The sequence below is a fragment of the Delftia sp. Lp-1 genome (genome assembly GCF_020523835.1).
In the GTDB taxonomy this organism is placed as follows: domain Bacteria; phylum Pseudomonadota; class Gammaproteobacteria; order Burkholderiales; family Burkholderiaceae_C; genus Comamonas; species Comamonas acidovorans.
In genome coordinates this window covers 755077-795875 of the sequence record NZ_JAJALJ010000001.1, presented here as the reverse complement: position 1 = coordinate 795875, position 40799 = coordinate 755077, and the positions used below count along the sequence as shown (strand labels likewise).

Genomic DNA, 40799 nt, shown 5'->3' with positions numbered 1-40799 from the left:
AGAATTTTTTTGCCTGATCTCATCAGGCATCCACGCAGAAATACGTGGGCTCTTAGCTCAGCTGGTAGAGCAGCGGACTCTTAATCCGTTGGTCGAGTGTTCGAATCACTCAGGGCCCACCACCAACACCCAGAACAAGGCACTCGGCGCGACAGCGCTCAGTGCCTTTTCTTGTTGTATTCCATCAGCACAGACATATTGCTGCTGCCAGCCTTGGCCACCCACTCCCGGCCAAAGCGCTCCCCCATCAAATCCAGCATGTGGCGCAGATCCGCCGAAGGCGCGGCCACGGATACCTTGTTGTCGGCAAGGATCTTCTTGCCCAGCTCATCGGCCTGCTGGGCCAGCGCCCAGCCCTCTTTTTCAGCCGACTCGGCAGCGCGGCCGATGGCCTGGCGCTCAGGCTCGGTGAAGCCCCTCCAGGCAAGTTCGCTGACGCAAAGCATGTTCTTGGGAATCCAGGCCTTGATATCCAGAAACACCTTCATGGCCTTCCAGGCCTGGATGTCGGCGCCCGTGGCGCTGGAGGTAATCATGGCATCGATGCCGCCTTGCTCCACAACGGCACCCAGATCGCCCACGGCAATCACCACCGGCTGCGCCCCCCAGAGCTCGGCCAACCGCTTGGTCGCATCGCTTTGCACACGCAGCCTGAGGCCCTTGAGATCCGCGATGCTGTGGACCGGGCGCCGGCTCAGGAGACCCTGCGCCGGCCAGGGCACGGCAAACAGCAGGCGCGCCCCCTGCTGGGCCAGCAAGAACTCCTGCAGCACGGGGCGGGTCAACTGCCACAGGCGCGCGGCCTCGTCAAAGCCACGCACCATGAAAGGCAGCGAGTCCATGGCCAGCAGCGGGTGGATATCCGCACAGGACGACATGAGCACTTCGCCGAACTGGAGGTCATTGCGCTTGAGCGCAGGAAGCACCTGCGCCATGGGCTTGAGCGCCGAGTTGGAAACCACATCGATCTCCAGCGCCTGCTGGGTATCGGCACCCACGCGCGCCGCGAAGTTGCGCAGGTTCTGCGTGTGGAAGATGCCATCGCCATAGGCCGCCGAGAGCTGCAGTCGGCGACCCTTGGACCAGGCAGCGCCGGCAGTCAGTTGCAACGCAGCCGGAGCCAGACCCGATATCAACGTGCGGCGAGAAACAATCATGAAAGATCCTTGGCGAAAGCACCCAGAACCATGCCATCCACCCCACGGCGGACCTGTGCATGCTGGCGAAAAAGATAAATTCTATCGATATTTACATCATTTAGATAAAAACTATCGACCCATTCCATCGCCCAGGTCATTCGCCAAGCCATCCGTCACACCGGATTCCAGCCAAGCCGCTACAGTGTCACCCTGCCGCAGGCGCAAGGGCGCGCGGCCTTTTTCTGCGCCTGCGGTCTCCCGCAGCGCACAACCGCCTCGCCTGCATGCCACAAAATGTTTCCCCGCTCTGGCAGGGCCCGCGCTGGGCCCTGGCCGTCCTGCTTGCCATCCTGGGCATGCTGGGGCCGTTCTCGATCGATACCTACATCCCCGCCTTCTCCGGCATCGCCCAGGCCCTGAACGCCACGCCGCTGCAGATGCAGCAGACGCTGTCGGCCTATCTGTTCGGCTTTGCCTTCATGAACCTTTTCCACGGCGCCATGGCCGACAGCTTTGGCCGCCGCCCCGTGGTGCTGTGGGGGCTGGCCGTATTCACGCTGGCATCGGCGGGCTGTGCGCTGTCGCAGAACATCACGCAGCTGGTGCTGTTTCGCGCGTTGCAGGGCCTGTCCACGGGTGCCGGCATCGTGGTGTCGCGCGCCGTGGTGCGCGACCTGTTTCCACCCGCCCAGGCCCAGCGCGTGATGGCGCAGATCACCATCTTCTTTGGCATCGCGCCAGCCCTGGCCCCTGTGATGGGCGGCTGGCTGTTCATACACCTGGGCTGGGCGGCAGTGTTCTGGTTCCTGACCCTGGTGGGCGTGCTGCTGTGGGGTATCAACTGGCGATTCCTGCCGGAATCCCTGCCACAGGCGCAGCGCCAGCCCTTCCGCTTCAAGCCTCTGATGCACGGCTACAAGGAGCTGTGCAGCGATCCGCGCTTTGTGCTGCTGGCCTTTGCCAGCGGCGTGCCGTTCAACGGCATGTTTCTGTATGTGCTGTCGGCGCCCGCCTTCCTGGGCGACCTGCTGCACCTGCAGCCGCAGCAGTTCTTCTGGTTCTTCGTGATCTCGATCTCAGGAATCATGGGCGGCGCATGGGTGAGCGGCCGTCTGGCCGGGCGCATTCCGCCCAAGCACCAGATCCGCCATGGCTTTCTGATCATGTTCGTCGTGTCCATCATCAACCTGGTCGCCAACCTGATCTGGCCCGCTCACGTGAGCTGGGCGCTGATTCCCGTGGGGGTGTTCGCCTTCGGCTGGGCCATGATGGTGCCCGTGGTCACGCTGCTGGTGCTGGACATCCACCCCGAGCGGCGCGGCCTGGCCTCATCGCTGCAGGCCGTGGTCGGCTCCACGGCCAATGGCATCGTGGCCGGCATGATTGCACCGCTGGTGATGCATTCGACCGTACTGCTGGCCCTGGGCTCGATCAGCATGATGCTGATCGGGCTGGCGTCCTGGATCTACCTGCACCACCGCTGGCCCGAAATCGGGCGGCACGCCTCGGAGGCCTGACAGGCACTGCGGTGCAAGACCGCTAAGCGCGGCCTGCGCGGCGGTCCAGCATTCTTTCCTTGTAGTAGCGCGCCTTTTCGGCATACATGGCCTGGTCGGCGCGCGAGACGGTGGCCTCGACCTGGCTGCCCGAATCGCAGCAGGCCACGCCCATGGACAGGCTGACCGCCTGGCCCGGATAGAACTGGTTGTTGAGCTCCAGCAGCGAGAGGATGCGCTCCTTGACCGCCTCGGCGCCGCGCTCGTCCGAAGCCGGCAAAAGCACCATGAATTCGTCGCCGCCTATGCGCGCCGCGCAGGCAGGCGCATCCACGGCCTTGGTCAGCACTTCGCCCACGCGGCGCAGCATGTCGTCGCCTGCGGCATGGCCATGCTCGTCATTGGCCTCCTTGAGGCCATTCATGTCGATGGCAATCACCGCCAGCGGCCAGGGCCCCTTGCGTGCCAGGCGATTGAGTTCCTCGATATAGAAGGCGCGATTGCGCAACTGGGTCAGCACATCGTGCTTGCCCAGGTATTCGAGGTAGGCCTCGGCCTTCTTGCGCGCCGTGATGTCCACCAGCGACAGCAGCACCAGCCCCCAGTCATCGGCATGGCCATCGAGCACGGCCAGCTGCATGTGGATGTGCAGAGCGTCGCCTGACAGGGCGTAGTTCACCACTTCGCGGTGCTGCACGAGCTTGCCGCTCCAAAGGTCCTGCAACTGATCGGCAAAGGAGTCGATCATCTCGTCACGGAAGATGCGGCCCAGCCGGCTCAGCAGTTGCAGCTTGTCGGTGGCGCCGAACATGCGCAGCGTCTGGCGGTTCACGTCCACGACGCGAATCTCCTGCATGCAGCGCGAGACGAATTCCGGGTGCACCTTGAGGAAGGTGGCGAAGTCGCTGATGCCCTGGGCGCGCACATCGTCGAGCAGGCGCTTGATGGCACTGAAATCCTCGACCCACAGCGACACGGGCGAGTACTCGAACAGGTCGCGCGAGTACTGTTCGCTGCGGTGCAGCTGGCGCGCGCTGCGCATCTCGGCCGTCACGTCTTCCAGCGACACCAGCACGCAGTCCCAAAGCGCTTCATGACCGGGCAGGATGCGGCCACGGATCTGCACATCGAGCCGCCGCCCGTCCAGCGTGTAGTTGGCGGTGCGGTTGGCAAAGCTCAGAGAGCCCTGCCACAGATCCTCCAGCTCGCAGGCCAGGCCCGCGTGCATGTCATCGCGGAACACCTGGCCCAGGCTGGCAAGAAAGGTCTGCTGGTCACTGGCGCCGAACAGGTCCAGCGTGCGCTGGTTGACGCGCACCACCTTGAGCGCCGCGCTGCACTGCTGCAGCGCCTGGGGGTGGGCCAGGAAATGCGCCTGCAGATCGGTCACGCCCTGTGCACGCCACTGGTCGAGCAGCTGCTTGAGCGCGCTGTAGTCCTCCAGCCATAGCGAGACGGGGGCCAGTTCGAACATGTGTTCAAAATCCACACTGGACGCGATCAAAGACTCCACAGGGCACCTCCGCGCCGCGATTATGGCAGTCACAGAGCCCGCCAGACAGCAGGTTCTGCACCATCAAGGACAGGCCGCGCCACGCGAGGACGCAGATGGCCGAAAAAAAACCGGCCCCGAAGGGCCGGTCTGCATGCAATGCCGAGATCGATCAGCGCACGACGCGCTTGCGATCACCGCCCTGGGGCGAGTAAGGCTTGGGAGCGCTCTTGCCGAAGGCAGGACGGCGCTCGCCGCCGCCGAAGCCGCCACGGGATTCGCCACCGCCAAAGCCGCGCGACTCGCCGGATGCACCACGGAAGCCGCCTTCGCGAGGAGCGCCGTCACGGCGATCGCCGCCACGCGGAGCACCACGGTCGCCGCTGAAGCCACGGCCTTCACCGCCACGGCCAAAGCCGCCTTCGCGCGGGGCCTGGCTGTAGCCGCCTTCACGCGGAGCCTGGCTGTAGCCGCCTTCGCGCTGGCCCTGACCTTGGCCCTGGCCGAAGCCGCCTTCGCGCTGGCCACCGCCGAAGCCACCGAAGCCAGCCTTGCGGCCATAGCCTTCGGAATCACGGCGTGCGCCGAAGCCACGATCGCCACCGCGATCACCGAAGCTGCGCTCGCGATCGCCGCCAAAGCCACGATCACCACCGAAACCACCACGGCCACCGCCGCCGGCACCGCGGCGATCGCCGCCACGGCTTTCAAAACCACCGCCGCCACGACGGCCGCCGCGGCCTTCGTTGCTGCTGGGTGCGCGCTGTGCAGGTTCCAGGCCAGGAATCACTTCGGCCTTGAATTGCTGGCGGCTGTAGGCCTCGATATCGAAAATGCGACGACGGTCACGGAATTCCGCGAACGTGACGGCCACACCTTCGCGACCGGCACGGCCCGTGCGGCCGATACGGTGGGTGTAGTCCTCTGCCTTCATGGGCAGGCCGTAGTTGAAGACGTGGGTGATGGAGGGCACGTCAATGCCGCGTGCCGCCACATCGGTAGCCACCAGCACCTGCACCTGACCGCTGCGCAGCGCCATCAGGCGGCGGTTGCGCAGGCCCTGGCTCAGAGCGCCGTGCAGTGCCACGGCGGAGAAGCCGTCTTGCTGCAGGTCATTGGCCAGGCCGTCGCACTCGACCTGGGTCGATGCGAAAACGATGGCCTGGTTGATCGTGGTGTCGCGCAGCCAGTGGTCCAGCAGCTTGCGCTTGTGCTGGGAGTTGTCGGCCCAGAACAGCACTTGCTTGATGCTGGCGTGCTTTTCCTGAGGCGTGTCGATGGTGACCTTCTTCACGCCGGAGCCGCCGTCATGCATCACGCGCATGGCCAGTTGCTGGATGCGGGGCGCGAAGGTGGCGCTGAACATCATGGTCTGCTTGCGCTGTGCCGTCAGGTCGTTGACTTCGGCCAGATCGTCCGAGAAGCCCAGGTCCAGCATGCGGTCGGCTTCGTCCACCACCAGGAACTGAACCTGGTCGAGCTTGATCTGCATCGAGCGCTGCAGGTCCAGCAGACGGCCGGGAGTGGCCACCACGAGGTTGGCGTTCTGCAGCTTGGCGATCTGCAGCTGGTAGGGCATGCCGCCCACCACGTTGGCGATGCGGATGCCGCGGCAGTGCTTGACCAGCTCGATGGCGTCATGCGCCACCTGCTGTGCCAGCTCGCGCGTGGGGCACAGGATCAGGGCGCCGGGAACGGCTGCCTTGAAATTGCGGGGATTCGTGGGGTCCTTGCGCTTGTTGCGCTTGGGCGTGGGCTGGCCGCTGGCCGTTGCTTCGGCGCACTGGCGGTCATATTCGGCGCGGATGGCGGCTTCTTCGTCAGCCTTTTGCTGGATCAGCGTGTGCAGCACGGGCAGCAGGAAGGCAGCGGTCTTGCCCGAGCCGGTCTGGCTGGACACCATCAGGTCGATGAAGGCCTGGTCATCACTGCCCATGGCCAGGGGAATGGCTTGCGCCTGCACGGCCGTGGGCTGGGTGTAGCCCAGATCGGCAACGGCACGGACCAGTTCTTCAGCCAGGCCCAGCTCGATGAAGGCATTGGGCAGTTCGGGGGCTGCTTCAACAGCCTCGGCGCCTTCGGCGATTTCCACGACTTCGGTGGCGGCCAGGGATTCGGCGGCCTGCTCGGCGCTGGCAACGGCGGCGTTCAGCACGGAAGATGCTTCAGCGGCGGAAGCAAAAGAGGAATCGGCAGCGGCAATGATGCCCTGCTCTTGAGAGATATCGTTCATGAATGGCTCTAACGAAAAGCACGCGCAGTCAGCGATCTGGCACGCTTTTCTCGACGGTTGGGTCAACATCCACCGTCAGACTTAACCGGCCCTTCGCAAAAGGGCGGATGGGCATTTTCGGCTGGTCCGAAACCGGTGGTCCCGCCATCCATGAAAGCCTTCATGGTGGTCTATGGACACCGACCGCAGACACACAGCGCAGGGGCCCTTGTGTGATGGAGATGTGCAAATTGCCCCTTGTTGATGGGGGCAAGCTGTAGATTGTCGCACTCCCCGGGTTTTCCCGCAAGCCCCTGGCACAAAAAATGGCCGGGGCCGCCAGATTCAGACGCTCAGCAGGCGCGCACGGTAGTGCGCCAGTTCATCGATGGACTCGTGCACATCGGCCAGTGCCGTGTGGCGCTGGGCCTTCTTGAAGGACGCATAGGCGTCGGGCTTCCAGCGTCTGGCCAGTTCCTTGAGGGTGCTGACATCGACATTGCGGTAGTGGAAGAAGTTGTTGAGCTTGGGCATGTAGCGCTCCATGAAGCGCCTGTCCTGCCCGATGCTGTTGCCGCACAGAGGGGCCTTGGCCTTGGGAACGTACTGCGAGAGGAACTTGATCAGCGCAGCCTCCGCATCGGCCTCGCTGATGGTCGATGCCTTGACGCGATCGATCAGGCCGCTCCTGCCATGCGTGCCCTTGTTCCAGGCATCCATGCCATCGAGCAGCGCATCTGCCTGATGGATGGCAAATACCGGCCCTTCGATGCGAATGGCCAGGTCCGGACTGGTTACGACCACGGCGATCTCGATGATGCGATCGGTATCGGGCTGCAGCCCGGTCATCTCGCAGTCGAGCCAGACGAGGTTGAGATCGGATTTGGCCAGGGTGATGGGCGTGCCGGGTTCGGCGGGGACGGGAATGCAAGCGCTGGCGGCTTCGGAGGCTTCGGACATGGCCCAAATTGTCGCCTACACTGCGGCCACATGGCCTTCAACCCCGATTTTTCCTCGACGCTGTCCCTGCTGTTTGCCGCAGCCGTGCTCGCCCAGTGGCTGCTGCGCGCCTGGCTGGCCTCGCGCCAGGTCCGCCATGTGGCCCGCCATCGGGCCGAGGTGCCTGAGACCTTTGCGCAACGCATCAGCCTCGCGGCCCATCAAAAGGCCGCCGACTACACGCTGGCCAAGGCCCGGATCGCCCTGATCGAGATGACGCTGGGCGCCGTGGTGCTGCTCGCATGGACGCTGCTGGGCGGGCTCGACGCGCTCAACCAGTGGCTGCTGGAACTGATGGGCGCCGGCCTGTGGCAGCAACTGGCACTGCTGGCCGGCTTTGCCCTGATCTCCGGGCTGGTGGAGCTGCCGCTGTCGCTCTACCAGACCTTTGTGCTGGAGCAGCGCTTTGGATTCAACCAGATGACGCTGCGGCTGTGGCTGACCGATGCCATCAAGTCCACCGCCATGGGCGCGGCCATCGGCCTTCCCCTGGCGGCGCTGATCCTGTGGCTCATGGGCTCGGCCGGCGACCTGTGGTGGCTGTGGGCCTGGGCCGTGTGGACGGCGTTCAACCTGCTGCTGATGTGGATCTTTCCGACCTTCATCGCACCGCTGTTCAACAAGTTTGAACCGCTGGCCGAAGGCACGCTCAAGGAGCGCGTGAGCGCGCTGATGCAGCGCTGCGGCTTCGCGGCCAAAGGCCTGTTCGTGATGGATGGCAGCCGCCGCTCGGCCCATGCCAATGCCTATTTCACGGGCTTCGGCCATTCCAAGCGCGTGGTGTTCTTCGACACCTTGCTCAAGCAGCTCGACGCCGACGAGGTGGAGGCCGTGCTCGCGCACGAGCTGGGCCACTTCAAGCACCGCCACATCCTCAAGCGCATGCTGCTGATGTTCGCCGCCAGCCTGGCCGGCTTCGCACTGCTGGGCTGGCTGTCGCAGCAGCTGTGGTTCTACCTGGGCCTGGGCGTGCGCCCGGGTCTGGACCTTGCGCTGGGCCATGGCGGAATAGGCGCCGGCAACGAGGCCGTGGCACTGCTGCTGTTCCTGCTGGCCGTGCCGGTGTTCAGCTTCTTTGTCACCCCGCTGTTCTCGGCCCTGTCGCGCCGCGACGAGTTCGAAGCCGATGCCTATGCCATGCAACAGGCCAGCGGCGCCCATCTGGCCTCGGCACTGCTCAAACTGTACGAGGACAATGCTTCAACGCTCACGCCCGATCCCTGGTACGTGGGCTTTTACTACTCGCATCCGCCCGCCCTCGCCCGGCTGGCGCGCATGCCTTCTCCGACCTGACCCTTTCACATCCACCATGAGCACACAACGCTTGCAACAACAGGACTGGTCCACGCAGCAGCGCCGCGCGCTGACGCCGGACGAATTGCGCACCGCACTGGCGGACCTGCCGGGCTGGCAGCTCGATGGCGATGCCATCGCCAAGAGCTACGCCTTTGCCAATTACTACGAGACCATGGCCTTCGTGAACGCGCTGGCCCTGATCGCCCACCAGCAGGACCACCACCCCGACCTGACCGTGAGCTACGGCCGTTGCGGTGTGCGCCTGAACACGCATGACGTGAACGGCATCTCGTCCACCGACATCGAGTGCGCAAGGCGCATTGATGCGCTGCTGGAGCGTCCATGAATCCCACCCCGGCATCCCATGGCTGAGCGCTCCGCATTGCGAGAAGGCCTGGTCGTCTCCAGCCATGGCCGCCACTGCGTGGTCGAGACCGAAGAAGGCGCACGCCACATCTGCCATCCGCGCGGCAAGAAGAGCCAGACCGTGGTCGGAGACCGCGTGCGCTGGCAATTGCCACCCGCCGGCCAGGGCGAGGAAGGCACCATAGAGAAGGTGCTGGAACGGCGCAACCTGTTCTACCGCCAGGACGAGATACGCACCAAGTCCTTTGCGGCCAACATCGACCAGGTGCTGATCCTGATCGCGGCCGAGCCGGTGTTCTCCGAAAGCCAGCTGGCCCGTGCCCTCATCACCGCCGAAGCCACCCACATCAAGCCCCTGATCGCCCTGAACAAGCGTGACCTGGCCGAGCCCTTCGCCGATGCCTGGGAGCGCCTGAGGCCCTATCGCGAGATGTACCTGGGCCAGGAAACGCCGCACTACGAGGTGCTGTCGCTGTCGCTGGCCAACGAAGGCGAGGCCGACCGGCAGTTGCTGATGCAACACCTCAAGGGCAAGGCCACCTTGGTCCTGGGCCCGTCCGGCTCGGGCAAAAGCACCTTGATCAACCTGCTGGTGCCCGGCGCACGCGCGGCCACCAACGAGATCTCGCAGGCGCTGAACTCCGGCAAGCACACGACCACCACGACCAGCTGGTACTGGATGGACGAAGAGCGCACCACGGCGCTGATCGACTCACCGGGCTTCCAGGAATTCGGCCTGCGCCACATAGAGCCCACGGACCTGCCCCGCTGCATGCCCGACATCGGCGCTCATGCGCAGGAATGCAAGTTCTACAACTGCACCCACCTGCACGAGCCGGGATGCGCCGTCATGCCGCGCGTGGAAGACGAGGAAACCGGAATGGATGCCGACCACGACATCAGCGCCAACCGCTACTACATCTACGCCGAGCTGTTCGATGAATTGAGCCAGGCGCAGAAGTACTGACCTCCTCAAAACAACGACCCGGCTGCATCAGGAAGGGCGGGCTGCTGCCTGGCAAGACAGGCAGGGCTCGCCTTCTGCGGCGCAGCGATCAGCCCAGCAAACGCGCCAGCGACAGCAGGGCCAGCAGCAGCAGCCAGACCACGACCGAACGCCAGACCAGGCCGACCACGCTGCGCAGATGGCCGATCTCGGGCTCGCGGCCCGGCGTGGCTTCGCTGTCCACATCGAGATCGATCTCCTCGCCATCGTCGCGGGTCACCGAGATGCCTTCGCGGCGCTTGAGTGCCTCGCCGCCCAGGCGAACGTTGATGGCACCCGAGGTGGCTGCCAGGATCACGCCATCGTTGTCGTTGGGAAAGCGCTGGGCATGGAAGCGCCAGCCTTCGATGGCTTCCTCGAAGCTGCCGACCACGGCAAAGGACAGCGCCGTCAACCGTGCAGGCAACCAGTCGATCACGGTCCAGGCCAGCCGGGAGGTGTGCTGCAACTGGGGACTGACCTGGGTGCCGCCCACCAGGCCCTTGCGCGACCAGGAACGCGACAGGTGCTCGGTCATGCGGTAGAACACGGCGCCGAGCGGGCCCAGCCCCAGCGCTGCCAGCGCAGAGAACCAGAACAGAACGCCAAACACATGGCGATGCGCGGCCAGCACGGAGTACTCGATCACATGGCGCACGACCTCGCTGCGCGGTACCTCGCTGGCATCGACCTGCTGCCAGTGAGCCAGCGCCTCGCGCGCGGCATACTCATCGCCTGCATCCAGCGCATCGCGGATGCGTGTGAAGTGGTGGCTGAACTGGCGAAAGCCCAGCGTCACATAGAGCACGGCCACATTCCAGACCATGGCCAGCGGCCAGCCCACGCCCCACAGCAGCAGCAGGTAGATTCCCGTCACCAGCACGCAGGGCAATGCCACCGCCACGGTCCAGGCCAGCCAGCCATGGTGCGCCTGGCCGGCATCGAAGTTGCGGCGCACCGAAACCGTCCAGGCTCTGTAGCCTGTGTGCACGAGATTGGCCGGTGTCAACGGGCGCGCCTGCTCGATCAGCAAGGCGATCAAAATGGCAAAGAAACTCATCCGGCCATCATACTGGCGCATGCAGACAGGTCAGTGACCCTGGGGTGGCACGGCCCCCGATCCGGGCATCAGGCCGACAGGAATCGGTAAAGATTTCGCAGCATGCCGGCAGTGGCGCCCCAGATGTAGCGCTGGCGATCACCATCCTGGTAGGGCATTGCAAACCATTCGCGCGGCACGCCGTTCCAGACCATGGAGTGGCGCTCATGGTTGGCAGGATCGAGCAGGAAGGCCAGCGGCACCTCGAACACATCCGCCACTTCGTAGGGATTGGGATTCAGGTGCGCCCGGGGATCGACCAGGGCCACCACCGGCGTGATCAGGAAGGCCGTGCCCGTGATGTAGATGGGCAGCGTGCCCAGCACTTGCACATCGCTGGCGGCCAGTCCGACTTCCTCATGCGCCTCGCGCAGGGCCGTGGCCTGGGCAGAGGCATCCTCCGGATCGCGCTTGCCGCCCGGAAATGCCACCTGCCCCGAATGCGTGGACAGGTGGGCCGTGCGCTCGGTCAGCAGCACCGTGGGTTCGGGGCGCATCACGATGGGCACGAGCACGGCGGCATCGGTGGGCTGGCGATCGCTGAAGCGCTTCTCGCGCACCACCTCGGGAGCCCACTGGGGCGGCAGCGCAAAGCGCTGGCGCAGTGCCTCGGGCGTGCGGGCTTCGGGGGGCACGGCAGGCAGGTGGCTGTCTTTGCCAATCAGTTGCGCCATGCGCGGGTCGGCGATCGACGGCACGGCTGCGGGCACTGGCCCGCCGGTCGGCACGGGAATGGCGGTATCGGGCAGAGAGGACACGAATGAAGGCTTGTGATGGGAAACGGCCGGACAACAAAAAAGCCGCTACAGGCGACTGTAGCGGCTTTCCAGCTGTGACGCAGGTGCTTAGGCTTCGGCAGAAACCTTGACACGCGACGGCAGCTTTTCCTTGATGCGGGCCGACTTGCCGCTGCGCTCGCGCAGGTAGTACAGCTTGGCACGACGCACATCACCGCGACGCTTGACTTCGATGCCGGCGATCAGGGGCGAGTAGGTCTGGAACGTACGCTCCACGCCTTCACCGCTGGAGATCTTTCGCACGGTGAAGCCGCTGTTCAGGCCACGGTTGCGCTTGGCGATCACCACGCCTTCGTAAGCCTGCACGCGCTTGCGGCTGCCTTCGACCACGTTCACGCTCACGATGACGGTGTCACCGGGGGCGAACTGGGGGATGGTCTTGTTCAGACGGGCGATTTCCTCTTGCTCGAGGATCTGGATCAGATTCATGGTCAACATCCAATCGATCTTGTCCGCGCCAGGATTGGCAAGCGCCGGGATTGGCGCCATGGCTGCTTTGTTCGTAGCAGCGGCCGGATAGAGGATCGAAGAATCGCGAATTATAGCCCGGAGACGTTTTTTGCCAAAAACCCCTCGTCCTTGGCGTTGAGCAGGCCCTGGGCGCGCGCCTGCTCTATCAGCTCGGGCCGGTGCCTGGCCGTGATGGACAGGCGCTGGTCACGGCGCCAGCGCTCGATCTGCGCGTGGTGGCCGGACAACAGTGGCGCCGGCACTTCACGCCCTTCCCAGACTTCGGGGCGGGTGTAGTGCGGGCAATCGAGCAGGCCGTCGAGCGCCGGATTGAAGCTGTCCTGCTGGAAACTGCCTTCGTCATTGAGCACGCCGGGCTGCAGCCGTGCGACGGCATCCAGCAGGGCCATGGCAGCGATCTCGCCGCCAGAAAGCACGAAGTCGCCCAGGCTCAACTGGTGCGTGACATGGCTATCGATGAAGCGCTGGTCCAGGCCCTCGTAGCGGCCGCACAGCAAGATTGCGCCCTGTCCCTGCGCCCAGTCGGCCACCACGGCATGGCGCAGCGTGGTGCCGATCGGCGAGAACAGCACCACGGGAGCCGGCTCGGGATCGCCTGCATCACGGCGCGCCTGCCGGGCCGTCTCCAGGCAGCGCTGCAGCGGCTCGGCCATCATCACCATGCCCGGACCGCCGCCAAAGGGGCGATCGTCCACGCGCCGGTAGTTGCCCTGGGCATGGTCGCGCGGATTCCACAGGTGCACGCCGACCTGGCCCGAGGCATAGGCACGGCGCGTGACGCCGCTTTCAAGAAACGGCGTGAACAGCTCGGGGAACAGCGTGATGATGTCGAAGCGCATGGAGGTCGGCGATCAATAGTCGGGCTGCCAGTCGGCAACGATGGTCTTGCCCGGCAGATCCACCTTGTCCACATAGGCATCGACAAAGGGAATCATGCGCTCGCGCTCCTTGCCATCCTCTTCATAGGTCAGCACCAGCACGGTCTGCGGGCCGGTGGACAGCAGGTCGCGGACGACGCCCAGGGCCACGCCCTCGCGGTTGACCACGGACAGGCCCAGCAGATCGACCCAGTAATACTCGCCATCTTCGGGCTGCGGGAAATCGCTGCGCGCCACGAAGATGCGCGCGCCACGCAGGGCCTCGGCGGTATTGCGGTCGTTCACGACAGGCGATGTGGCGACGACGGAATCGGAGTGGACGCGCGCCTGCTTGACCGGCAGCAGCACCGTACCGGTGAACTGCCGCGCACCCTTCTCGGGGGGCTGCAGATACCACTGCTTTGCGGTGAACAGGGCCTCGGGGTCGGCACTGAAGGCGGCCACCTTGAACCAGCCCTTGATGCCCCAGGCATCGGCGATGCGCCCGACCTCCACGGCATCGGCGGGCAGGACGCTGGCTTCGAGTTCAGGCATGTGGCTCATGGCAGTCGGTAGGCAGTAGATGGACAGTCAATGCAGATCGTTGCAGATCCGTGCAAGGCGATCCGGAGGGGAAAACAAAAACGGGCTCCGTCAGACAAGCCAACGGAACCCGATTTCAGAAGGGATGCTGAATTAGGCAGCAGTCTTCTGGGTGGCCTGCTTGATCAGGCGCTCTGCGGTCTCGGAAGCCTGCGCGCCAACGCCCTTCCAGTAGTTCACGCGGTCCAGAGCAACGCGCAGACCCTCTTCGCCGCCACGGGCGTTGGGGTTGTAGAAGCCCAGGCGTTCGATGAACGAACCATCGCGGCGCACGCGCTTGTCGGCGGCAACGATGTTGTAGAAAGGACGGGCCTTGGAACCGCCGCGAGAGAGTCGAATGACGACCATGATTTTCCTTCGGGTGGGCGCAGCCACCACACAATTAACTAGACAATGAATGGCTGCACATGTTTTGCGGCGTTTGAGACACGCGACATGGCCACCCGGCCAGCGACACGCCGTAAAACCAGCGATTATATCCAACTTCCCTTTCCATGCCTACCATTCGCTCAAGCCTGGACGGCGATCTCGCCGCCATCACCTCCATTTACCGCCACCACGTGCTGCACGGCACGGGCACGTTCGAGTCCGATCCCCCTGCCGAATCGGACATGGCCACGCGCCGCGCGGACGTGCTGACCAAGGGCCTGCCCTATCTGGTCGCCGTGGACGAACAGGGCCAGGTGCTGGGCTTTGCCTATGCCAACTGGTTCAAGCCGCGCCCGGCCTATCGCTTCTCCGCCGAGGATTCCATCTACGTGCATGACGCGGCGCGCGGCCAGGGCGTGGGCCGCCTGCTGCTCGATGCGCTGTCGCGCGAATGCGAGGCGGCCGGCGTGCGCAAGCTGCTGGCGGTGATCGGTGACTCGGCCAATGCCGGCTCCATCGGCGTGCACCGTGCTGCGGGCTTCACCCCGGCGGGCACGCTGAGCTCCATGGGATGGAAGTTCGGCCGCTGGCTGGACATCGTTCTCATGGAGAAGACCCTGGGAGACGGCAACCGCAGTTCGCCCGAATAATGGGCGCATGAACCGACCCAGCACGCCTTTGCCTCAGCCCGCTCAAGCACAGCAGGGGGCTGCGCGCTCCAAAAGCAAGACCCTGACGACCTGGCTGGCCTTTGTCGGCGGGCCGCTGGGGCTGCACCGCTTCTACCTGCATGGCTTCGGCGACTGGCTGGGCTGGCTGCTGCCCGTGCCCACGGCACTGGGCGTGTACGGCATCGAGCGCGTCCAGCAACTGGGGCAGGACGACCAGCTCAGCTGGCTGCTGATTCCGCTGCTGGGCTTCACCATCGCCGGCTGCGCGCTGCGTGCCATCCTCTACGGGCTGACCGACACCGAAGCCTGGAACCGGCGCCACAACCCCGGCATTGACGTGCAGGCGCAGGCCGGGCGCACGGGCTGGTCAACCATCTTTGCCATTGCGCTGTCCCTGATGCTGGGCGCCGCCGTGCTCATGGCCAGCATTGCCTACAGCTTCCAGCACTACTTCGAGCACCAGGTGGAGGAAGCGCGCAAGATTTCCCAGTGATGCGCAATGCCTCTCCTAAAAAGAAAGACCGCCATTGGCGGTCTTTCTTTTTGGCGATGGCTCTAGCTCAATACAGCTGGAGGCTGATCCAGTAGGCAATCGATGCCACGAAGGCGCTTGCGGGAATCGTCAGCACCCAGGCCCAGACGATGTTGCCTGCCACGCCCCAGCGCACGGCGCTGGCACGCTGGGTGGAGCCCACGCCGACGATGGCGCCCGTGATGGTGTGCGTGGTCGAGACCGGCACGCCCAGGAAGGTCGCGAAGAACAGCGTCAGCGCGCCACCGCTTTCGGCGCAAAAGCCTCCCACGGGCTTGAGCTTGGTGATCTTCTGGCCCATGGTCTTGACGATGCGCCATCCGCCGAACATGGTGCCCAGACCGATGGCCAGGTAGCAGCTGACGATGGTCCACAGCGGCGGCTCCGCGTCGCCGGCATTGGCATAGCCGGTGGCGATCAGCAGCAGCCAGATGATGCCGATGGTCTTTTGCGCATCATTGCCGCCGTGGCCCAGGCTGTAGGCGCCGGCGGAGACCAGCTGCAGCCGGCGGAACCAGCGGTCCACCCGGTTGGGAGCGGCGCGGCGGCAGATCCAGGCCACCAGCACCATCATCAGCGAGCCCAGCAGGTAGCCCAGCAGCGGCGAGACGAAGATGAAGGCCACGGTCTTCCAGATGCCGCTGGCGATCAGTGCGCCCGCGCCAGCCTTGGCGATCACGGCGCCCACGATGCCGCCGATCAGCGCATGCGAGGAGCTGCTGGGGATGCCGTAGTGCCAGGTGATCACGTTCCAGGCAATGGCACCGACCAGGGCGCCGAATACCACGTGCGTGTCCACGATGCCGGGCTGGACGATCCCCTTGCCCACGGTGGCCGCCACGCTGAGGTGGAAGACAAAGACCGCCACCACGTTGAAGAAGGCCGCGAAGGCCACGGCCTGCGTGGGCTTGAGCACGCCCGTGGAGACCACGGTGGCGATCGAGTTGGCAGCATCGTGGAAGCCGTTCATGAAGTCGAACAGCAAGGCCAGCACCACCAGCAGGATCACGACCCACAGGGCCGCTTGTACGGATTCCATAACGAAACGACTCCGCGAGGGCTCAGGAATTCTCGAGGACGATGCCCTCGATCAGGTTGGCCACGTCCTCGCAGCGGTCGGTCACCGTCTCCAGCAGCTCGTAGATGGCCTTGAGCTTGATGACTTCGCGCACATCGGGCTCTTCGCGGAACAGCTTGCTCATGGCCGAGCGCATCACGCGGTCGGCGTCCGATTCGAGGCGGTCGATTTCCTCGCAGGTCTTCATCGCCGCGTCCACCACCGATGGATCGGAGATGCGCGACAGCAGCTTGACCGCATCGCGCAGCCGCTCGCAGCAGCGCACGCACAGGTCGGTCAGGCGCGTGATCTCATCCGTCATGTGGCGCACGTCGTACAGCGCCATGGTCTCGGCCGAGTCCTGGATCAGATCGGCCACGTCGTCCATGGTGTTGATCAGCGAGTGGATGTGCTCGCGGTCCAGCGGCGTGATGAAGGTCTTGTGCAGCGCCTTGGTGACGTCATGCGTCACGCGGTCGGCGGCACGCTCGGCGTTGTTCACGTCCTCGTTGTACTTCTCGCGAAGATGAGGATCGTTGTAGTGGGCGACAAGCTGCGAGAAGGCATGCGCGGCATCGACGATGCGGTCGGCATGCTGGTTGAACATCTCGAAGAAATTGCCTTCGCGTGGCAATAGTTTGCCAAAAAGCATGAATGCTCCTTACCGGGAAAAGTGGGAACCAGGCGACTCACTGCGTCACATTGCGGATGCTTGGCATGGCTTCCCGGCTTGAACGGGGCGAAGTGTACCCTTGAGTCCCAAGCGCGTTTTTGCGCGCCGGCGCGCCGCCTTGTCAGCCGCTGCGAAAAATAAAATACACCGCGCCCACCATGCACAGGCCGGCCCAGAGGAAGTCCCATTTGAGGGGCTGGTTCAGGTAGAGCACGGCAAAAGGCGCGAACACCGACAACGTGATCACCTCCTGGATGATCTTGAGCTGCGCCACGCTGAACTGCGTGTGGCCTATACGGTTGGCAGGCACCTGCAGCAGGTACTCGAACAGCGCAATGCCCCAGCTGACAAGGGCTGCCACGTACCAGGGCGACGAGGCATGGTTCTTCAGGTGCCCATACCAGGCAAACGTCATGAAGACATTGCTCATGGCCAGCAGGACCACGGTCTGCAGCCCGACAGGGATGTGTTGGAGCCAGTTCATGTGAGGTGCGCCCGGGTGCTGGAAGGCCTGAATTATCGCGCCCGCAGCGCCAGAAGCTGGATTTTCGATTTCTTTCTAAAAATTGCTTTTTTGCGCGAATTTTCTCGAAAAACCTGCTTCATCGCACAGATACGCAACATCCCGCATCGATGGGCATTCGATGAATCTTCATCAAATCGTCATATTTTTGCCATATCCCGTCGATGGCACGGGACATTCCAGCAACCTGTGCGCAGGCGGCTGCCCCGGAGTTCACTCGCCCAGGTAGGCGGCCCGCACGCGCGGATCGCTGAGCAGGGTCTGGCCTGGCCCGGTCATGGTGATCAGGCCGGATTCCATCACATAGCCGCGATCGGCCAGCGCCAGCGCACGGCTGGCGTTCTGCTCGACCAGCACCAGCGTCACGCCCAGCGCATGCACATCGCGCACCACCTCGAAGATCTTGTCCACCATGATGGGCGACAGGCCCATGGAGGGCTCGTCCAGCAGCAGCACCTTGGGCTGGCTCATCAGCGCGCGCGCCATGGCCAGCATCTGCTGCTCGCCACCCGACATGGTGCCGGCCAGCTGGTCGCGGCGCTCCTTCAGGCGCGGGAAGATGCCGAACATGCGCTCGATGTCGGCGGCAATGCCGGCCTTGTCGTTGCGCGTGTAGGCGCCCATGAGCAGGTTCTCGGTGATGGTCATGCGCGCGAACACGCCGCGCCCCTCCGGCACCATAACCAGGCCCTGGGCCACCAGATCCCAGGCGCCCACGTTGCGGATGCTGCGACCCAGGTAGTGCACGTCGCCATCCGCCATCTGCAGGCTGCGCGTGACGGCCTTCATGGTCGTGGTCTTGCCCGCACCGTTGGAGCCGATCAGCGAGACCAGCTCGCCCTGGCGGACCTCGAAGTCCACGCCCTTGACGGCCTGAATGCCGCCATAGGCCACCTTCAGTCCCTGGACCTTCAACAGCACCGGCGCGGACACGCCCTTGTCTTGCACTTGCTCACCCATGGTTCAGTGTCCTCCGGTGCCCAGATAGGCTTCGATCACCTTGTCGTTCTTCTGCACCTCGGCCGGCGTGCCTTCGGCGATGGGCTTGCCATAGTCCAGCACGGTGACGCGATCGCACAGGCCCATGACCAGCTTGACGTCGTGCTCGATCAGCAAGATGGTGCGCTGGTCCCGGCGGATGCGGTCGATCAGCTCGCGCAGCTGCACTTTCTCGGTGGCGTTCATGCCGGCGGCAGGCTCGTCCAGCGCGATCAGTTGCGGGTCGGTGGCCAGCGCCCGCGCGATCTCCAGGCGGCGCTGGTCGCCGTAGCTCAGCGTGCGGGCCTTGAAGTCGGCGTATTTGGAAATCCCCACGTAGTCCAGCAGTTCGCGGGCCCGCGCGCGTATCGCGGCTTCCTCGGCCTTGAAGCCGGGCGTGCGGAACACCGCGCCGATCAGGCCCGAATGCGTGCGCACATGGCGCCCGACCATCACGTTCTCCAGCGCCGTCATCTCGGCAAACAGCCGGATGTTCTGGAAGGTGCGCGCAATGCCGGCCTTGGCCACCTTGTGCACGGCCGAGGGCTCGTAGGCCTTGCCGGCCAGCTCGAAGCTGCCGCTGTCGGGCGTGTACAGGCCCGTGATCACGTTGAAGAAAGTGGTCTTGCCCGCGCCGTTGGGACCGATCAGGCCGTAGACCTGGCCCCGGCCAATGGTCATGCCCACATCGGACAGGGCCTGCAGTCCGCCAAAGCGCTTGGAAATGCCCGAAACCCTGAGCACCGGGGAGGTGGAGCCGTTGTCTGCCGTGTTCGCCATCTGCGTTGTCTCCATGCTCAGGACTGGTGCGGCAGGTTCTTGCCATGCTCGGGCGACGGCCACAGGCCGCGCGGACGCATCAGCATGATGACGATCATGGCCAGCGCGATCAGCAACTGGCGCAGGATGGAGGCGTCAAGCCGCCCGTCGGTCATCTGCTGCAAGGGACCGGCCACATAGCGCAGCACCTCGGGCAGGGCCGACAGCAGCACCGCCCCCAGGATCACGCCCGGCAAATGGCCCAGGCCGCCGAGCACCACCATGGCCACGATCATGATGGACTCCATGAGGCTGAACGACTCGGGCGAGACGAAGCCCTGGAAGGCCGCGAACATGGCGCCCGAGACACCACCGAAGGAAGCGCCCATGCCGAAGGCCAGCAGCTTCATGTTGCGCGTGTTGATGCCCATGGCCTTGGCGGCGATCTCGTCCTCGCGGATGGCCATCCAGGCGCGGCCGATGCGCGAGTCCTGCAGGCGCCAGCAGATCACGATGCTGACGAGCACCAGGAAGAGGAACAGGTAGTAGTACAGCGTGACCGAGCTGATGTCGTAGCCGAAGATCTCCTGGCGCTTGGCCAGGTCCAGGCCCAGAATCTTCACCGAGTCGATCTGGCCTATGCCCTTGGGGCCGTTGGTGATGTTGACCGGCTGGTCCAGGTTGTTCATGAAGATGCGGATGATCTCGCCGAAGCCCAGCGTGACGATGGCCAGGTAGTCCCCGCGCAGCTTGAGCACCGGGATGCCCAGCAGTATTCCCGTGATGCCCGCCAGCAGCGCCGCCAGCGGTATCACCAGCCAGATGGAGGTATGCAGCCCGTCAGGGAACATGGCGGCAAAGCCCTCGAAGGTCTCCGCCAGATGCGGCGAGGCCATCAGCGCGAACATGTAGGCGCCCACGGCGTAGAACGCCACGTAGCCCAGGTCCAGCAGGCCTGCATAGCCCACCACCACGTTCAGGCCCAGTGCCAGCAGCACATAGAGCAGGGCCAGGTCGGCGATGCGCACCCAGGCATTGCCGAAGTACTGCAGCACCAGCGGCAGCACCATCAGCGCCAGGCCGCCCAGAATCCATTGCACGGTCTTCTTGCTGTTCATGCGGGTCTCCTCAGGCGCGGTCGGCCACACGTTCACCCAGCAGGCCCGAGGGGCGCAGCGTCAGGATGATGATGAGCACGATGAAGGCGAAGATGTCGGTGTAGTGGCTGCCCAGCACGCCGCCCGTGAGGTCGCCGATGTAGCCCGAGCCTATGGACTCGATCAGCCCCAGCAGCATGGCGCCGACCACGGCGCCGGCCAGGTTGCCGATGCCGCCGAACACGGCCGCCGTGAAGGCCTTGAGCCCCGGCAGAAAGCCCATGGTGTGGTGGGCCGTGCCGTAGTTGGAGGCGTACATGATGCCCGCGATGGCCGCCAGCACGGCGCCGATGATGAAGGTGGCCGAGATCACCACGTCGGGCTTGACGCCCATCAATGCCGCCACGCGCGGATTCTCGGCTGTGGCCCGCATGGCGCGCCCGAGCTTGGTGTAGTTGACCAGATAGGTCAGCGATGCCAGCGCGATCGCCGTGACCACCAGCACCAGGATCTGGGTGGGCGTGATCACCGCCGTGCCGATCTCGAAGGGCGTGCTCGGCAGCAGCGTGGGATAGGCCTTGTAGTTGGGCTTCCAGATGATCATGGCCAGCGTCTGCAGCAGCAGCGAGACGCCGATGGCCGTGATCAGCGGCGCCAGGCGCGGGCTGCTGCGCAGGCGGCGGTAGGCCACTTTCTCGATCACGAAATTCAGTGCCGCGGCCACCACGCAGGCGATCACGGTCGCCAGCAGCAGGATCAGCCAGCCCGGCGCACCGGGCATGGCCTCCTGCATCAGGCCTATGCAGCTCCAGCTGGTCAGCGCGCCGACCATGAGCACCTCGCCATGGGCGAAGTTGATGAGCTGGATGATGCCGTACACCATGGTGTAGCCCAGGGCGATCAGGGCGTACATGCTGCCCAGGACCAATCCGTTGATGACCTGCTGAAGCAGTATGTCCATATGCGCTCTCCCCTTTAGTCCAGGATGGAGACATTCAGCGTGCCTCGCATCCAAACGAACGGAGCCAGCAATGCCATGGTGGTGGAAGCTCTCCCGCCGCATCCTGGCTTGTGGCCCGGAAACCGCAGGGGATTGGCGATTCTAGGCACCCCTCGGTGGCCTGCAACGCCTTGTTGCAGGGGGGTTTTCCGAGGCTTTACAAGCCAAACGCTCTTATGTAGCACTGCAGCAATTTGCCGTGGCGCCGATGAACTCCTACCATCGGAAAAGCGGCCTGCCCCCGGGCCACGGAGACCCTTCGATGAAATACCACGGCAGCTGCCACTGCGGCGGCATCGCTTTCGATGTGGAAGGCGAACTCACCCAGGTCATGGCCTGCAACTGTTCCATCTGCTCGCGCAAGGGCGCCCTCATGTGGTTCGTGCCCCGCGAACAGCTGCAACTGAGCACGCCCGAGGAGCAGATGCGCACCTACACCTTCCACCGGCACCTGATCCAGCACCGCTTCTGCCCGACCTGCGGCATCCATCCGTTCGGCGAGGCCATCGATCCCCAGGGCCGGCACATGGCGGCCGTCAACGTGCGCTGCCTGGAAGGCGTGGACCCTGAGGCGCTGCGCATCACGCGCTACGACGGGCGATCGGCCTGAGGCTGGCTGCAGGCCCGCAGCGCTTGTTCCTCCACATCGCGCAGGCGGTCCTTGCCGAAGTAGATCTCGTCGCCAACAAAAAAGGTGGGCGATCCGAAAGCGCCACGGTGGAAGGCCTGCTCGGTATTTGCCAGCAGCCGGGCCTTGACTTCGGGCGTCTGGCTTGCAGCGATCAGGGCTGGGGCATCCAGACCCGCCCCGGACAGCTCGGTGCCGATCACCTGGGCATCGTCCATCTTGCAGCCCTTCTCCCACATGCTGGAGAACACCGCATCCACATAACGCTCGAAGCAGCCCAGGCCCTGAGCCGCCACGGCCCCGCGCATGATTTGCAGGGTGTTGACTGGAAAGTGCGGATTCATCCGGAAGCGCGTGAGCCCATGCCTTTGCACGAAACGCTGCAGTTCCAGCGCCTCATAGGCGCGCTTGTTGGGAATGTCGGCATTCGCCTCGGCCGGTGAGCGGTTGTTGGCCAGCTTGAACAGGCCGCCCAGCAGGACCGGCACATAGTCGAAGCGGATGCCGCTGCGCGCCTCGATTGCAGGGATGACCTGGTGGCAGAGATAGGCGTTGGGGCTGCCGAAGTCGAAGAGGAATTGCACGTTGGGTTTCATGGCGCGGCCTGCATCAAATGGGATGGAACATCGAAGCGAAGGGGCTGAGGGGGCTGAGGGGGCGCAAATGGCTGAAGGGCCTACCAGGACTCCATCCAGGGGCGGATTTCGGTTTCATGCGTCCATGCATCGCGCGGCTGCTGGTGCAGTTGCCAGTAGAGGTCGGCGATGTGGTCGGGATTGAGGATGCCGTCCTGCTGCTTGAGGGCATAGCGTTCGGGAAAGTTGGTTCGGATGAACTCCGTGTCGATGGCGCCGTCGATCACGGGGTGGGCCACATGGATGCCCTTGGGCCAGAGCTCGCGCGCCATGCTCTGGGCCAGCGCACGCAGGCCGTGCTTGGCACCGGCAAACGCCGCAAAGCCCTCGCGCCCGCGCAGGCTGGCGGTAGCGCCCGTGAAGATGATGGTGCCCCGGCCGCGCGGCAGCATCACCCTGGCCGCCTCCCGCCCCATCAGGAAGCCGGCGAAGCAGGCCATCTCCCAGACCTTGAAGTAGACGCGCGCCGTGGTCTCGGTGATGCCGAAGCGCACGTTGGCGCCGATGTTGAAGACGGCGACCTCGATGGGTGCGATCTCGGCCTCGATCTTCTGCACCAGGGCCACCATTTCCTCTTCCTTGCGCGCGTCGCTGCCAAAACCATGGGCTTGGCCACCGGCGGCGCGGATCTGTTCGACCAGGGGCTGGAGCTTGTCCGCGTCGCGGCGCGTGACGCAGGCGATATAGCCTTCGCGCGCAAAACGCCGGGCGATGGCGCCGCCCGTGGCGTCGCCAGCGCCGATCACGAGAATGGCTTTCTTGTCGGTCATGGGATCTCCGTGGATGATTGGTAAGTTCATTTTTTGAACTCATTGCACGGTAGGTTTAAAATCAGAACCCGTCAAGTGGGGAACTGCCCAATGAAATGGAACGAACTGGAAGAGGAGCGCTGCTCCATCGCACGCACGGTCTCGGTCATCGGCGACCGCTGGACGCTGCTGGTGCTGCGCGACTGCTTTCTGGGCATACGCCGTTTTGATGAATTCCTGGCGCGCCTGGGCATTTCACGCCCCATGCTTTCGGACAGGCTGGCCAGACTGGTCGAGGCAGGCGTGCTCAAGAAAGTGGCCTACCAGGAGGCGCCGGTACGACACGAGTACCGTCTCACGCCCAAGGGGCTGGACCTGCATCCCGTGGTCATGGCCATCGTGCACTGGGGTGATGTACACATGTCCGGCGAGGAAGGCCGGCCCGTGCTGCACCGGCATACGGTGTGCGGCCACACGTTCGACCCCCTGGTCGTCTGCTCGGAGTGCCACGCCCCCCTGCACGCGCGGGATGTGGCGGTGGAGCCCGGCCCGGGCGCATAGCCCCGGCACCGGCCTGCCCTCAGCGGCTTCGGCTATGCGCCGCCAGCCTCTTCGTCCCACTTGCGCAGCACGGCCAGCTTCTCGCCGATCTTGATCTCCAGGCCCCGGGGCACGGGCTGGTACCAGCCCGGCTCCGCAATGCCTTCGGGCAGATAGGTCTCGCCGGCCGCGTAGGCGTTGGGCTCATCGTGCGCATAACGGTATTCATGGCCGTAGCCCAGCTCCTTCATGAGCTTGGTGGGCGCGTTGCGCAGGTGCACGGGCACCTCGCGGCTCCTGTCCTGCTTCACGAAGGCCCGGGCCTTGTTGTAGGCGTTGTAGCCGGCGTTGCTCTTGGCGGCCATGGCCAGGTAGATGACGGCCTGGCCCAGCGCCAGCTCGCCCTCGGGGCTGCCCAGGCGCTCATAGGTCAGGGCCGCGTCGTTGGCGATCTGCATGGCGCGCGGGTCGGCCAGGCCGATATCCTCCCAGGCCATGCGCACGATGCGCCGCGACAGGTAGCGCGCGTCGGCGCCGCCATCGAGCATGCGCGTGAGCCAGTAGAGCGCCGCATCGGGATGGGAGCCGCGCACGGACTTGTGCAGGGCAGAGATCTGGTCGTAGAAGTTGTCGCCGCCCTTGTCGAAGCGCCTGGCATTCAAGGTCAGCGCGTTTTGCACGAACTCGGCATCGATCCGCGTGACGCCCGCAGCGCCGGCCGCCGTCTGGCATTGCTCCAGCAGGTTCAGGAACCGCCGGGCATCGCCATCGGCATAGCCGACGATGGTGTCCCGCGCCAGGTCGTCGAACTCCAGCCCGCCCAGGGCCTTTTCCTGCGCCCGCAGCAGCAGTTGCCTGAGTTCATCGTCGGTCAGGGACTGCAGCACATAGACCTGCGCGCGCGACAGCAGGGCCGAGTTCACCTCGAAGGAAGGGTTCTCCGTGGTGGCGCCGATGAAGGTGACCAGCCCGCTTTCCGCATAGGGCAGCAGCGCATCCTGCTGGGACTTGTTGAAGCGGTGGATCTCGTCCACGAAGAGGATGGTGTGCCGGCCCATGGCCAGGTTCTGCTGCGCCTGATCCATGGCCGCGCGGATGTCCTTGACCCCGGAGAACACCGCAGACAGCGCAATGAACTCGCACTTGAAGGCCGTGGCCGTGAGCCGGGCCAGCGTGGTCTTGCCCACGCCGGGCGGCCCCCAGAAGATCATGGAATGCGGCTTGCCTGACTGGAAGGCCAGGCGCAGCGGCTTGCCCTCGCCCAGCAGATGGGACTGGCCCACGACCTCGTCCAGGGTCTTGGGCCGCAGGGCTTCGGCCAGTGGTGCGGAGGGCTCCTGGGTGAACAGATCAGCCATGGGCCAGCTCCGTCGCAGGCAGCGCCGCGCAGAAGGCGCTCGGCAGCCCGTGTGCCGGATGCGCTGCCGAGGGGAACAGATGCAGTTGCAAAACCATGACGCCATTGTCCACGCCATGGCGGCAGCGGGTGCGCCAGCCCGCGATGCCTGTACCTGGCCGCGGGGGATGAAGCCATGGATCGCCAGCTGGGATCCTGGCCATCGCCTGCAGGCATGTCACTCACATGACATGAATGGTTTGCATGCATCTCATCAAGAGCAATCACTGACATTTTTCACCCGCTTCGGGCCGCCGCCCTAAAATGCTGCCCTTTGCGGAGCCGGCCGCGCGGCATGCGCGGCCATCGGGCCTGCGCCATTGCTGCCCCATCGCTCCGCGCCTCCCACCGTTTCAGGAACTGCCTGCCATGCGGCAAGGCGGGACCTTTTCATTTCTGCATCCATGCAAACACTCAAGACCCGGGACCTTATCGCCCTAGGCTTCATGACCTTTGCGCTGTTCCTCGGCGCGGGCAACATCATCTTTCCGCCCATGGTCGGCCAGGGCGCCGGCGAGCACGCGGCCGCGGCGGCCACGGGCTTTCTGCTCACGGGCGTGGGCCTGCCGTTGCTCACCGTGGTGGCGCTGGCGCGCGTGGGCGGCGGGCTCGATGCGCTGACCTCGCCCGTGGGCCGCAAGGCCGGCATGGTGCTGGGCCTGCTGATCTATCTCATCCTCGGCCCGCTGTTTGCCACGCCGCGCACGGCCACCGTGTCGTTCGAGATGGGCTTTGCGCCCTTCGTGGGCCACAGCAGCACTGCGCTGTTCATCTACTCGGCGGTGTACTTTGTGCTGGTCATGGGCCTGTCCCTGTTCCCCGGCAAGCTGATCGACACCATCGGCAAGCTGATCACGCCCGTACTGATCCTGGCCCTGGTGGTGCTGGGTGCCGCCGCCGTGCTGCTGCCGGCCGGTGCCGCCACCAGCGCCAGCGGCGACTACCTGGTCGCACCCCTGACCGAAGGGTTTCTGGAGGGCTACCAGACCATGGACGCGCTGGGCGCCCTGGCCTTCGGCATCGTCATCGTCAACGCCATCCGGGACCGGGGCATCTCCCACACCGGGCTGCAGACGCGCTACGCCATCATCGCGGGCGTGATCGCGGCCGTGGGCCTGGGTCTGGTGTATCTGTCGCTGATCCATCTGGGCGCCACCAGCCAGTCCATCGCCCCGCAGGCGCAGACCGGCGTGCTCATCCTCACGCGCTATGTGGATCACACCTTCGGCCCCATCGGCAGCCTGCTGCTGGCCGTGGTGATTTCCCTGGCCTGCCTGACCACGGCCGTGGGCCTGGTCAGCGCCTGTGGCGCCTACTTCAGCGAAATGCTGCGCTTGCCCTACCGCGCGGTGGTGGTGGCCATTGGCCTGGCGTGCATCCTGGTGTCCAACCAGGGCCTGGCCCAGCTGATCGCCCTGTCCGGCCCCGTGCTGGTGGGCATTTATCCGCTGGCCATCGCCCTGGTGGTGTTGAGCCTGCTGTCAGGCCTGTGGCGCAATGCGCAGCGCGTGTTCGCGCCGGTGCTGGCCGTGGCGCTGGTGTTCGGTCTTGTCGATGCCGCCAAGGCGGCCGGCTGGCAGGACTGGCTGCCGGCCTTCCTGAACAGCCTGCCGGGCAACGGCATGGGCTGGGCCCTGCCCGTGGCAGCCACCCTGGTGCTGGCAGCGCTCCACGACCGGCTGCGCCCGGCCCCGTCGTTCAGGCCGTCCTGAAACGCGCCATGAGTTCGACCAGCTGATGGGCCTGCTTGCGCAGGCTCTCGGCGGCCGAACTGGTCTGCTCCACCAGCGCGGCGTTCTGCTGGGTCCCCTCCTCGATGCGGACGATGGCGCTGTTGACGTGGCTCACGCCAGCGCTCTGTTCGCCGCTGGAGTGGCTGATGGCGCCGATCATGCGCGATACCTTGGCAATCACCTCCTGCACCGAGGCCATGGTCGCACCCGCGCTGTCCACCTCCTCGGCCCCCAGGGCCACGCGCTGGGCGTTGGCCTGGATCAGGTCACGGATTTCCCGCGCCGCGCCGGAGCTGCGCTGGGCCAGCGTGCGGACCTCGGCGGCGACCACGGCAAAGCCCCGGCCCTGTTCGCCGGCCCGCGCGGCCTCCACGGCCGCATTGAGCGCAAGAATATTGGTCTGGAACGCGATGCCGTCGATCACCTCGATGATGCTGACCACGCGCTCGGACGCATCCTGGATGCTGCGCATGGTGCCCACGACGGCCGAGATGGCATCGCCACCGCGCGTGGCGATGTCGCTGGCCGTGGAGGCCAGGACGTTGGCCTTCTCCGCGTGGTCCGCATTGCCGCGCACGGTGGAGTCGAGCTGGTCCATGGACGAAGCCGTCATCTGCAGGGCCGATGCCTGTTGCTCGGTGCGCTGGGCCAGGTCGCTGTTGCCGGCCGCGATCTGCGAGCTGGCGGATGCCACCTGCTCCGCATTGCCGCGCACTTCCACGACAATGCTGCGCAGCTGCTCCTGCATGGCGCCCAGCGCCCGCAGCAGCTGGCCCAGTTCGTCTGGCCCGCCGCTCGCTATGGCATTGGTCAGATGGCCCTGGGCCACCTTCTCGGCCAGCTGGACCGCGCTGCGCAGCGGTGCCACCACGGCACGGGTGATGAGCCAGCCAATGGCCACGCCGGCCACGGCCGCCACCAGCATCAGCACCAGGCTCAACTCAGTGGCGTGCTTGCCACTGCTGTAGGCATCGTCGGCCACCGCCTTGCTCTGCGCCGCAATGCCGGCCTTGAGCTGGGAGAGCAGCTCGGCCGGCTCGCGGTCCACGCCGCGCACGGCCATGTCGCCCACGGAGGGGTCGAAGCCCGTGGCCTCGAATTTGTCCAGCCCCACGCGGTAGCCTTCGGCCATCTTACGGTGCTGCGCCACAAAGCCCTGGGCGATCTCGCGCAGGGAGGCATCGTCCACCAAGGCCAGCAAGGCAGCGGTCTTGTCCTGCACGGCGCGCTCATCGGCCAGAAAGCCCTTCCAGTGCTGCTCGCGCAGCGCGTTGTCCGAGCCGCGCAGCAGCACGTTCTTCCATTCCTGGACCTGGGTTTTGAAGTGGCCTTCCACCTCGGCGGCAAGGCGTTCCGCCGCCATGTGGCGCTGGACATCGCCGTGAAAGACGCCTAGGGATCGATGGGCCGACCAGAGTCCGAAGAATCCGGCAGCGAGGGTGAATAGCAGCGCCATGGCAATGGCGAGCGGCAACTTGCGACTGAGGTTCATAAAGGCATGCGAGAGCCGGCCAGCATGTCCTCTGAGGGACGTCGAAACAATCGCTGGCCGCAGGCCGCCATTGTCTCGACGATATTAGGCAAAACCATTACAAAACCTCACAAACTGCGCACCGCAGCCTGTGAACGGCCTGAAGGGTTGCCCCGCGCGGCAGCGCGGCTTACTGCTTGAGCACGTCGGCGCCCGCTGGCACCTTGAAATCGAAAGTCGAAGCCGGCAGGGACGCCTGGGTCTGCAGCTGGCTGAAGCGGATCAGCGAACGCTGGCCAAAGCTGTCAAGGATGTCCAGCGCCGAAAGCTGGCCATCGGCCGCAAAGCCCACGCGCACGCTCTTGAGCTGGCCGTTCTTGTCCTTGGGGCTGGCCTGGACCCATTGCAGGCCATCCTGCTCGGGCGCGGATTGCAGATCGAAGTCGGCGCTCAACGCCTTGAGATCGTTGGCCGACGCCAGGATGGCGGCCGGCGTGCTGCCCAGGGCCTGGGCCTGGGGGCGCTGCGTGACCTGGTTGAGGTCGGCGTCATAAAGCCACAGCGTCTTGCCGTCGGCGACGATGGTCTGCTCGAACGGCTTGGTGTAGACGAACCTGAACTTGCCGGGACGCTGGAATTCGAATTGGCCGCTGGAGTTCTTGGTGCGCGGCGGCTGGCCATCCTTGGACGGGGCCGTGACGGCCTGGGTGAATTCGGCGCGGCCGGCCTGGGAATTCTTCATGAAGGCTTCCAGGCTCTTGAGGCCATCGGCCCACGAGGCCGTCGCGCTTGCCGCGATCACAACTGCAGTCAACAGACGTTTCATTCTTTCTCCATGATTGCGGGGGAAGCGGGCTCATTCCCCGGCGCGCGCGGGCACCAGCACTTCGCGCTGCCCGCTGGCCGTGAGACCGCTGACGAGGCCCGCCTTTTCCATATCTTCCAGCAGGCGCGCCGAGCGGTTGTAACCAATCCTGAGCTTGCGCTGCACATACGAGATGCTGGCCTTGCGGTCCTTGAGGACCACTTCCACGGCCTGGTCGTACATGGGGTCCTTCTCGCCGTTGCCGCCGTCGCCGGACTCCGAGCCGAACTCGCTGTCGCCCTCGGCCGTGCCGCCTTCGAGCACGCCTTCGATGTAGTCGGCCTCGCCCTGCTCCTTGAGGTAGCCCACCACGCGGTGCACTTCCTCGTCCGACACGAAGGCGCCGTGCACGCGCACGGGCAGGCCCGTGCCGCTGGCCATGTAGAGCATGTCGCCCATGCCCAGCAGGGATTCGGCGCCCATCTGGTCAAGCACGGTGCGGCTGTCGATCTTGCTGCTGACCTGGAAGGCGATGCGCGTGGGAATGTTGGCCTTGATTAGGCCGGTGATCACGTCCACGCTGGGGCGCTGGGTGGCCAGGATCAGGTGGATGCCGGCCGCGCGGGCCTTCTGGGCCAGGCGCGCGATCAGCTCCTCAATCTTCTTGCCGACCACCATCATCAGGTCGGCCAGCTCGTCAATGACGATGACGATGTGCGGCAGGCGCTGCAGCGGCTCAGGCTCCTCGGGCGTGAGGCTGAAGGGGTTGGGAATGGATTCCTCGCGCGCCTTGGCCTCGTCGATCTTGGCGTTGTAGCCCGCCAGATTGCGCACGCCCAGCTTGCTCATGAGCTTGTAGCGGCGCTCCATCTCGGCCACGCACCAGTTCAGGCCATTGGCGGCCTGCTTCATGTCGGTGACCACGGGGCACAGCAGGTGAGGAATGCCTTCGTAGACCGACATTTCCAGCATCTTGGGGTCGATCATCAGCAGGCGCACATCACGGGCCTCGGCCTTGTACAGCAGCGACAGGATCATGGCGTTGATCCCCACCGACTTGCCCGAACCCGTGGTGCCGGCCACCAGCACGTGCGGCATCTTGGCCAGATCGGCCACGACCGGATTGCCCACGATGTCCTTGCCCAGACCCATGGTCAGCATGCTCTTGGCGTCGTGGTAGACCTGCGAGCCCAGCACCTCGGACAGGCGGATGGACTGGCGCTTGGCATTGGGCAGCTCCAGCGCCATGAAATTCTTGCCGGGAATCGTCTCGATCACGCGGATGGACACCAGGGACAGCGAGCGCGCCAGATCCTTGGCCAGGTTCACGATCTGCGAGCCCTTGACGCCCGTGGCCGGCTCGATCTCGTAGCGCGTGATCACGGGGCCGGGCATGGCGGCGACCACATGCACATCGACACCAAAGTCCTTGAGGCGCTTTTCGATCAGCCGGCTGGTCATCTCCAGCGTCTCGGGCGAGACGCTTTCCTGGCGCTGCTGCGCCGCATCGAGCAGATCCACCTGGGGCAGCTTGCTGTCGGGCAGTTCGGAGAACAGGGGCTTCTGGCGCTCCTTGACCACGCGCACGCTGGGTAGCGCAGCCTCTTGCAGCACGGGCTCGATGATCTGCACGGGCTGCGGGTGCTGCACGGCGCTTTCCGTGCGCTCTTCCTGCACCACTTCCTCGCGCTCGCGCGCAGCGCGGCGGCCTGCGGCTTCGTCCCGGGCCTTTTCACGGCGCGCAAAAAGAAAGAGCACCCAGCCGTCCAGGCGTGCGCCCATGGATTCGGCCAGATGGCCCCAGGAAAAGCGGAACACCATGGCCAGGCCGATCACGGCCACGCAGATGCCGATCAGGCCCGAGCCCATGAAGCCCAGCCACTGCAGGCTGTGGTACCCCAGCATGTAGCCGAAGACGCCGCCGGCCGGGCCGGGCAGCACGCTCTCGAAGCGGTACAGGCGCGTCCACTCCAGCGCGCAGCTCGCACCCAGCAGCAGCAGCAGCCCGCCCCAAAAGCGCAGGCGCCGGCGCCACAGGGGCGGCAGTGGCACACCGTCGCGCGGCACGCCGCCGCGCAGCCAGCGCGCAAAGGAAGACAGCCAGGTCTGCAGCGAGGCCAGCACCAGCCACCAGACCGACATGCCGAAACCGAAATAGCAGGCGTCGGCCAGCCACGCTCCGACGCGGCCCATCCAGTTGGCGACCAGGCGCGCGTGTCCCGCCCCGGAGGTGGACCACGCTGGATCCTGGGGCGAGTAGCTGAGCATGGAGGCAAGCCAGAACACCAGGGCCAGCAGCCCCGCCAGCAGCAGCATTTCGTGGCCGAAGCGCGCCACCATGCCGGGGCGCGCCGCAGACCTGGATTTGCCCTTGGCGGATGTGGAAGCGTTCAGAGCGTTCAATGAGTAAGTCATACGCAGGCGGGAGCTTACCCCAGCCCCCTCGGACTGGCCGCAAAAACAGCCAGGGCGACCCGCAAGCGTAATGCAAGCACTTGCAACAGAGCATGACACCGCCGCATGACGGCGCCACGTCGATCATTTTTGACAATCCGGGCCATTGATCCATATGGCAACGGGAACCTGACTGCGGAGCGATACTCCACAGCTGTTCCCGATGTATCTTTTTTTCTGCACGCCGACTGCCGGCGTGCGCCTTTTTCAAGAACTGCATCCATGTCTTCTACCCAACACGCCAAAGTCCTGATCCTCGGCTCCGGCCCTGCCGGCTACACGGCCGCCATCTATGCCGCGCGCGCCAACCTCAACCCGCTGCTGGTGACCGGCATGGCCCAGGGCGGCCAGCTGATGACGACGACCGAGGTGGACAACTGGCCTGCAGACGTGAACGGCGTGCAGGGCCCCGAGCTGATGCAGCGTTTTCTGGAGCACGCAGAGCGCTTCAAGACCCAGGTGGTGTTCGACCACATCCACAGCGTCGATTTTTCCAAGCGCCCCTTCACGCTGACCGGCGACTCCGGCACCTATACCTGCGACAGCCTGATCATCGCCACCGGCGCCTCGGCCAAGTACCTGGGCCTGCCCTCCGAAGAGGCCTTCATGGGCCGCGGCGTCTCCGGCTGCGCCACCTGCGACGGTTTCTTCTACCGTGAGCAACCCGTGTGCGTGGTCGGCGGCGGCAACACGGCCGTCGAGGAAGCCCTGTACCTGTCCAACATCGCCAGCAAGGTCACCCTGGTGCACCGCCGCGACAAGTTCAAGGCCGAGCCCATCCTCGTGGACAAGCTCATGGAAAAGGTCAGGGCCGGCAAGATCGAGCTCAAGACCCACTTCGTGCTCGAAGAGGTGCTGGGCGACCAGTCCGGCGTGACCGGCATCCGCATCAAGAGCACCCAGGACGGCCATGCCGAGGACATCCAGCTGCAGGGCTGCTTCATCGCCATCGGCCATGCGCCCAACACCGAGATCTTCAAGGGCCACCTGGAGATGGACGAGACCGGCTACATCATCACCCAGGGCGGCCTCAAGGGCTTTGCCACGCAGACCAGCGTGCCCGGCGTGTTCGCGGCCGGCGACGTGCAGGACCATGTCTACCGCCAGGCCATCACCAGCGCCGGCACGGGCTGCATGGCCGCGCTGGACGCCCAGCGCTTCCTCGAACAGGAATAAGCAGGACGCCACCCTGCCCCGCCCTGCTCTCCCGCAGGGCGGCAAAAGCCCCTGGCTGCAGCCGTGTTTGGCTGGCCCAGGGGCTTTTCTCATGGAGACGCTATAATCCGTGGCTTTGCTGAATTTGAAGCGCGCCTTGCTTGCATGGCCAGGACACTTTCAGCATGGGGTTACCGCCACCCTTTATGGCGAGGTGAGGTTGCCGGCAAGCCATGCTGCAAATGCAGGGCATCAGCGTCGGCGGCTGTACAACTATCGGAGTGTCCTCATGGCACGCGTATGTGAAGTAACGGGCAAGAAGCCCATGGTGGGAAACAACGTTTCCCACGCCAACAACAAGACCAAGCGTCGTTTCCTGCCCAACCTGCAGTACCGCCGTTTCTGGGTTGAGAGCGAAAACCGTTGGGTGCGCCTGCGCGTTTCCAGCGCTGCTCTGCGCCTGATCGACAAGAACGGTATCGACTCCGTGCTCGCAGACCTGCGTGCCCGTGGCCAAGCCTAAATCCCTCAAGGAGAAACACCATGGCTGCTAAAGGCGGACGCGAAAAGATCAAGCTGGAATCCACTGCAGGAACCGGCCACTTCTACACCACGACCAAGAACAAGAAGACAATGCCCGAGAAGATGGCGATCATGAAGTTTGATCCCAAGGCTCGCAAGCACGTCACGTACAAGGAAATCAAGCTGAAGTAATTCAGCCTGTTCCCGGTACCGACAAAAAACCGCCCGGCGCAAGCCCGGCGGTTTTTTTGCATCCGCTTTGTGCCCGCTTTGCGTCTGTTTTTCGCCTGTCACCCACTGCGCGCCGGCTGACCCAGCTGCGCACAGGCCATGACACCCAGCTCGCGGCAGGCCTGCTCGATCACGGCATCCACCGGCAGGGTGCAGCCCAGGCGCATGCAGTGCTCGTAGCGCCCCGAGTTCGAGAACATGCTGCCCGGCGCCGTGCGGATGCCGCGCGCCAGCGCCTGCGTGAACAGCGCGGACGTGGACACGCCAGCCGGAAACTCCAGCCACAGGCTGAGCCCGCCGGGCGGCAGGCTCAGCCGCGTGCCCAGCGGGAAAAACCGCGCCACCAGCTGCGCCATGCCTTCACGCTGGCGCCGCAACTGCTGCTTGAGGCGCTGCAGATTGCGCAGATGCGCGGGCGAGCCCACGCAGGCGGCCGCCAGCAACTGGGCAAGGGTCTGGGTGCCCCGGCTGCGCGCGAACTTGAGCATCTGCACCCGGCCATGCCACTGGCCAGCGTTCATCCAGCCCTGGCGCAGGCCCGGCGCCATGCTCTTGTTGAAGGCCTCGCAATAGATGACATGGCCCGGCAGGCGATCCCAGGCCTTGATGGGGCGCACGGGCTGACTGCTTTCCACGAACAGTCCATAGGAGTCGTCCTCGATCAATGCCACGCCGTGGGCGCCGCACAGATCGACCAGCCTGGCCTTGTGCTCATCGGGAATGCGCGTACCCAGCGGCATCTGCAGCTCGGGCACGACCACCACGGCCTTCAGGCGCGGCTGGGTCTGCAGGGCCAGCTCCAGCGCCTCGATGGACAGGCCGGTGCGCGGGCTGCAGGGAATCTCCAGCGCCTGCATCTGCAAGGACTCCACCACCTGCAGCAGGCCGTAGTAGGTCGGCGACTCCACGGCCACCACGTCGCCGGGCGAGGCCACGGCGGCCAGCGCCAGGCTCACGGCCTCGGAATTGCCCGTGGTCGCCAGCACATCGGCCGGTGCCACATGGATGCCCGCCGCCAGCGCGCGCCGCGCCATGGCGCGCTGGAAATCGGGGTGGCTGCCCATCATGGAGCGCCCCAGCACCAGCAGGTCCGGCTGCTCGCGCAGCAGCCGGGCGGCGGCCTGGTTCAGGTAGCCGCGATCGAACAGTTCGGGCGGCGGCGTGGCACCGCCCAGGTCCACGCGCACGTCGGCCTGGCGGCCGCGCTCCAGCATCAGGGAAATGTGTTCATTGATACCTGCGAAGTGCGGCTGCGGCAGCGGTTGCACCGGCTGGCTCAGATCCGGCTCGCTGGCAGGTGCCAGACCTGCGGGCCGGGCATCGCGCACAAAGTAGCCCACGCGCGGGCGGGCTTCGAGCTGGCCCAGGTCCTCCAGATGCCGCAGCGTCTGCAGCGCCGTGGACAGGCTGACCTCATGGCGGCGCATCAGCTCGCGCACGGAAGGCATGCGCTCGCCCGCCTTGAGCGTACCCAGTTCCATGGCCAGGCTGTAGTCGGCCGCCAAGCGGCGGTACAGGGTCGGAGAGGCGCTTGCAAGGGTCATGGAACAGGTCAAGAACGAATCGGGGACGAGAGGACTTGCCCGCGATCTTGCCGCAAGGCACTGTTACGCAACAGATACAGATCCATCGACCACAAAGCAGAACAGATCCACCGCCATCTGCACTGCTGCGATGCAACAAGCCGCGGGCTGTGCCTGTGCCGATGAGGGCCGCCTGCCTACGCTTGAGGGCCTGGAATCACAGGACACAGACCATGCACAACGCCGACACCCGCTCTTTCGAACTGCGCCATCTTGCCCCCGGCAACGATCTTCACCTGCATGTGCCGGAGGGCAGTGAACTGTTCTGCCGCCACGGCCCGCTGGAAATCACCGCCCCGCAACAGGCCTGGGCGGATGGGGTGCCCGCGCCGGCCCTCAGGCTGCAGCCGGGCCAGGGCTGGCGTGCGGGCGCCGATCTGCAGATACGGGTCCGCTCCTTGTCCCAGGCCATGGCAAGCCTGGAACTGCGGCAGAGCCCCACAGCAAAAAGCCGCATCGCCTCCGAAGAGGGGATGCGGCCCCGGGCATGGTCGGTTGCCGGCTGGCTTCGCGGCCTCAGGCGTGGGCAGCGCGCAGCTTGACGGAAAACTCCTTGAGCGCGGCAATGCCGCTGGCCTCGGCGCGATGGCACCAGGCCTGCAGATGTGCCGTCAGTTGCTCGCGCGACAGCGAGGTGTTCAGCCACAGCTGACGCAACTCCTCGCGCATGACCAGCATCTGGTCGAGCACGGGGTGGGCTGCGCGCGCCTGGGCCAGTTGCCCCTGCGCCTGGGCGGGCACCTTGTCGGCATCGCGGTGCAGCCAGCGGCGCGCCGTCTTGAGCAGGGACAGGTCGGCCTGCCGGGCCTTGCGCTGCTTGAGCGCATCGAGCTCGATCTGCACGGCGGCGCGCACGCCGCGCGCATAGCGGGCCATGACCTCGTAGCGGTTGGCGATCACGGCCTCCAGCGTCTTTTCGTCGGCCACGGGCTTGACGGCGCCCATGATCAGCCGCGGCGCCGTCTTCTTGACCTTGGCCCAGCCCAGCTTCTGCATGGCGCTGATGTAGACCCAGCCCACGTCGAACTCATAGCGCTTGACCGAGAACTTCGCCGAGGTCGGGTAGGTATGGTGGTTGTTGTGTAGTTCCTCGCCGCCAATGATCAGGCCCCAGGGCACGAGGTTGGTGCTGGCATCCTGGGCCTCGAAGTTGCGGTAGCCCCAGAAATGGCCCAGACCGTTGACCACGCCGGCAGCCCAGAACGGAATCCAGACCATCTGCACGGCCCAGATCGTCAGCCCGATGGCGCCAAACAGCAGCACATTGATGATCAGCATCAGCGAAGGGCCCCAGATCGAATGCCGGCTGTAGAGATGGCGCTCGATCCAGTCGTCGGGCGTGCCGTGGCCGAACTTCCTGAGTGTCTCGGCGTTCGCCGCCTCTTCGCGGTACAGCTCCGCACCCTGGCGCATCACGGTGTCCAGGCCGCGTGTCTGCGGGCTGTGGGGGTCGTCCTCGGTTTCGCACTTGGCATGGTGCTTGCGGTGGATGGCCACCCACTCCCTGGTGACCATGCCCGTGCCCAGCCACAACCAGAAACGGAAGAAGTGCGAAGGAACCGGCCCCAAGTCCAGCGAGCGGTGGGCCTGGCAGCGGTGCAGGAAGATGGTGACGCCCGCAATGGTGATGTGGGTGGTGACCAGGGCGTACAGCAGCAGCTGCCACCACGACAGCTGCCACAGGCCATGGGCCATCCAATCCACGGCGAGGTTCCAAACCGATCCGAAATCCAGCGACATAACCGAAGCCTTTGGCAAGGCGGCGCCCAGTGGCACCGATGCCTCAATTTTAGGCGATGCGCCCACAAAGGCATTCGGCAATCTCCTGCGATTTACAGCTTATTGCGTCTGCAAGTTACGGCTTCCGGGTCCAAACGGCGGCAAAAAAGCCATCCGTCTCATGGCGCTGCGGCCACAGGCGCAGGTACTGCGTGCCGGTCTCGCCGCCGCTGCACAGCGCATCGCCCTGCTCCACCTTGAGCTGGGCCAGCAGTTCGCCGGCATCCATGGCCACGAAGTCAGAGTGCTCCGCTGCAAAGGCTTCGGCAATGGCTTCGTTTTCCTGGGGCAGGACCGAACAGGTGGCATAGACCAGGCGCCCACCCGGCTTGACCAGGCGCGCTGCACTGGCCAGGATGGCCGCCTGCTTTTGCGTGAGCTCCTCGATGGCCTTGGCCGACTGGCGCCACTTGAGGTCGGGATTGCGGCGCAGCGTGCCCAGGCCCGAGCAGGGCGCATCGACCAGCACGCGGTCGATCTTGCCAGCCAGGCGCTTGACGCGGTCGTCGCGCTCATGGGCGATGGCCGCAGGGTGCACATTCGACAGGCCCGAGCGCGCCAGGCGCGGCTTCAGGGCTTCGAGCCGGTGGCCGGACACATCGAAGGCGTACAGGCGCCCCGTACTGCGCATGGACGCGCCAATGGCCAGGGTCTTGCCGCCTGCGCCGGCACAAAAATCGACCACCATTTCGCCGCGCTTGGCGTCCAGCATCAGCGCCAGCAGTTGGGAGCCTTCATCCTGCACCTCGATGGCGCCGCGCGTGAAGGCGTCCAGCCGGGCCAGCGCAGGCTTGCCCTGCACGCGCAGGCCCCAGGGCGAGTACGGCGTGGCTTCGGCGGCGATGCCGGCATCGGCCAGTTCCTTTTGCACATCGGCGCGCTTGGCATTGAGCGCATTGACGCGCAGATCCAGCGGTGCGGCCTGCTCCATGCTCTGGGCAAAGGCCCAGAAATCTTCGCCCAGCTGCTGCTTGAGCGGTGCGACCAGCCACTCGGGCAGATTGTGGCGGTGCGGCTCCATCAGCTCATCGGGGCGCACGGCATCGCAGGCGTCCAGCCATTGCAGTTCCTGGGGGGACAGCGCCGCGCGCGCAAAGCCGAGCGCCTCCTTGACACCCTGCTCGGACTTGCCGGCCACGCGGGCCAGGGCTTCCTGGCTATGGGTAAAACCCAGGATGGCCAGCCTGCGCTCGCGCGAGCCGCTGCCAGAACGTGCCAGGCTCTCAAAAAGCAGCTTCTTGCGCAGCACGGTGTAGGCGGTTTCGGCCAACGCGGCACGCTCGCGCGGGCCCAGGTTGCGGTTTTCACGGAAAAAGCGTGACACCACGGCGTCGGCCGGGTGTTCGAAAGTCAGGGTGCGCTTGACCAGTTCGGCGCAGGCGTCGAGAAGCTGTTTGGGATGCATGGGCGCAATTGTCCCACTGCCTTGCAAATCCGAGAGGGCCACAGGTCGGAACCCGCAGCAGCCCCCCGGCTGGCGCAGCTACCATGGCGCCCCATGACCGACGACGACCTGCCTCCCCTGATCCCCACTCCCCCGGGCCTGTACCGCCACTACAAGGGCGCCCTCTACGAAGTGCTTGCCACCGTGCGCCACAGCGAAACGCGCGAGTCCATGACGCTGTATCGCGCGCTCTATGGAGAGCGCGGCCTGTGGGTGCGGCCTGCCGCCATGTTCAATGAAACCGTGATCATCGACGACGTGGAGCAGCCCCGCTTTGCACGCTGCCCCGAAGTGGAGCAGCAGGCCTTTCAGAGCGAGGGCCTGTGAGCAGACCCTAACCCCGCATCAACTGCGCCACCGCGCGCGGGTAGATGAGGTGCTCCTGCACCAGCACGCGCGCGGCCAGCGCCTGGGCTGTGTCGCCGGGCAGCACGGGCACCACGGCCTGCTCCAGGATGGGGCCCACATCCAGCTCGGCCGTAACGCGGTGCACGGTGCAGCCGGCAAAGCGGCAGCCTGCATCGATCGCCCGCTGGTGCGTGTGCAGACCCGTGAAGGCGGGCAGCAGCGAGGGGTGGATGTTGATCATGCGCCCCTCGTAATGCGCCACGAAGCCCGGCGTGAGGATGCGCATGAAGCCGGCCAGCACGATCAGCGAAGGCGCGTGGCGGTCGATCACCTGGGCCAGCTCGGCATCAAAGGCCTCGCGGCTGGGAAACGGGCGGTGGTCCAGCACCTCGGTGGCAATGCCTTGCTCGCGCGCGAAAACAAGGCCCGAGGCCTCGGCCTTGTTGCTGACCACGGCGGCCACGCGGGCGCCGTAACGCCGCGCCCAGTCCTGTTGCTGCGAAGCACGCACAATGGCAGCCATGTTCGAGCCGCCGCCCGAGATCAGGATCACGATATTTTTCATGGGCGGCGATTGTCGCACCGCAGGCCGCGCGGCCTGCGTCAGCCCCGGCAAGGCCCATGGCCCTGCCGGGCCTTGTCACCTCTTCCGTCCAGACCCCCATGCCATTCGATCCCCGCACCACCCCACTGACCGCTGTCGAAGCCCGCGTGCTGGCCACCCTGATGGAGAAGGCGCGCACCGTGCCCGACAGCTACCCGCTCACGCTCAACGCGCTGGTCACGGGCTGCAACCAGAAAAGCAGCCGTGATCCGGTGATGGAAGTCAGCGAAGGCGAGGCCCAGGAAGCGCTGGACAGCCTGCGCCTGCGCACCATGTCCGTACAGATCAGCAGCGCGCGCGCCACGCGCTGGGAGCACAACTTCCCGCGCGGCGTGGGGGTGCCCGACCAGAGCGCCGTGCTGCTGTCCCTGCTGATGCTGCGCGGCCCGCAGACGGCGGGCGAGCTGCGCATCAACTCCGAGCGCTGGCACCGCTTCGCCGACATCTCATCGGTCGAAGCCTTCCTGGAAGAGCTGCGCGAACGCAGCGAGGAAAAAGGCGGCCCGCTGGTCGTGCTGCTGCCACGCGCGCCTGGCGCACGCGAGCAGCGCTGGGCCCATCTGCTGTGCGGCCCCGTGGACGTGAACGCCATGGCCCAGCCCCCCGCTGCAGCAGGCGCACGCGGCGATGCCCTGGCCCAGCGCGTGGTCGATCTCGAAGCCCAGGTACAGCAATTGCAGGCACGTCTTGCGCATGTCTATGCACAGTTGGGGCTGGAGGAGCCCGGCCAATCCAGCTGATCGCCTGCGCTCAGGCGGCCCCAGCGACAAGCCCCGGACGGTCCCGCCGCCCGGGGCTTGTTGCATCAGGGATTGCCATAGGTTGTCACGCCCTGGACAGTCCAAAAAAGAACGTGCGTGCTACAAAAGCCGGGATTGAAGGAGACACAGTCCATGGACCTGGCATTTACCCCTGAAGAACAGTCCTTTCGCGAGGAAGTCCGCGCCTGGGTGCGGGCTAACCTGCCCCAGGACATCGCGCACAAGGTGCGCCATTCGCTGCGCCTGACGCGCGACGACCTGCAGAACTGGGCCAAGATTCTTGGCAAGAAAGGCTGGCTGGGTTACGGCTGGCCCAAGCAGTTCGGCGGCCCCGGCTGGACAGCCGTGCAAAAGCATCTGTTCGAGGAGGAATGCGCCCTGGCCTGCGCCCCGCGCATCATTCCCTTCGGCCCCGTGATGGTGGCGCCCGTGATCATGGCCTACGGCTCGCCCGAGCAGCAGCAGCGCTTTCTGCCCGGCATTGCCAGCG

The 40799-nt window shown here is 65.4% G+C and carries 44 protein-coding genes and 1 tRNA gene (1 of these 45 running past the window's edge); 17 read left to right on the top strand and 28 right to left on the bottom strand.

The window, feature by feature from the left end; genetic code table 11:
- The first annotated feature begins 46 nt into the window (after window positions 1-46).
- Window positions 47-122 (top strand) — tRNA-Lys (locus tag LGR64_RS03480).
- A 36-nt stretch (window positions 123-158) separates the two neighbouring features.
- Here LGR64_RS03480 and LGR64_RS03475 read toward each other — a convergent pair.
- The gene (locus LGR64_RS03475; RefSeq protein WP_088163937.1) at window positions 159-1157 is read right to left on the bottom strand and encodes a TRAP transporter substrate-binding protein; all 999 of its coding nucleotides are present in this window, start codon (window positions 1155-1157) and stop codon (window positions 159-161) included.
- The gene (locus LGR64_RS03470) at window positions 1154-1297 is read right to left on the bottom strand and encodes a hypothetical protein (RefSeq protein ID WP_185751004.1); all 144 of its coding nucleotides are present in this window, start codon (window positions 1295-1297) and stop codon (window positions 1154-1156) included. The genes LGR64_RS03475 and LGR64_RS03470 overlap by 4 nt, the downstream gene beginning before the upstream one ends.
- Window positions 1298-1423: 126 nt before the next feature.
- On the opposite strand from LGR64_RS03470, the gene LGR64_RS03465 reads away from it, so the two are divergent.
- A complete protein-coding gene (locus LGR64_RS03465; protein WP_012207132.1) occupies window positions 1424-2656 on the top strand; it encodes a multidrug effflux MFS transporter in 1233 nt (410 codons plus the stop codon).
- Between the two features lie 22 nt (window positions 2657-2678).
- On the opposite strand, the gene LGR64_RS03460 is transcribed toward LGR64_RS03465, so the two are convergent.
- The 3 genes from LGR64_RS03460 to orn all read right to left on the bottom strand — a co-directional run bounded on the left by LGR64_RS03460 (window position 2679) and on the right by orn (window position 7299).
- Window positions 2679-4148: a sensor domain-containing diguanylate cyclase gene (locus LGR64_RS03460; protein WP_328511957.1), complete on the bottom strand. Its 1470-nt coding sequence runs from the start codon at window positions 4146-4148 to the stop codon at window positions 2679-2681.
- Window positions 4149-4299: 151 nt separating this feature from the next.
- On the bottom strand, window positions 4300-6360 hold the full coding sequence (locus LGR64_RS03455; RefSeq protein WP_141834890.1) for a DEAD/DEAH box helicase: 2061 nt from the start codon (window positions 6358-6360) through the stop codon (window positions 4300-4302).
- A 324-nt stretch (window positions 6361-6684) separates the two neighbouring features.
- Entirely contained in the window at window positions 6685-7299 is a 615-nt protein-coding gene (gene orn / locus LGR64_RS03450; RefSeq protein ID WP_034396754.1) for an oligoribonuclease, read from the bottom strand.
- Window positions 7300-7329: 30 nt separating this feature from the next.
- Here orn and LGR64_RS03445 point away from each other — a divergent pair, with 30 nt between their 5' ends.
- From LGR64_RS03445 to rsgA, 3 genes are read left to right on the top strand one after another with little or no spacing between them, the layout of a single operon-like run.
- Window positions 7330-8631 (top strand): M48 family metallopeptidase, encoded by a 1302-nt coding sequence (locus LGR64_RS03445; protein ID WP_141834893.1) that lies wholly within the window; start codon window positions 7330-7332, stop codon window positions 8629-8631.
- 16 nt (window positions 8632-8647) lie between these two features.
- Window positions 8648-8980: a 4a-hydroxytetrahydrobiopterin dehydratase gene (locus LGR64_RS03440; RefSeq protein ID WP_013800932.1), complete on the top strand. Its 333-nt coding sequence runs from the start codon at window positions 8648-8650 to the stop codon at window positions 8978-8980.
- Between the two features lie 18 nt (window positions 8981-8998).
- On the top strand, window positions 8999-9967 hold the full coding sequence (gene rsgA / locus LGR64_RS03435) for a ribosome small subunit-dependent GTPase A (protein WP_141834896.1): 969 nt from the start codon (window positions 8999-9001) through the stop codon (window positions 9965-9967).
- Between the two features lie 88 nt (window positions 9968-10055).
- Here rsgA and LGR64_RS03430 read toward each other — a convergent pair whose 3' ends face one another.
- The 6 genes from LGR64_RS03430 to rpsP all read right to left on the bottom strand — a co-directional run bounded on the left by LGR64_RS03430 (window position 10056) and on the right by rpsP (window position 14160).
- Window positions 10056-11045, bottom strand: a complete 990-nt coding sequence (locus LGR64_RS03430; protein ID WP_034398910.1) for a CobD/CbiB family protein — start codon at window positions 11043-11045, stop codon at window positions 10056-10058.
- 68 nt (window positions 11046-11113) lie between these two features.
- Entirely contained in the window at window positions 11114-11842 is a 729-nt protein-coding gene (locus LGR64_RS03425) for a CoA pyrophosphatase (protein ID WP_012207139.1), read from the bottom strand.
- 87 nt (window positions 11843-11929) lie between these two features.
- Window positions 11930-12310 (bottom strand): 50S ribosomal protein L19, encoded by a 381-nt coding sequence (gene rplS, locus LGR64_RS03420; protein ID WP_013800930.1) that lies wholly within the window; start codon window positions 12308-12310, stop codon window positions 11930-11932.
- Window positions 12311-12420: 110 nt separating this feature from the next.
- Window positions 12421-13191, bottom strand: a complete 771-nt coding sequence (trmD, locus tag LGR64_RS03415) for a tRNA (guanosine(37)-N1)-methyltransferase TrmD (protein ID WP_141834899.1) — start codon at window positions 13189-13191, stop codon at window positions 12421-12423.
- Between the two features lie 12 nt (window positions 13192-13203).
- Window positions 13204-13773, bottom strand: coding sequence for a ribosome maturation factor RimM (gene rimM, locus LGR64_RS03410; protein ID WP_088163933.1), 570 nt, complete (start codon window positions 13771-13773; stop codon window positions 13204-13206).
- Between the two features lie 132 nt (window positions 13774-13905).
- The gene (gene rpsP, locus LGR64_RS03405; protein ID WP_012207143.1) at window positions 13906-14160 is read right to left on the bottom strand and encodes a 30S ribosomal protein S16; all 255 of its coding nucleotides are present in this window, start codon (window positions 14158-14160) and stop codon (window positions 13906-13908) included.
- Between the two features lie 146 nt (window positions 14161-14306).
- Between rpsP and LGR64_RS03400 the strand changes: the two genes are divergently transcribed.
- Both LGR64_RS03400 and LGR64_RS03395 read left to right on the top strand, forming a co-directional pair.
- Complete coding sequence (locus tag LGR64_RS03400; RefSeq protein WP_230354980.1) at window positions 14307-14831, top strand: GNAT family N-acetyltransferase; 525 nt, start codon at window positions 14307-14309, stop codon at window positions 14829-14831.
- Between the two features lie 7 nt (window positions 14832-14838).
- Window positions 14839-15345: an NINE protein gene (locus LGR64_RS03395; RefSeq protein ID WP_012207145.1), complete on the top strand. Its 507-nt coding sequence runs from the start codon at window positions 14839-14841 to the stop codon at window positions 15343-15345.
- 67 nt (window positions 15346-15412) lie between these two features.
- Here the strand turns inward: LGR64_RS03395 and LGR64_RS03390 are convergent, their stop codons facing one another.
- From LGR64_RS03390 to LGR64_RS03360, 7 genes are all read right to left on the bottom strand, one after another.
- Window positions 15413-16423, bottom strand: a complete 1011-nt coding sequence (locus LGR64_RS03390; protein WP_012207146.1) for an inorganic phosphate transporter — start codon at window positions 16421-16423, stop codon at window positions 15413-15415.
- 22 nt (window positions 16424-16445) lie between these two features.
- Window positions 16446-17093, bottom strand: a complete 648-nt coding sequence (locus LGR64_RS03385) for a DUF47 domain-containing protein (protein WP_141834906.1) — start codon at window positions 17091-17093, stop codon at window positions 16446-16448.
- A 142-nt stretch (window positions 17094-17235) separates the two neighbouring features.
- Window positions 17236-17598 carry a DMT family protein gene (locus tag LGR64_RS03380; protein WP_012207148.1) on the bottom strand — a complete coding sequence of 121 codons (363 nt, stop codon included), beginning with the start codon at window positions 17596-17598 and terminating at the stop codon, window positions 17236-17238.
- A gap of 252 nt (window positions 17599-17850) precedes the next feature.
- Window positions 17851-18597, bottom strand: coding sequence for an ABC transporter ATP-binding protein (locus tag LGR64_RS03375; RefSeq protein ID WP_012207149.1), 747 nt, complete (start codon window positions 18595-18597; stop codon window positions 17851-17853).
- Window positions 18598-18600: 3 nt separating this feature from the next.
- The gene (locus tag LGR64_RS03370; RefSeq protein WP_012207150.1) at window positions 18601-19395 is read right to left on the bottom strand and encodes an ABC transporter ATP-binding protein; all 795 of its coding nucleotides are present in this window, start codon (window positions 19393-19395) and stop codon (window positions 18601-18603) included.
- Between the two features lie 17 nt (window positions 19396-19412).
- Window positions 19413-20492, bottom strand: a complete 1080-nt coding sequence (locus LGR64_RS03365; RefSeq protein WP_013800924.1) for an ABC transporter permease subunit — start codon at window positions 20490-20492, stop codon at window positions 19413-19415.
- A gap of 10 nt (window positions 20493-20502) precedes the next feature.
- Window positions 20503-21432: a branched-chain amino acid ABC transporter permease gene (locus tag LGR64_RS03360; RefSeq protein WP_012207152.1), complete on the bottom strand. Its 930-nt coding sequence runs from the start codon at window positions 21430-21432 to the stop codon at window positions 20503-20505.
- 301 nt (window positions 21433-21733) lie between these two features.
- On the opposite strand from LGR64_RS03360, the gene LGR64_RS03355 reads away from it, so the two are divergent.
- Window positions 21734-22081: a GFA family protein gene (locus LGR64_RS03355; RefSeq protein WP_141834910.1), complete on the top strand. Its 348-nt coding sequence runs from the start codon at window positions 21734-21736 to the stop codon at window positions 22079-22081.
- Here the strand turns inward: LGR64_RS03355 and LGR64_RS03350 are convergent.
- Both LGR64_RS03350 and LGR64_RS03345 read right to left on the bottom strand, forming a co-directional pair.
- Window positions 22060-22695: a 2-hydroxychromene-2-carboxylate isomerase gene (locus tag LGR64_RS03350; protein ID WP_065345604.1), complete on the bottom strand. Its 636-nt coding sequence runs from the start codon at window positions 22693-22695 to the stop codon at window positions 22060-22062. The two genes, LGR64_RS03355 and LGR64_RS03350, sit on opposite strands and share 22 nt — an antisense overlap.
- 80 nt (window positions 22696-22775) lie before the next feature.
- Window positions 22776-23504: an SDR family oxidoreductase gene (locus tag LGR64_RS03345; protein WP_034396773.1), complete on the bottom strand. Its 729-nt coding sequence runs from the start codon at window positions 23502-23504 to the stop codon at window positions 22776-22778.
- A gap of 90 nt (window positions 23505-23594) precedes the next feature.
- Between LGR64_RS03345 and LGR64_RS03340 the strand changes: the two genes are divergently transcribed.
- Window positions 23595-24044, top strand: coding sequence for a winged helix-turn-helix transcriptional regulator (locus LGR64_RS03340; protein ID WP_141834913.1), 450 nt, complete (start codon window positions 23595-23597; stop codon window positions 24042-24044).
- Window positions 24045-24076: 32 nt separating this feature from the next.
- Here LGR64_RS03340 and LGR64_RS03335 read toward each other — a convergent pair whose 3' ends face one another.
- The gene (locus LGR64_RS03335; RefSeq protein ID WP_141834919.1) at window positions 24077-25381 is read right to left on the bottom strand and encodes a replication-associated recombination protein A; all 1305 of its coding nucleotides are present in this window, start codon (window positions 25379-25381) and stop codon (window positions 24077-24079) included.
- A 442-nt stretch (window positions 25382-25823) separates the two neighbouring features.
- Between LGR64_RS03335 and brnQ the strand changes: the two genes are divergently transcribed.
- Entirely contained in the window at window positions 25824-27131 is a 1308-nt protein-coding gene (gene brnQ / locus LGR64_RS03330) for a branched-chain amino acid transport system II carrier protein (protein WP_096913856.1), read from the top strand.
- Here brnQ and LGR64_RS03325 read toward each other — a convergent pair.
- The 3 genes from LGR64_RS03325 to LGR64_RS03315 form a co-directional block, all read right to left on the bottom strand.
- Window positions 27118-28644 carry a methyl-accepting chemotaxis protein gene (locus LGR64_RS03325; protein ID WP_063328178.1) on the bottom strand — a complete coding sequence of 509 codons (1527 nt, stop codon included), beginning with the start codon at window positions 28642-28644 and terminating at the stop codon, window positions 27118-27120. The genes brnQ and LGR64_RS03325 overlap by 14 nt on opposite strands.
- A gap of 169 nt (window positions 28645-28813) precedes the next feature.
- A complete protein-coding gene (lolA, locus tag LGR64_RS03320) occupies window positions 28814-29449 on the bottom strand; it encodes an outer membrane lipoprotein chaperone LolA (protein WP_043825056.1) in 636 nt (211 codons plus the stop codon).
- 30 nt (window positions 29450-29479) lie between these two features.
- A complete protein-coding gene (locus tag LGR64_RS03315) occupies window positions 29480-31843 on the bottom strand; it encodes a DNA translocase FtsK (RefSeq protein ID WP_012207161.1) in 2364 nt (787 codons plus the stop codon).
- Between the two features lie 261 nt (window positions 31844-32104).
- Here LGR64_RS03315 and trxB point away from each other — a divergent pair, with 261 nt between their 5' ends.
- From trxB to rpmG, 3 genes are all read left to right on the top strand, one after another.
- Window positions 32105-33058 (top strand): thioredoxin-disulfide reductase, encoded by a 954-nt coding sequence (trxB, locus tag LGR64_RS03310; protein WP_230354978.1) that lies wholly within the window; start codon window positions 32105-32107, stop codon window positions 33056-33058.
- Window positions 33059-33326: 268 nt separating this feature from the next.
- Window positions 33327-33560, top strand: coding sequence for a 50S ribosomal protein L28 (gene rpmB / locus LGR64_RS03305; protein ID WP_012207163.1), 234 nt, complete (start codon window positions 33327-33329; stop codon window positions 33558-33560).
- A gap of 20 nt (window positions 33561-33580) precedes the next feature.
- Window positions 33581-33751, top strand: a complete 171-nt coding sequence (rpmG, locus tag LGR64_RS03300; RefSeq protein ID WP_012207164.1) for a 50S ribosomal protein L33 — start codon at window positions 33581-33583, stop codon at window positions 33749-33751.
- A 98-nt stretch (window positions 33752-33849) separates the two neighbouring features.
- Here rpmG and LGR64_RS03295 read toward each other — a convergent pair whose 3' ends face one another.
- A complete protein-coding gene (locus LGR64_RS03295) occupies window positions 33850-35334 on the bottom strand; it encodes an aminotransferase-like domain-containing protein (protein WP_230354977.1) in 1485 nt (494 codons plus the stop codon).
- Between the two features lie 212 nt (window positions 35335-35546).
- Between LGR64_RS03295 and LGR64_RS03290 the strand changes: the two genes are divergently transcribed.
- Window positions 35547-35915 (top strand): hypothetical protein, encoded by a 369-nt coding sequence (locus LGR64_RS03290; RefSeq protein ID WP_198819670.1) that lies wholly within the window; start codon window positions 35547-35549, stop codon window positions 35913-35915.
- Here the strand turns inward: LGR64_RS03290 and LGR64_RS03285 are convergent.
- Both LGR64_RS03285 and LGR64_RS03280 read right to left on the bottom strand, forming a co-directional pair.
- Entirely contained in the window at window positions 35890-37113 is a 1224-nt protein-coding gene (locus LGR64_RS03285) for a DesA family fatty acid desaturase (RefSeq protein ID WP_034396786.1), read from the bottom strand. The two genes, LGR64_RS03290 and LGR64_RS03285, sit on opposite strands and share 26 nt — an antisense overlap.
- 115 nt (window positions 37114-37228) lie before the next feature.
- Window positions 37229-38557, bottom strand: coding sequence for an RsmB/NOP family class I SAM-dependent RNA methyltransferase (locus tag LGR64_RS03280; protein ID WP_088163924.1), 1329 nt, complete (start codon window positions 38555-38557; stop codon window positions 37229-37231).
- Between the two features lie 93 nt (window positions 38558-38650).
- Between LGR64_RS03280 and LGR64_RS03275 the strand changes: the two genes are divergently transcribed.
- Complete coding sequence (locus tag LGR64_RS03275; protein WP_141834934.1) at window positions 38651-38923, top strand: DUF1653 domain-containing protein; 273 nt, start codon at window positions 38651-38653, stop codon at window positions 38921-38923.
- A gap of 7 nt (window positions 38924-38930) precedes the next feature.
- On the opposite strand, the gene purN is transcribed toward LGR64_RS03275, so the two are convergent.
- Entirely contained in the window at window positions 38931-39509 is a 579-nt protein-coding gene (gene purN / locus LGR64_RS03270) for a phosphoribosylglycinamide formyltransferase (protein WP_012207170.1), read from the bottom strand.
- Between the two features lie 98 nt (window positions 39510-39607).
- Between purN and LGR64_RS03265 the strand changes: the two genes are divergently transcribed.
- Together LGR64_RS03265 and LGR64_RS03260 are read left to right on the top strand one after the other, a co-directional pair.
- The gene (locus LGR64_RS03265; RefSeq protein ID WP_043783684.1) at window positions 39608-40288 is read left to right on the top strand and encodes a YceH family protein; all 681 of its coding nucleotides are present in this window, start codon (window positions 39608-39610) and stop codon (window positions 40286-40288) included.
- A gap of 153 nt (window positions 40289-40441) precedes the next feature.
- Window positions 40442-40799, top strand: the 5' end (the start) of a protein-coding gene (locus LGR64_RS03260) for an acyl-CoA dehydrogenase family protein (RefSeq protein WP_141834937.1). The gene runs 824 nt beyond the window's last position; the window shows 358 of its 1182 coding nt (coding positions 1-358); the start codon lies at window positions 40442-40444; its stop codon lies beyond the right edge, outside the window.

What these genes read in the sequence shown, in the direction of transcription:
- LGR64_RS03365 (WP_013800924.1), bottom strand. Translation starts at nt 20,492, where the DNA reads ATGAACAGCAAGAAGACCGTGCAATGGATTCTGGGCGGCCTGGCGCTG.
- LGR64_RS03340 (WP_141834913.1), top strand. Translation starts at nt 23,595, where the DNA reads ATGAAATGGAACGAACTGGAAGAGGAGCGCTGCTCCATCGCACGCACG.
- LGR64_RS03345 (WP_034396773.1), bottom strand. Translation starts at nt 23,504, where the DNA reads ATGACCGACAAGAAAGCCATTCTCGTGATCGGCGCTGGCGACGCCACG.
- LGR64_RS03400 (WP_230354980.1), top strand. Translation starts at nt 14,307, where the DNA reads ATGCCTACCATTCGCTCAAGCCTGGACGGCGATCTCGCCGCCATCACC.
- LGR64_RS03430 (WP_034398910.1), bottom strand. Translation starts at nt 11,045, where the DNA reads ATGAGTTTCTTTGCCATTTTGATCGCCTTGCTGATCGAGCAGGCGCGC.
- LGR64_RS03445 (WP_141834893.1), top strand. Translation starts at nt 7,330, where the DNA reads ATGGCCTTCAACCCCGATTTTTCCTCGACGCTGTCCCTGCTGTTTGCC.
- LGR64_RS03350 (WP_065345604.1), bottom strand. Translation starts at nt 22,695, where the DNA reads ATGAAACCCAACGTGCAATTCCTCTTCGACTTCGGCAGCCCCAACGCC.
- purN (WP_012207170.1), bottom strand. Translation starts at nt 39,509, where the DNA reads ATGAAAAATATCGTGATCCTGATCTCGGGCGGCGGCTCGAACATGGCT.
- rpmG (WP_012207164.1), top strand. Translation starts at nt 33,581, where the DNA reads ATGGCTGCTAAAGGCGGACGCGAAAAGATCAAGCTGGAATCCACTGCA.
- rplS (WP_013800930.1), bottom strand. Translation starts at nt 12,310, where the DNA reads ATGAATCTGATCCAGATCCTCGAGCAAGAGGAAATCGCCCGTCTGAAC.
- LGR64_RS03395 (WP_012207145.1), top strand. Translation starts at nt 14,839, where the DNA reads ATGAACCGACCCAGCACGCCTTTGCCTCAGCCCGCTCAAGCACAGCAG.
- trmD (WP_141834899.1), bottom strand. Translation starts at nt 13,191, where the DNA reads ATGCGCTTCGACATCATCACGCTGTTCCCCGAGCTGTTCACGCCGTTT.
- LGR64_RS03290 (WP_198819670.1), top strand. Translation starts at nt 35,547, where the DNA reads ATGCACAACGCCGACACCCGCTCTTTCGAACTGCGCCATCTTGCCCCC.
- rimM (WP_088163933.1), bottom strand. Translation starts at nt 13,773, where the DNA reads ATGAGCCACATGCCTGAACTCGAAGCCAGCGTCCTGCCCGCCGATGCC.
- LGR64_RS03475 (WP_088163937.1), bottom strand. Translation starts at nt 1,157, where the DNA reads ATGATTGTTTCTCGCCGCACGTTGATATCGGGTCTGGCTCCGGCTGCG.
- rpsP (WP_012207143.1), bottom strand. Translation starts at nt 14,160, where the DNA reads ATGGTCGTCATTCGACTCTCTCGCGGCGGTTCCAAGGCCCGTCCTTTC.
- LGR64_RS03380 (WP_012207148.1), bottom strand. Translation starts at nt 17,598, where the DNA reads ATGAACTGGCTCCAACACATCCCTGTCGGGCTGCAGACCGTGGTCCTG.
- LGR64_RS03355 (WP_141834910.1), top strand. Translation starts at nt 21,734, where the DNA reads ATGAAATACCACGGCAGCTGCCACTGCGGCGGCATCGCTTTCGATGTG.
- LGR64_RS03470 (WP_185751004.1), bottom strand. Translation starts at nt 1,297, where the DNA reads ATGACCTGGGCGATGGAATGGGTCGATAGTTTTTATCTAAATGATGTA.
- LGR64_RS03375 (WP_012207149.1), bottom strand. Translation starts at nt 18,597, where the DNA reads ATGGGTGAGCAAGTGCAAGACAAGGGCGTGTCCGCGCCGGTGCTGTTG.
- LGR64_RS03335 (WP_141834919.1), bottom strand. Translation starts at nt 25,381, where the DNA reads ATGGCTGATCTGTTCACCCAGGAGCCCTCCGCACCACTGGCCGAAGCC.
- LGR64_RS03370 (WP_012207150.1), bottom strand. Translation starts at nt 19,395, where the DNA reads ATGGCGAACACGGCAGACAACGGCTCCACCTCCCCGGTGCTCAGGGTT.
- brnQ (WP_096913856.1), top strand. Translation starts at nt 25,824, where the DNA reads ATGCAAACACTCAAGACCCGGGACCTTATCGCCCTAGGCTTCATGACC.
- rsgA (WP_141834896.1), top strand. Translation starts at nt 8,999, where the DNA reads ATGGCTGAGCGCTCCGCATTGCGAGAAGGCCTGGTCGTCTCCAGCCAT.
- LGR64_RS03385 (WP_141834906.1), bottom strand. Translation starts at nt 17,093, where the DNA reads ATGCTTTTTGGCAAACTATTGCCACGCGAAGGCAATTTCTTCGAGATG.
- LGR64_RS03360 (WP_012207152.1), bottom strand. Translation starts at nt 21,432, where the DNA reads ATGGACATACTGCTTCAGCAGGTCATCAACGGATTGGTCCTGGGCAGC.
- LGR64_RS03285 (WP_034396786.1), bottom strand. Translation starts at nt 37,113, where the DNA reads ATGTCGCTGGATTTCGGATCGGTTTGGAACCTCGCCGTGGATTGGATG.
- LGR64_RS03455 (WP_141834890.1), bottom strand. Translation starts at nt 6,360, where the DNA reads ATGAACGATATCTCTCAAGAGCAGGGCATCATTGCCGCTGCCGATTCC.
- LGR64_RS03440 (WP_013800932.1), top strand. Translation starts at nt 8,648, where the DNA reads ATGAGCACACAACGCTTGCAACAACAGGACTGGTCCACGCAGCAGCGC.
- trxB (WP_230354978.1), top strand. Translation starts at nt 32,105, where the DNA reads ATGTCTTCTACCCAACACGCCAAAGTCCTGATCCTCGGCTCCGGCCCT.
- LGR64_RS03390 (WP_012207146.1), bottom strand. Translation starts at nt 16,423, where the DNA reads ATGGAATCCGTACAAGCGGCCCTGTGGGTCGTGATCCTGCTGGTGGTG.
- rpmB (WP_012207163.1), top strand. Translation starts at nt 33,327, where the DNA reads ATGGCACGCGTATGTGAAGTAACGGGCAAGAAGCCCATGGTGGGAAAC.
- LGR64_RS03315 (WP_012207161.1), bottom strand. Translation starts at nt 31,843, where the DNA reads ATGACTTACTCATTGAACGCTCTGAACGCTTCCACATCCGCCAAGGGC.
- orn (WP_034396754.1), bottom strand. Translation starts at nt 7,299, where the DNA reads ATGTCCGAAGCCTCCGAAGCCGCCAGCGCTTGCATTCCCGTCCCCGCC.
- LGR64_RS03265 (WP_043783684.1), top strand. Translation starts at nt 39,608, where the DNA reads ATGCCATTCGATCCCCGCACCACCCCACTGACCGCTGTCGAAGCCCGC.
- LGR64_RS03465 (WP_012207132.1), top strand. Translation starts at nt 1,424, where the DNA reads ATGCCACAAAATGTTTCCCCGCTCTGGCAGGGCCCGCGCTGGGCCCTG.
- lolA (WP_043825056.1), bottom strand. Translation starts at nt 29,449, where the DNA reads ATGAAACGTCTGTTGACTGCAGTTGTGATCGCGGCAAGCGCGACGGCC.
- LGR64_RS03325 (WP_063328178.1), bottom strand. Translation starts at nt 28,644, where the DNA reads ATGAACCTCAGTCGCAAGTTGCCGCTCGCCATTGCCATGGCGCTGCTA.
- LGR64_RS03295 (WP_230354977.1), bottom strand. Translation starts at nt 35,334, where the DNA reads ATGACCCTTGCAAGCGCCTCTCCGACCCTGTACCGCCGCTTGGCGGCC.
- LGR64_RS03280 (WP_088163924.1), bottom strand. Translation starts at nt 38,557, where the DNA reads ATGCATCCCAAACAGCTTCTCGACGCCTGCGCCGAACTGGTCAAGCGC.
- LGR64_RS03275 (WP_141834934.1), top strand. Translation starts at nt 38,651, where the DNA reads ATGACCGACGACGACCTGCCTCCCCTGATCCCCACTCCCCCGGGCCTG.